The following is a 56330-nucleotide window of genomic DNA, read 5'->3' on the forward strand; positions in this document are numbered from 1 at the left end:
GGTGTTTCTGTGCCCCCGGCTTGCCAGACACTTTGCAAACAGGCATCTTTGCAAAGTGACCACCGACGAGACCCTGCCGACCGGGCCCGTGGGCCCGATCGAGGCTGAGGCTGAGGCTGCGGTTGTGGCTGAGGCCGCGACCTCGGCCTCAGCCACAGCCGCTCCGACGCCCGCGTTCGGGCCCGCTCCGAAGCCCGCACTGAGGCCCGCGCCCGCGCCGGGGCCCACGCCCATGCCCGTGCCCGGGAATCCGCTGGACGCCGTGAGCCGTGCGGAGGCGTCCCGGGGGCCGAAGCCGCTGGAGGTACCGCCGAACCGGCCGCTGCCGGACCACCCGATCCGGCTCGCGCTGCTGGACCTGATCGCCACCTGGGGGAAGATCACCTCCAACCAGGCGGCGCAGCATCTGCACCAGAGCTCCGGCACCTGTTCGTTCCACTTGCGCCAGCTCGCCCGCTACGGCCTGATCGAGGAGGCGCCCACCGTCGACGGCCGCTCGCGCCCCTGGCGACTGCGCTGGGAGGGCTCGCTGCTGCCCGGCGAGGCCACCGGGCCGGCCGGCGCGCCGGACTCGTCCGACGCCGGGGCCTCCTCCGCCCAGGCCGCACCGCAGTCCCGGCGGCTCGCCCCCGGCCCGGCCGCCGGTCTGGCGGAGGACTTCGCGGAGGATCTTGAGGACACCAGCTACCGCCAGTGGCTAGCCCACCGGGCGCAGGCCCCCGCCGAGTGGCAGCGTGACGAGGCGTCGAGCGACGTCCTCCACCTCACCCCCGAGGAGCTGGCCGACCTCGGCGCCGCCGTCCGCGCCCTGCTCGCCCCCTACCGGCGCCGCGAGCCGGCCCCCGGCACCCGCCCGGTGGCCGCGGTCACCCGCTTGTTCCCGCTGCTCGACCACCCGTCGGAGGGCGACAGCCAGCCGTAGCGGCCTTGGGCGGGCCCGCTGTACGAACCGCCCTCCGACGATGGGGCACGACCCGCTGAGCGACCACGGGCCCGCCGCCCGGCCTGCGCCGGACGACGGGCCCGTTCACCCCGGGTCACTGCTCCGGAACCCCGGCGTCGCCGCTTCGACCCCGTTGTGCCGGGCCTCTTGCGGCGGGCCTCTTGCGGCGGGCCCGTTGCACCAGGCCTCTTACGCCAGGCCTCTTGCTCCAGGGCCCGTCATCCAGCCTGTTGCGGCGGGCCCGCCGCTCCGGACCCGCCGCTCCGGGGCCGGAGCCGCGTCAGCCCTCCGACCGGTCCCGCAGGCGTGGCAGCGGTACGGCGAGAAGCGCCGCCAACAGCGCGATCCGGGGGGCCAGCTGGTCGATCCGGATGTGCTCGTGCCGTGCGTGTGCCCCGGCGCCGACCGCGCCGAAGCCGTCCAGCGTCGGCAACCCGCGCGACCCGGGCAGGTTGGTGTCCCCGGCCCCGCCGGCCGGTGCGCCGTCCAGCTGCTGCCCGAGTACCGCCGCGAGGGAACGGACGTGCCGCAGCAGCGGGTTGGCCGAGCGTTCCTGCCAGGCCGGCCGGCTGGACAGCACCTCCGTCCGAACCCGGGCCCCCGGGCGCAGCGCGGTGAGGCGGGCCAGGCTGTCGAGGGTGCGGCGCTGTGCCTCGGCGGTGGCGAAGCGCAGGCCGAGTTCGGCCTCGGCGCGGCCGGCGATGACGTTGGCCCGGGTGCCGCCGCTGATCCGCCCGGCGTTGAGTTCGGTGCCGGGCTGGCCGGCGAGTCCGCGGACCGCGACCAGTTGGTCGACGAGTTCGTCCACCGCGGAGACGCCCTGGGACGCGTCGTTCCCGGCGTGCGCCTCGCGCCCGGTCACGGTGAGCCGCACCCGGGTGCTGCCGCGGCGGGCGGTCTTGAGCCGTCCGTCCGGATGGGGCGGTTCGAGACCCAGGACGGCTGCCGCACCGCGCAGTTGGCGCTCGACCAGGCGCCGGCCGTCGGGGCTGCCGACCTCCTCGTCCGAGACGACCACCAGCCGGACGGTGCGGTGCGGGCGTTGCCCGAGATCGGCGAGCAGGGCGAGGGCGCCCTCCAGGATGGCCAGTCCGCCCTTCATGTCGACGACGCCGGGGCCGCTGAGAGTGCCGTCCTGTTCGGTGACCGGCCAGTCGTTGAGGATGCCGGCCGGCCAGACGGTGTCGTGGTGGCCGACCACGAGGAGGTGCGGCAGACTCTCGTCCTGGCCGTCCCACTGGAGGACGAGGTGGTCCCCGGCCGGGCCGGGCTCACGGTGGACGGCGGCGCCGGTGGCACGGAATCCTGCGGCCAACTCCTCGGCGAGGGCGTTGAGTCGGGGGGCGTCGCCGCTGGGCGACTCGATCCGGGCGAGATCTGCGCAGCGGCGGCGGACGGCGCCGGCCAGGGTGCGGGCACGTGAGCTGAGGGCCTGCGGCAGTCCGGGGAGGGCGGCGGTGGGGCCTGCTTGGCCGTCGCTGTCGGTGGCGGACGGGGTGGCTGCTGGTGCGCTCGTCGGGACGGTCGGCGGGACCAGCGTGGTGACGGTCATGGCGACGCCCTTGGTGACGTCGGCAGTGACGGTAGCCGACCCGGTTGCCGTTGCCGTTGCCGTCGATGTTGCCGTTGCCGTTGCCGTCGATGTTGCCGTTGCCGTTGCCGTCGATGTTGCCGTTGCCGTTGCCGTCGATGTGGCGGCGGCAGTCGTGGTGACCGTGGCGGTGGTGACCGTGGCGGGCGGGGCGGTGGCGGGCGGGGCGGGTGGGAGTGCCGTGGTCGTGGTCGCGGCGGTCGCTGCGGTGAAGGCCCCGACTCCCGTGCCCAGGACGGGAACCACGGCCGACGCAGCTGCGGAGACCGGTGCGGCGGCGGCGGCGGAGGCGGAGCTGGTGGCAGTGGCGGCGGCAGTGGCCGGGGGGCGCGTGGCTTCGGTGGTCTCGGTCGGCGCCGCGGCCGGCCGGACGGCTTGGGGACTCAACGCTCGCCTCCGCGGCCGCCGCCGGTATTCAGCGGCCGCACCGGCCGGCCGGACCAGCCCGGGTGCCCGGACCAACCGGGGCGTGCGGCCCCGGCCAGGCGTAGGGCCCGCCAGGGCGGCCCGTCTGGCCCAAGTGCGGTGGAACGGCTGGGCGGCATGCTTGGCATTGCGTCCTCCTCGCTCGATCCGGTGGCCCCGGTCGGCCCGGAGCCCCGTGGACGGCGGCTTCGATGCGGCGGGCACAGTGACTGCACCGCCGCAGGGAAGCCGAGATGTGAGCCTAGAAGAACCGTTCGGTTTCCTGCGAGGTGGCCCTGCTCCCAGCGTGCCGGAGGCCGGGCCCGCCTCGGGCGCCCGCCTTCGATCGGTGGCAGGCGTACGGCGCGCGGGCCTGGGTCGGCGCGCGAGCGCGGTCGCCGGATCGCGCCCATCTCCACCATGGACCCCGCGCCCGGGTTCGGCAGCGCAAACGGCCAAGGCACGGCATTTCCACGCCGGATGGGTGACAGCGGCTCAGCGCTCGATACCAGACGACGGGTCGCTGGACGGGGGTTAAGGGCACGAGGGTTGCGGACGGACGGATACGCACGGAGGTGTCGCGGGGTGGACTTCGGGGGCGAGCGGTGGTCAGCGGCCGACCAGCGACGAGCGACGAGCGGTGGTCAGCGGCCGACGCCCTCGGCCGGCGCCCCTCGGTCGACGCCCCTCGATCGCTGCCCATCGGTCGATGCTGTCCGTTCCTGCCGTCCGCCCCCTGCTGTCAGTCGCCGTCGTCAGTCACCTCCGTCAGCCCCCGTCGTCAGCCCCCGTCGTCGACGACTCCGGCGTCGCGGGCGAGCAGTGCGGCCTGGACGCGGTTGCCGACCCCGAGTGCGGTGAGGATTCGGCTGACATGGGCCTTGACGGTGCTCTCGCGCATCCCGAGCATGCCGGCGATCTCGGCGTTGGAGAGCCCGCGCGCGAGTTCGCGGAGTACGTCCGTCTCGCGCGGGGTGAGCCCGGCTGCGCGGGTGCGGGCAGCGACCGAACGCGGTGCGCCGCTGCGGTGGTAGCGGTCGATGAGGCGACGGGCGGCCGACGGGTGCAGCATCCCCTGGCCGTCCGCCACGATGTGGACGGCACGGGCGATCTCGGCGGGCGGGGTGTCCTTGAGCAGGAAGCCGTCGGCGCCGGCGGCGAGCGCCTGGTAGACGTACTCGTCCAGGTCGAAGGTGGTCAGCGCGATCACGCGCGGGGCGTCGGGCAGCTCGCGCAGGCGGCGGGTGGCGGCGATGCCGTCGAGCCGGGGCATCCGGATGTCCATCAGGGCGACGTCGATGCGTTGGCGGCGGGCGAGCTCCACGGCCTGCAGTCCGTCGGCGGCTTCGGCGACCACGGTGAGGGCCGGGTCCTGGCTGAGCAGGTCGACGAGGCCGAGGCGGACCAGCGCGTCGTCGTCGACCACCATGGTGCGGATCATGCGCCGTCTCCAGGTCGGGCCGGCCGGGGCTCGGGGGGTGGGGCGGGCGGATGCCCGGGCGAGGGGAGGCGGGCAGCGAGGCGGAAGCCGCCGTGCCCGTCGACGCCGGCGTCGAGGTGGCCGCCGAGCGCGCCGACCCGTTCGGCGAGCCCGACCAGCCCGTACCCGCCGCCGGTACTGGCCCCGGACGGCGCCGGACGGCCGGGGCCGTTGAGCACCTCGACGGTGGTCGCCGGGGCGCCGTAGCGGACGCAGACCGAAACGGGTGCGGTGTGCGCGTACTTACGGGCGTTGGTGAGCGCCTCCTGGACCAGCCGGTGAACGGCCAGCCGGTGGGTGGTCGGGACGGTCTCCGGGTCACCGGCGAGGGTGAGCGCGACCTTCTGCCCGGCCGCGGCGGCCTCACCGACGAGTTCGGTGAGATCCCGCAGGGCGGGCGCCGCCACGGGAACGGGGGGATGGACGGAGTCGGGCCGGGACGGTGTGGTCCCGGACGGGCGGTGTGCTGCCGGGGTCGCCGCGACGTGCCGCGGACCGGACACCAGCGACCCCAGACGGTCGGGTGGCCGCGGCGGGTCGGGTGGCGGAGGCCCCGCGGGTAAAGGCGGCCCCGCCGGGAGGCGCGGCTCGTCCGGGAACCGGGGCGCGTCCGGGAACCGGGGCGCGTCCGGGAATCGGGGCTCGTCCGGGAGGCGCGGCTCGGACCGGAGGGCGCCGAGGACGTCGCGCAGGTCGTCGAGGGAGCGGGCGGCCGTCGAGCGGAGGAGCTCCAACCGGTGGGCGAGCCGGGCGGGGTCGTCGGCGACGGTGCCCGCCTCGGCCTGGTCGCGCAGCACGCCGGCGTGCAGGACGAGCAGGCTGAGGCGGTGGGCCAGGACGTCGTGCATCTCCCTGGCGATCCTGGCGCGTTCGGCGGAGCGGGCCTGCTCGGCGCGGAGTTCGCGCTCGCGGTGCAGCGCGTCGACCTGGGCGTGCAGGGTGTGGATCAGGACACGGCGGCCGTGCAGCCAGAGGCCGAGCGAGAGGACGGCGGCTTCGACGAGCAGTTGTGAACCGGCGGTTCCGGCCCAGCCGAGGAGTGAGTCGGCGCGGACCGCGCTGAGCACGGCGATGGTGGCCCCGCCCGTCATGGCGGCGCCGACCCGGCCGGTGGAGGCGAGGTGGTAGACGCTGAACAGGCCCGGGAACGCCCGGTTGAGCAGCCCTGCGGTGAGGACGGGCAGGACGGCGGCGGCGACCGGGTAGCGGCGGGCGAGGACGAGGGAGAGGGAGGAGAGGACGGCTGCCGCCATGCGCAGCGGTCGGAGGGAGGAGTCGACTGCGGCCCACTGGGCGTACGCCTCCTCGGCCGCGAGGAGGAGGACGGTGAGCAGGAGCAGGCTCTCCGCCCAGCGGCGGCGGCCGGGCGGGTACCAGCCGAGCAGGGCGGTGGCGGGCGGAGTCGGGTCGGGGTACGGAAGGTGGCCCGGGTGGCCCGGGAACGGCAGGCGGTCCACGCCCTGCACGTGGCCGGGGTGGTCGGGGTGGTCGGGGTGGGCACGGCCCTGTAGCTGGTCCGGTTGCTGCGGGTGGTCGGGGTGGCCGGGGTGCAGCGGGTGGCCTGTGGTCACGCGGTCTCCTCCCGTCGGCCTGGGCCGATGCTATGGGCCGCCCCTGCCCCTGGTCCCCCGTCCAAAGACCAGTGCCACCCTCAACTTTCGTCGGGGGTCGGCGCCGCACGCCGGCCGATTCGGGTGGGTGCGGGCGTCCCTAGCTTCGGTGTCATGACGACAGATCAGCTCGGTCCACGCCCCCACTCCCGTGCCCGGCCGTCGTACGGCCGACCCGACCGCCCTGCCGGTGACCGGTTGCTGTTCCTCGGCGAGGCGCTGCGCACGCTTCAGAGTACGGGCGCGCTCGCACCGAGCGGGCCCGAGTTGGTGAACGCCCTGGTGGTCCCGGTGACCAGCCGTCCGGACCGTCCGCTGTCGGTGCTGGAGGTCGGCGCCGGGACGGGGGTGGTGACCCGGCGCCTGGCCCAAGTGCTGCGCCCGGGCGACCGGTTGCACGTGGTCGAGGCGAATCCGCGGTTCGCGGAGCGACTGCGCGAGGATGCGGAGCTGGCCCGGCGAGGGCCGCAGATCGGGCTGCGGCTGTCGGCCTGCCGGGTGGAGGAGCTGCCGGAGTGCGGGCCGGCGGCGGCGCGGGGCAGGAAAGGGGGCACCGGCACCTACGACGGCGACGGCACCAGCACCAGCACCGGCACGCGCACCAGCGGCACGGGCGAGCGGTACGACGTGATCGTCTCCGGTCTGCCGTTCACCAACCTCGACCCGGCTCAGGTGCAGCACATCCTGGACCTCTACCTGCGGTTGCTGGTGCCGGGCGGCGAGCTCACCTACTTCGGGTACCTGGGCACGACGGCGGCGCGGACGCTGGTCTCGGGACCGCGGCGCGGGGCGCGGCACCGCGCGGTGGTACGGCTGCTGCGGCGGTTCGAGGCGGCGTACGGGCTGGGGAACCGGACGGTGTGGCGCAACCTGCCGCCGGCCCGGGCCCAGCTGCTGCGCGCTCCGGGCTGCGGCCGGGCGCCGCAGCCGACCGCCGGTGCGCCCGCCGGTCCGTCCGCGGGGGCGCCGGCCCGGTCGACGGGCGGGGCGGCGAGCGGCGCTCGATGATGGACCGGGGCCGGCCCCGGCTCCGCGTCCGGCAGCGAGGAGCCTCCGATGACCGTCACGGTACGCGACGTCGAAGCCAACAGCCGCTTCGAGGCCTGGGCGGGCGACACCCTGGCCGGGTTCGCCGAGTACATGCGCAGCGACCACCTGGTGGCGTACCCGCACACGCTGGTGGAGCGGGCCTTCGAGGGGCAGGGGGTGGGCGGCGCACTGGCCCGGGCCGCCCTCGACGACGCCCGCAGGCGCGGGCTGCCGGTACTGGCGACGTGCCCGTTCATCAAGGCCTGGATGCTGCGCCACCCCGAGTACGCGGATCTCGCGTACGAGAACCACAGCCGGGTCTCCGACTGATGGGCGGCGAGGAGACCGGCAGGGAGGTCGGCCAGGGCACGGGCGAGACGACCGACCGGGGCACGGACGAGACCACCGGGCAGGAGACGGACCGGGCGGCCGGGCAGGAGACGGGCGGGCGCCGCCGGCCGGGCGCGAAGGCGTACGAGGCCGCGGGGATCGCCGTCTCCTTCGACCCGCAGGTGTGCCGGCACGCGGCCGAGTGCGTCCGGGGGCTGCCGTCGGTCTTCGACACGGCGCGGCGGCCGTGGATCACGCCGGACGCGGCGGAGCCGGGAGTGGTCGCGGAGGTGGTGCGGCGCTGCCCGACGGGTGCGCTCCGCTACCGGCTGGCGGACGGGGGGACGGAGGTGCCGGAGCGGCCTACGTCAGTGCGGCGGACGCCGGACGGGCGGCTGCTGCTGCGTGGGGAGCTGCGGGTGACGGACTCCGGGGGTGCGGTCCGGGAGACGCCGAGGGCGATGCTGTGCGGCTGCGGGCGCAGCGCCGGGCAGCCGTACTGCGACCGGAGCGGGGCGTGCGGCGGCGCGCAGGACGGTGTGGCACGGGACAGCCGTCCGCCGGCGGCGGCTGACAGGTAACAGAAGACAGATAACAGATGACCACTGACATATTTTGAATTCTGTCAGCACTGGTGCCATAGTGGAACGCGGCCGCCCACCACCTCCGGCCACCCACCCCTCCCCCGTCAGGAGCAACCCGTGTCCACCTCCCCCCGGATCCGCCGGCGCGCGCTCGGCTCCACCGGCCTCACCACTTCCGTCCTCGGCCTCGGCTGCATGGGCATGTCGGACCTCTACGGCCCGGCCGACGAGGCGGAGAGCGTCGCCACCATCCACGCCGCGCTCGACGCAGGCGTCACCCTGCTCGACACCGGCGACTTCTACGGCATGGGCCACAACGAGTTGCTGATCCACGACGCGCTGCGCGGCCGCGACCGCGACAGTGTCCGGATCAGCGTGAAGTTCGGCGCCCAGCGCGGGCCCGACGGCCAGTGGCTCGGCTACGACGCCCGGCCGGCCGCCACCAAGACCGCCCTCGCCTACACCCTGCGCCGCCTGCGCACCGACTACATCGACGTCTACCGCCCGGCCCGCCTCGACCCGAACGTCCCGGTCGAGGAGACCGTCGGCGCGATCGCCGACCTGGTCGAGGCCGGCTACGTCCGCCACATCGGCCTCTCCGAGGTCGGCGCCGACACGCTGCGCCGCGCCGCCTCCGTCCACCCGATCAGCGACCTCCAGATCGAGTACTCGCTCCTCTCGCGTTCGGTCGAGGACGAGATCCTCCCCACCGCACGCGAGCTGGGCATCGGCGTCACGGCGTACGGGGTACTGTCGCGCGGCCTGCTCAGCGGCCACTGGAACAACGACCGTGCTCTCTCCGGCGCGGACTTCCGTGGCCACAGCCCCCGCTTCCAGGGCGAGAACCTCGCCCACAACCTCAACCTCGTCGAGGCGCTGCGCGCGGTCGCCGCCGAGCGGGGCGCCAGTGTCGCCCAGGTCGCGATCGCGTGGGTCGCCTCGCGCGGCGAGGACATCGTGCCGCTGGTCGGCGCCCGCCGCCGCGACCGGCTCGCCGAGGCCCTCGGCGCCCTGGAGGTCACGCTCACCGGGTCGGACCTCGCCGCCATCGAGGCCGCCGTCCCGGCCGGGTCCGCCGCCGGGGACAGGTACGCTGCCGCTCAGATGGCCCACCTCGACAGCGAGCGCTGACCGCGGCACCCGCCCCGGCCGCCGGTCCGCCGCCGGGGCCGGGCGGTCACCGCACCACAGGCGCACCGGACCGGCCCGTACCACCCCCGCACCACCGCACATCCACACCGCACCGCACCACCGGGCCGGCCGCGCCACCCCGTCAGCCGCACACCGCCAACCGCATCACCGTTAGGACGTACCTCCCCGTGACCACGGACAGCGCACTCACCCCCGAGCAGATCCTGAGCGCGACGGAGGACGTCCTCAGGCGGTTCGGACCGGCCAAGGCGACGGTCGTGGACGTCGCCCGGACCCTCGGTGTCAGCCACAGCAGCGTCTACCGGTTCTTCCCGAGCAAGGCGGCGCTGCGCGAGGCCGTCACCCAGCGCTGGCTCGACCAGGCCCACCACGACCTGCAGTCCATCGCCGCCACGCCCGGGCCGGCCGTCGACCGGCTGCACCGCTGGCTGGAGACGCTGTTCGCCGCCAAGCGGAGTAAGGCGCTCGACGACCCGCAGCTGTTCGCGACGTACATGACGCTGGTCTCGGAGAACAGCAGCACCGTCGAGAAGCACATCGACACCCTGATCGGGCAGATCGGCCGGATCGTCCAGGACGGCGTCGGGTCCGGGGAGTTCAGGCCCGCCGAGACGGCTTCGACGGCCCGCGCCGTCTTCGAGGCGACCGCCCACTTCCACGACCCGGCCTACGCCCCCGAGTGGGCCGACCCGAACGCCGGGGAGCGCTTCGAAGCCCTCTGGACGCTCATCCTCGGCGGTCTCCGCGCCCACGAGGACCCGTCCGGCAGGTGATCACCCGGAGGGTTCGCGCAACCCGGCGGCCGGCGACACAGGCACGCACCCCGGGTAGCAGCCCGGCGGCCGGCGACGCGGGCACGCACCCCGGGGAACGGTCCGGGCCCGGCGCTCAGAGTCCGGCGAGCGCGGACAGGCGGACCGCCTCGTCCTCGGACAGCGACCGGATCGGCTCGCCGGTCACGACCTGCCGCTTGGACTTCCACCCCCGCAGCCAGAGGCCGGTCGCCCAGCTCACTTCGAGCTCGTCGCGTCCGAACCGCCGGCCGGCCACGTCCTGGTACGCCGAGAGGAACGCCGCCGACTCCTCCACGGAGGGGGCCACATAGGCCGCGGCGATGCCCACGACAACCGCCTCGGTGTCCACGATCGCGCTGTCCCAGTCGTACGCGACGTGGAGCTCCTCACCGCGCCAGCGGAAGTTGTTCCGGTGCCAGTCGCCGTGGCCGACGACCTTCGGCGCCTGCCAGCCGGCGATCCGTTCGTGCGCACCCTTCCCGGCCCGTTCGAGCCAGTCCGGGCCGGTCACCGAGTGGAAGGGACGGTCGACGTCCTCGGCGGTCGACCACACTCCGGGCCCGTCGTGGTCCCAGCGGTTCCAGGACGGCTTGGGTTCGAGGTCGACGCGCAGGGCCATCGGGGCGGCGATGCGCACCATCGCTTCGAGCGCCGACGCGTACGGCCGCGGATCGCGCCCCGAGGACGGGAGTTCGCCGCCTCCCCCGACCAGCGATTCGACGGTGGCGGTCCACCTCCCGAACGGGGTGGGCGGCAGCACCGGCTCGGGAGCCGGAAAGCCGGCGGTGTGCAGGAGGCTCTGGACGGCGAAGCAGCCTTCGAGGCGGGCGGCCGGCTCGCGGACCTTGACGACGACCTCCCGGCCGTCGGCGAGCAGGACGCCGGTCACGGCCCCGAGCCGACCGCTCCGGAAGCGCTCGGCCGCGATCCTCGATCCGAGGTGCCGCGAGCACCACTCGTCGAGCGTCCTGCCATCGACACGGGGGAAGTCCATGGTTCGGACCCTACTCATCGATTTCGAACCGTCACAAGATCAGTTATCGGACAGCGCCTGGCACCCGCCGGCGGAGTCACGCCAGGGCATCCCTTCCAGGCCCCGCCCGCCAGGGAGGCGCCACGCATGGCCGCGCGCCACGGGCCCGCGCCCCCCAGGCCCGGTCGGCGACGACTCCACCCACCGGCGAATCCGCCCACCAGCAAATCCACTCGCCGTTAAATCCACTCGCCGGTCGGCACCACGACCCGGCAGACTGGCGCGCACAGTTGATCTCACCTGGAGGATGACATGCGCGCCACCGTTCCCACCCTGGACAGCCTGCAGGGGCTCGCTCTCGGGGACGCCTTCGGCGACCGCTGGTTCTCCGTCTCCCCGGACGAGGCGCCCGCTGCCCTGGCGGCCCGGCTGCCCCGCCCGGCGCCCTGGCACTGGACCGACGACACCGCGATGGCGCTCGTCCTGGTCCGGCACCTGGTCCACAACGGCGAGGTGGTGCAGGACGCGCTGGCCCGGGAGTTCGCCGGGGAGTACGCCGCCGAGTACGGCCGCAAGTACGGGCCGTCGATGCACGGCGTGCTGCGCGACATCGGTGCCGGCGCCGACTGGCGGACCGTCACCGCGCAGCAGTTCGGCGGCCAGGGCTCGTACGGGAACGGCGCCGCGATGCGGGTCGCGCCGCTCGGCGCCTGGTTCTCCGACGACCTCGACACCGTCGCCCGGCAGGCCGAACTGCAGGCGCTCACCACGCACTTCCACCCGGAGGCGGTGACGGGCGCGGTCGCGGTCGCCCTCGCGGCGGCGCTCGCCGCCCGCAGCCGCGGCGGCCGCCCGCCGGGGCGGGCCGAGCTGCTGACCGAGGTGGCCGGCCGGCTGCCCGACAGCGATGTCCGCTCCGGGCTGCGGACCGCCGCCCGCCTGCCCGGGCACACCACCGTCCGGCACGCCGCGACCGTCCTCGGCTCGGGTTTCCAGATCTCCGCCCCGGACACCGTCCCGTTCGCACTCTGGTCCGCCGCGGGGCAGTTGGACTCTCTGCCCGAGGCGCTCTGGCAGACCCTGGAAGGCTGGGGCGACATGGACACCACCTGCGCGATCGCGGCCGGCGTGGTCGCCGCCCGGACCGGCCTCACCGGCGTGCCCGCCGCCTGGCCGGCCGCCCGCGAGGACCTGCCCGGCTGGGTCGCCGAGGTCTGACGCGGCCGGGATCCACCCGGCCGGGCCCGGCCCGGCGTCAACCTCTGACCGACGTCAGGGCGGCAGCCGGCGTCAGGTCAGCGGCGGGAGTTGCCGAAGAGGATCCGGTACAGCACCAGCAGCACCAGCGCCCCGCCGATCGCCGACACCCAGGTGGCCAGGTCGAAGAAGTGCGTGGCCACCGGCCGGTGCAGGAAGTGCGACGAGATCCAGCCGCCCACGAAGGAGCCGGCGATGCCGATCAGGGTGGTCACCACCAGGCCGCCCGGGTCCCGGCCCGGCAGCAGCAACTTGGCCAGGGCTCCGGCCACCAGGCCCAGCACGATCCACGCGACGATGCCCATACGTCCTCCCGCCCTCCTGCGACGGCGGCCCCGTCCGGACCGCCCTGCCGCGAAGGACGCGCCCGTGCGCCCCCGCGGTTCCGGTGCGCCGGGCGTGGCACCCGTCACCCTCGCGGCCCGCGCCGCGATACTGCGGCCATGCGCATCCTGATCGCCACCGCCGGCTCGCGGGGCGACGTCGCCCCCTTCACCGGGCTCGGCGCCCGGCTCCGCGCAGCCGGCCACGAGGTCGCCGTCGCCACCCACGACACCTTCGCCGGCCCTGTCCGCGCAGCCGGACTGGAGTTCCGCGCCCTGCCCGTCGACCCGCGTGCCGAACTGGCCTCCACCGCCGGCCAGCGTCTCCTCCGGGCCGGCGCCGGACCGCTCGCCGTCCTCCAACTCCTGCGCCTGGGGCGGTCCTTCATGCCGGCCCTCGGCGACGGCATCGCTGCGGCGACCGAGCAGGGCGCCGACCTCCTCCTGACCACCAGCACCACCTCCGCGCTCGGCCAGGTCGTCGCCGAGGCCGCCGGCATCCCCACCCTCGGCCTCTACCTCCAACCCCTCTCCCCCACGAGGGAGTTCGCTCCCGCCGTCACCGGCACCCGGTCACTGGGCCGCACCGGGAACCTGCTCGCCGGCCACGCCGTCCAGGCCGCCACCGACCGCCTCTTCGCCCCCGCGGTGCGCCGGCTCCGGCGCCGGCTGGGCCTGCCGGCGCGCGGCGTCGCGCGGTCCCGGCGTCACCACCCCGTTCTGCACGGCTTCTCCCCCGTCGTCGTCCCGCGCCCCGCCGACTGGCGCCCCGGTCTGGACGTGGCCGGCTACTGGTGGCCCCGTCCCGACCCCGGCTGGCAACCCCCGCCCGAACTGGCCGACTTCCTCGCCGCCGGCCCGCCGCCCGTCTTCGTCGGCTTCGGCAGCCTGGTCGTCCCCGACCCGGAGCGCGTCACCGCCACCGTCCTCGCCGCCGTACGGACGGCCCGCGTCCGCGCCGTCATCCAGTCCGGCTGGAGCGGCCTGGCAGCACCGGACGGCGACACCGTCCTCACCATCGGCGACGCCCCGCACGAATGGCTCTTCCCGCGAACGGCCGCCGTCGTCCACCACGCGGGCGCCGGGACCACCGCCGCCACCCTCCGCTCCGGCACGCCCGCCGTCCCCGTCCCCGCGCAGCTCGACGCGCCCTTCTGGGCCGCGCGCCTCACCCGCCTCGGCGTCTCCCCCGGGCCGGTCCCCCTCCCGGACCTCACGCCGGCCCGCCTGGCCGCGGCGATCCGGCAGGCCGTCGACGACCCCCGCCACCGCACCCGCGCCCGGGCGGTCGCGGCGGCCCTGCGCGGGGAGGACGGCACCGCCAAGGTCCTCGCCGCCGTCGACCGACTCACCGGCTGAGCCGCACCCCGCCGAACCAGGCCCGGGCGAGCACCGCCCCACCGAACCAGGCCCGGGCGGGTACCGTCCGGCGTCAGTCCCCCCGGCCGCGCCCCGTCGTCACGGTGAGCGCCGTGTAGAGGGCCAGGGACGAGGCGACGCCGACGGCCCAGCCGTAGTCGGCGAGGGGCTTGAGGAGCGGGACGAGGCCGTCCGCCGGGAACGGGCCGCCGTAGGAGCCGCCGACGGCGAGGAGGCCGCCGGCCAGCAGGGCGACGACGGCGCGCCAGTTCCAGCCGGCCGCGTACCAGTACGCGCCGTGCGGGCGGTAGAGGTCGGCGAGGTGGAGCCGGGTGCGGCGCAGCAGCCAGTAGTCGGCGATGAGGATGCCGGCGACGGTGCCGAGCAGGCCGCCGACGACGCCGAGCCAGGTGAAGATGTAGACGTGCGGGTCGGAGATCAGCTTCCAGGGGAAGATCGCGATCCCGACGACGCCCGTGACCAGCGCCCCGGTACGGAAGTCGACGAGACGGGGCAGCAGGTTGGCGAGGTCGTAGGCGGGTGAGACGACGTTGGCGGCGATGTTGACCGACAGGGTCGCGACGAGGACGGTCAGCAGCGCGAACAGGATGCCGGCCGGGTTCTCCATCTTGGCGGCGAGCGCGATCGGGTCCCAGACGGGTTCGCCGTAGACGGCCTGGGAGCCGGAGGTGACCAGGACGGAGAGCAGCGCGAAGAGGGTCATCGTCGTCGGCAGGCCGAGGGCCTGGCCGCGGATCTGGGCGCGCTGGCTGCCGCCGAAGCGGGTGAAGTCCGGGATGTTGAGGGAGAGGGTCGACCAGAACCCGATCATGCCCATGAGCGCGGGGAAGAAGACCTTCCAGAAGTCGCCGTCCCAGCCGAGCCTGGAGGGCTGGTCGAGCAGCGGGCCGAAGCCGCCGGCCTTGACGGTGATCCAGGCGAGCAGGGCGAGGGCGCCGACGATGACGAAGGGTGCGGCCCAGTTCTCGAACCGGCGCAGGGTCTCCATGCCGCGGGCGATGACGGCCATCTCGACCAGCCAGAACAGCAGGAAGGAGAGCCACTGCGTCCACGGGTAGCCGCCGAACTCGGCCGCGGTGCGCCAGGATTCGCCGAGGAGCTTGCCGGCGAGCAGGAAGATGCCCTCGCCGCCGATCCAGGTCTGGATGCCGAACCAGGCGCAGGCGACGGCGGCCCGCAGGAGGGCGGGCAGGTTGGCTCCGCGCAGGCCGAAGGAGGCGCGGGCGAAGACCGGGAACGGGATGCCGTACTTGGTGCCGGCGTGGCCGGTGAGCAGCATCGGCGCGAGCACGATGAGGTTGGCCAGGGCGATGGTGAGGACGGCCTGTTTCCAGTCCATGCCGAGCGCGACGAGACCGGAGGCGAGGGTCCAGGAGGGGACGTTGTGGGCCATGCCGACCCAGAGGGCGAGGAAGTTGTAGGTGGTCCAGGTCCGGCGGGCGACGGGGACGGGGCGCAGGTCGTCGTTGGTGTAGCCGTTGGCGGGCAGGGCCGGGGCGGCCGGGTCCAACTCGACCCGGCCGTCGGCGTGCCGGAGCTGCGGCCCCGGCCCGTCGGCCGGGGCGCCGTCCCCTATCTCGCCGTCCCCTATCTCGGCGGTCCCGGTCACGGGCGGTCGCCTTCGCGGTCGCTCCGGGGGTCGCCTTCGCGCAGCCGGGGGATGACGTCGGTTCCGTAGGCGTCGATGGTGACTTCGACGGCGTCGTGCATGGCGTAGACGGCGAACTGGTCGACGCCGAGGGTGCGGAGCCGGTGGAGGCGTTCGAGCTGGGCGGCGGGCGGGCCGATGAGGCAGAAGCGGTCGACGATCTCGTCGGGGACGAAGGCGGTGTCGGGGTTCCCCGCCCGGCCGTGGTGGCTGTAGTCGTAGCCCTGGCGGCCCTTGATGTAGTCGGTGAGGGCGTCGGGGACGAGGTCGGAGTGCTCTCCGTAGTGGGTGACGAGGTCGGCCACGTGGTTGCCGACCATGCCGCCGAACCAGCGGCACTGTTCGCGGGCGTGGGCGAGGGCCTGCGGGGAGTCGTCGGGGGTGACGTAGGCGGGGGCGGCGACGCAGATGGTGAGGCTGTCGGGGTCGCGGCCCGCCTCGGCCGCGGCCTTGCGGACGGCCTTGATCATGAACTCGGTGAGGTACGGGTCGGCGAGCTGGAGGATGAAGCCGTCGGCCTGACGGCCGGTCAGGGCCAGCGCCTTGGGTCCGTACGCGCCCATCCAGACGGGCAGCCGGGCGCCGTCGCCGACCCAGGGCAGGTGCATCTCGGTGCCGTCCACCTCGACGGTGCGGCCCTCGGCCAGCTCCTTGATGGCGTGCATGGCCTCGGAGAGCCGGGCGAGGGTGGCGGGGCGGCGCCCGGCGACGCGCATCGCGGAGTCGCCGCGGCCGATGCCGCAGACGGTGCGGTTGCCGTACATGTCGTTGAGGGTGGCGAAGAGGGAGGCGGTGACCTCCCAGGTGCGGGTGGAGGGGTTGGTGACCATCGGGCCGACGGTCAGCCCCGTCGTCTCGGCGAGGATCCGGCTGTAGACGACGAAGGGCTCCTGCCACAGGACGCAGGAGTCGAAGGTCCAGCCGTGGGTGAAGCCGGCCTGCTCGGCGCGGATCATCCGGTCGATGAGCAGGCGGGCGGGCGGGTCGGTCTGCAGGACGAGGCCGATGTCCATGAGGTCTCCAGGGGCGTCGGGGGCGGAGGGTCTGCCCGGGGGGTGCCGGTGAGGGCGGAGGGTCAGCCCGGGGGTTGCCGGGGTGTTCCGGTGGTGGCTAGGGGGTCTGCCCGGGAGTTGCCGGCCCGGGTCCGGGTCCGGGTCCGGGTCCGGGAACGCCGGACCCGGGGCCGGGCGGACCGGCCCCGAGCGGCGTGGCGGAGGTCAGACGAGGTACTGGCAGGTTTCGCGGCGCAGGAAGGTGCCGTGGCCGGCGCGGCCGAGCCACCGGCCGTCGTCGAGGACGACGGTGCCGCGGGAGAGCACCGTCCTGGCGCGGCCGGTGAGCCGGCGGCCCTCGTAGGCGGAGTAGTCGACGTTCATGTGGTGGGTGGCGGCGGAGACGGTCTGCACGGCCGTGGGGTCGTAGACGACCAGGTCGGCGTCGGCGCCGGGGGCGATGGTGCCCTTGCGCGGGTGGAGGCCGAACATCCGGGCCGGGGTGGTGCAGGCGATCTCGATCCAGCGGCGGCGGGTGAGGTGCCCGTCGACGACGGCCTGGTGGAGGAGGTCCATGCGGTTCTCCACGCCGGGCAGGCCGTTGGGGATCCTGGAGAAGTCGCCGCGGCCGAGCTCCTTCTGGCCCACGTAGCAGAACGGGCAGTGGTCGGTGGAGACCACCTGGAGGTCGTTGGTGCGCAGGCCGCGCCAGAGCGCCTCCTGGTGCTCGCGGGGGCGCAGCGGGGTGCTGCACACGTACTTGGCGCCCTCGAAGCCGTCGGCGCCCTCCTCGGCGAGGTTGTCGGTGGAGAGGAAGAGGTACTGGGGGCAGGTCTCGCCGAAGACGTTGAGGCCGTCGTCGCGGGCGCGGGCGAGTTCGGCGAGCGCCGAGGCGGCGGAGACGTGGACGACGTAGAGGGGGCTTCCGGCGACCTGGGCGAGCTTGATGGCGCGGTGCGTGGCCTCGGCTTCCAGGAGTTCGCGGCGGACCTCTCCGTGGTACCGGGGGGCGGTCCGGCCGGCGGCGAGGGCCTGTTCGACCAGGACGTCGATGGCGATGCCGTTCTCCGCGTGCATCATGGTCAGCCCGCCGTTGGCGGCGCCGCGCTGCATGGCGCGCAGGATGCGGCCGTCGTCGCTGTAGAAGACGCCGGGGTAGGCCATGAAGAGCTTGAAGGAGGTGGACTCGCCGGAGTCGACGAGGGCGTCCATCTCCTTGAGGACGCCGTCGTTGACGTCGGAGACGATGGTGTGGAACGCGTAGTCGACGGCGCAGTTGCCGTCGGCCTTGGCGTGCCAGGCGTCGAGGCCTTCGCGCAGGGAGCCGCCGACGGGCTGGACGGCGAAGTCGACGATGGTGGTGGTGCCGCCCCAGGCCGCGGCGCGGGTTCCGGTCTCGAAGGTGTCGGAGGCGGCGGTGCCGCCGAAGGGCAGCTCCATGTGGGTGTGGGCGTCGACGCCGCCGGGGATGACGTAGTGGCCGGTGGCGTCGATGACGGTGTCGGCGGTCCAGGCCCTGGCGGCGTCGCTGTCGGTGGCGGCGAGGGCGACGATGCGTTCGCCCTCGACGAGGACGTCGGCGTGGAGTTCGTCGGCGGCGGTGATGACGAGGCCGCCGCGGATCACAGTACGGCTCACGGTGTTCGCCCTCCTCAGGCCTCGGTCAGGGGTCCGTAGGCCTCGGGGCGGCGGTCGCGGTAGAACGCCCACTGTTGGCGGACCTCTTCGATGAGGCCGAGGTCGAGGTCGCGGACGACGAGCTCCTCCTCCTTGTCGGAGGCGACGTCGCCGACGAACTGGCCGCGCGGGTCGACGAAGTAGGAGGTGCCGTAGAAGTCGTTGTCGCCGTACTCCTCGGTGCCGACGCGGTTGATGGCGGCGACGAAGTACTCGTTGGCGACGGCGGCGGCGGGCTGTTCGAGCTGCCAGAGGTAGGCGGAGAGGCCGCGGCTGGTGGCGGAGGGGTTGTAAACGATCTGGGCGCCGGCCAGGCCGAGGGCGCGCCAGCCCTCGGGGAAGTGGCGGTCGTAGCAGATGTAGACGCCGACCTTGCCGACGGCGGTGTCGAAGACGGGCCAGCCGAGGTTGCCGGGCTTGAAGTAGTACTTCTCCCAGAAGCCCTTGACCTGGGGGATGTGGTGCTTGCGGTACTTGCCGAGGTAGCGGCCGTCGGCGTCGATCACGGCGGCGGTGTTGTAGTAGACGCCGGGCTGGTCCTCCTCGTAGACGGGAACGACCACCACCAGGCCGAGTTCCCGGGCGAGGTCCTGCATCCGGCGGACGGTGGGGCCGTCGGGGACGGCCTCGGCCCAGCGGTAGTGCTCGGGCTCCTGGACCTGACAGAAGTAGGGGGCGTTGAAGACCTCCTGGAACCCGATGATCCCGGCTCCCTGGGCGGCGGCCTCGCGGGCGTACCGCTCGTGGAGGGCGATCATCGTCTCCTGGTCTCCGGTCCACCGGGTCTGGACGAGGGCGGCGCGGACGATCTGCGACATGGGTACCTCCGCAACTCCGCGGCCCGGCCGGGGTCGGGCCTGCGGTCTGAGGGTTGGCGGGGCGGTTCTGCCTGCGGGTTGACGCGTGTGTCGACGACACATCTACGTGCGTAGAACGTGGTGCGTAGACCGTAGGCCCGGCCTCGGTGGCCTGACAATACGTCGGGCGCAACGCGGCCGGGGCGATCCTGTTACGCGGACACGCGGGGTCGAGTAGATGGGATGAAACGGTCATCTACCCCGCTACCCCTCTCCTTACTCATTCGGGTGAATCCTGTGCGGGGCACTGCGCATCGGGGTAAGACGCGCCATGATGCTGCTCCGGTGCGTCACCGGGCAGTGGCCGACAGTGATCCGCTCCGCCCGGGCGGCCGGGTCCCGGGGGGGTGCACGGGGAGGTGGGTGTGGTGGCGGTGTCCGAGGAGTCCTCCGCTCCCGTTCCGCGCCCGGTCCCGCCCTGGGCCGGGGTGCTGCTCGCGCTCGGCGTGCCCGTACCGATCGCGGTGGGGTGGCTGCTCTTCCGCCACTGGGCGCCGCCGGTGCGGAGCGTGGCCCTGCAGCTGGCCGGCACCCGGGAGGCCGCCTGGGCCGTGGCCGGCGGGCAGCCCGCCGCGTACCGGGCGGCGCTGGCGGCCGGCTGGTGGCTGCTCGGCGGCTGCACCCTGACGCTCGCCGCGGCCGGGTTGCTGGGCCGGTACGTGTTCACCCGGCCGCACTGGCGGCTCACCGCACTTGCCGGGGGCGGCGCCGGGCTGCTCGCGGGCGCCTGCGGCCTCGCGGGGAACGCCCTGCTGGGCAGCCGGCTCGACGGGCTGGACCGGCTTGCCGGGCCGGGCGGCCTCGGGGCGCCCGCCGTCGGCACCGGCTCCGGCTCCGACGCCCCGTTCGCCGCCGCCTCCGCGCTCGCCACCGTCATGTGGCTGCTGCTCCTGCCGGCCGGGGTGATCGCCGTGGTCGTCGTCACCGCCACCCTCCACCGCGCACTGCGCGGCGTGTTCCGGCGCCCGCCCGAGACCGCCTCCGGGCGCACCGGGGCCCCGGAGCCTCCCGGGACCCCTGGCGCTCCCGGGGCCGCCGGCGCTCCCGGGGCGGAGGCGCCCGCGCTGGTTCCGCCCTGGCCGGTGGCCACCGCGCGCGGCGGGCACTGGCCGACCGGCCGCCGCACGCACCCCCCGCTCGACCACCGGGCCCGCTGGCGCAACGGCGCCGTGGTGCCGCCCGGCCGCGAGCACGCCCGGCTGGGGTTCTGTGTCTCCGGCGGCGGCATCCGGTCCGCCTGCATCACCCTGGGCGCCCTCCAGGCGCTGCGCCCCTGGCTGAAGGAGGCCCGCTACCTGGTCTCCGTCTCCGGCGGCGGCTACACCGTCGGCGCACTGCAACTGGCGCTCAGCGACGCGGCGCCCGGCGGACCGGTGCGCGCCGTCTCCGGCCTGACGGCGGACGACGTCCTGGAGCCCGGCTCCCCGGAGGAGGACCACCTGCGCCGGCACGCCAAGTACCTGGCGGACGGCGCCGGGCAGTGGCTGGTCGCCCTCGGGACGCTGCTGCGCGGCCTGGTCGCGGCGCTCACCCTGCTGCTCGCCGCCGTCCTGGTGCTCGGCCTCGGGCTGAGCCGCTTCTACCACCTCGTGCCACTGGCCGACCTGGACGGCCTGGCCGCGGTCGGCCTGCGCACCGGCGGGGGCGGACCGCCCGGCCCGTTCGCCGTCCGCGAGCCGGCTCTCCTGGCGCTGCTCGGACTGCTCGCGGCCGGCGTCGCCTGCTGGCTGCTCTGGCTGCTGGCCTTCTCGCTGCTCGGCTGGAACACCCTGCTGCCGCGCACGCTGCGCCGGCTCTCGTACGGCGCGCTGGCACTGGCGGCGCTGCTGGCCGCCGGGGTGCTGGTGGTGCCCGGGCTCGCCTGGGCCGCGGTCCGGCTCCAGGAGTCGCTCGCGGTCGGCGCGCAGCAGACCGGTGCGGGGCTCAGCCTCACCGTCCTGCTCAGCTACCTCGCGCTGCTGCTCGGCATCCTGTGGCACGGGCGCCGGGCCGTCGAGCAGGGCGCGGCGGCCCTCGGCGGGCTGCTGGACGGCGCCAGGCGCCTCGGCGGCGGGCTGGGCGGCCGGATCGCCGAGTACCTGCTGGTCTGGTCGGCGCTGGCCGCGCTGTCGGCTGGCGCGCTGCTCGCCCTCGGCTGGGCGGTCGCCACCGGGCACGCCTGGCCCGTCGCCGCGCAGGTGCTGCTGCCGCTCGCGCTCGGGTCGGTCGGGCTCAACCTCGACCAGACCTGGATGGGCCTGCACCCGTTCTACCGGCGCCGGCTGGCCTCCGCGTTCGCCGTTCGCCGCTCCACCGAGGACGGCGAGGTCCTGGCCCGGCCGTACCACTTCTTCCGCGAGCAGACCCGGCTCAGCCACTACGGCGCCCCGCACCCCGGCTTCCCGCAGGTGGTGTTCGCGGCGGCGGCCAACCTGTCCGGCAACTCCCGTACGCCGCCCGGGCGCAGGGCGGTCTCGTTCACCTTCTCGCACGACTACGTGGGCGGGCCGGACGTCGGCTACGCACGGACCGACCTGCTGGAGCGGCGCACCCGGCGGCACATCGCCCGGGACCTCACCGTGCAGTCCGCGATGGCGGTCTCCGGCGCCGCGTTCTCCTCGGCGATGGGGCGTCAGTCCCGGGCCTACCAGGGCCTGTTCGCCGTCACCAACGCCCGGCTCGGCACCTGGCTGCCCAATCCCGCCGTGCTCGGTCCGCTCTGGGCGGCCGAGCGGGACTGGCGGCGGGCACCACAGCCCGCCGTCCGCCGGCTCCCCTACCAACTGCGCGAACTGTGCGGGCGGTTCCCGATGGACGACCGGTTCCTGCTCACCACCGACGGCGGTCACTACGAGAACCTCGGGCTGGTCGAACTGCTCCGGCACGGCGTACGCACCGCGGTCTGCATCGACGCCAGCGGGGACACCTCCTACGCGGCCACCCTGGCGGCGGCGATCACGCTCGCCCGCGAGGAGCTGGGCATCACGATCACCCTGCACGAGCCCGAGCTGCTGATCCCGGGCAGCGCGGCCGGGCAGCCGCTGCGCGGTCTGGCGGCGCGGCTGGCCGACCGGCTCTCCGCCCGGACGGTGATCACCGGCGACATCCACTATCCGGACGCGCTCACCGTCGCGGACGAGGAGGGCGAGGAGGGCGAGGAGGGCGAGGAGGGCGGGCACGGCAAGGACGGCGCGGACGGCGTGAACGAAGGGGCCGGCGCGCACGGCGCGGACGGTGGGGAGCACGGAGGTGGCGGGAGCAGCCACGGCACCCTGATCGTCGTCCAGGCCGTGCTGACCGCCGACATGCCGTACGAGCTGCACTCCTACGCGGTGGCCAACCCGGCCTTCCCCAACGACTCCACCGGCGACCAGTGGTTCGACCACCGGCAGTTCGACGCGTACCAGACGCTCGGGCGCCATCTGGGCGAGCAGGCCGCACCCTTGGTGAAGGCCGCACTGACCGGCGCCCGCCCGGGCGCGAAGGCCCCCGCGGCCCCGCCGCAGGCCCCGCCGGACAGCGCATCGGACAGCACGTCGGACAGCGCGCCGCACATCCCTTCGCCCGCCCCGGCGCCGACTCCACCCGCACCCCGGCGCGCCACGCAGGGGTGACGGGCCTCGCTTGACTCGCGCCCTTCCCGTCGGGAAGGATCCGGCGCATGGACTCCGGCACCACTCTGGTCTGCCGCCTGCACGTCGATCTGCGACGCCAGGCGAGTTCCATCTGTGCCTGTTGACCCTGCCCTTCCCCGCCGGTCCCGCCCTGTGACGTCTTCCAGGACCCGCACCGCGCACCCGTACTCCTGACGCGCCCCGCCCGGCGCACCCGTGCCCGTCGGCACGTCCGCGGCCCCACCCGGGCCCGCGCCCGGGCACGGCCCCCGCCCTCCGCTCGCTCCGCCTTCCCCGAGGACGCCCACATGAGTCTGGACCTCGCACCCGGCACCGCCGACCCCACAACGTCCGACCCCACAACGTCCACCGCCACAACGTCCGCCGCCGCCACCGCGGTGGCGGCACCCGCCACCACCGACGGGGTCCGCGCCCCGCTGACGCCCAACGTCCTGCGCGGGATCGTCCGCGAGCTGGCCGAGCGGCCCGACCGGTGGATCCACCACGTCCGCCTCTCCACCGACGAGCGCTGGTACCGCCGGCTGGTGGCCGACGAGGACCACGAGGTCTGGCTGATCAGCTGGCTGCCCGGCCAGTCCACCGGCTTCCACGACCACGGCGGCTCGCGCGGCGCGTTCACGGTCGCGCTCGGCGAGCTGGAGGAGCTCTCGCTCGGCGGGCCCGAGCAGGGCCTGCTGATCCGCCGGGTGCCCGCCGGCACCACCCGGGCGTTCGGGCCCGAATACGTGCACGACGTCCGCAACACGGCCTCCGGCCCGGCCGTCACCCTGCACGCGTACTCGCCGCCGCTGAGCTCCATGGCGCACTACGACCTGCGGGCCGGTGGCCTGGTCCGCACCTCCCAGGAAGGACCGGAGCAGTGGTGACCACGATCGACGACCTGGTGGAGCGCGCCCGCGGGGGCGTCCACCGACCCGGGGCCCGGGAGGCCCGCCAGGCGCAGCTGAACGGCGCGCTGCTGGTGGACATCCGCCCGGCGGCGCAGCGGGCGGCCGAGGGGGAGATCCCGGGGTCGCTGGTGATCGAGCGCAACGTGCTGGAATGGCGGCTCGATCCGACCGGAAGCCACCGGATCCCGGAGGCGACGGGGTACGACGTGGAGGTGGTCGTGGTCTGCTCGGAGGGCTACGCCTCCAGTCTGGCCGCGGCCTCGCTGCGCGAGCTGGGGCTGCACCGCACGACCGACCTGGACGGTGGCTTCGTCGGCTGGGCGGCCGCCGGACTGCCGACCCGGCCGGGCGGCTGAGGGCCCGGCAGGCCTGGAGGCCCTCGGGTCCGCGAGCCCGGATCCGCCGATCCGCGGAGCCGCGGAATCCTCCTTCCCGCTGGTCCTGCGGCCCTGGACCTACGCGCCCGGGTGGTGCGTCAGAGACAGGAGATGATTCAGGTCATAGTCTGATCAGGGTTTCCGCCGGCCCGTTCCTGGGCAGCCACGCGGGCGGAAGAACGTCCGGGCAGGTGATATGACAGATGGACAGCTGCATCACGCACCGTCAACTGTCGACAAACCGCCACCGACCGACAGACCGCCACCATCGGCGCCGCCACCACGGGGCGCCGAGACGAGGAAACTCCCCGTGATCAGATTCGACGGCGCCGGAAAGCGCCACCCCGACGGCACCATCGCCGTCGGGGGCCTGGACCTCGACGTGCCCACCGGCCGGATAACCGTGCTGGTCGGCCCGTCCGGCTGCGGCAAGACGACCCTGCTGCGCATGGTCAACCGGATGGTCGAGCCGACCTCGGGCCGGGTGCTGCTCGACGGCACGGACGTCGCCGAGCTGGAGCCCGCCAAACTGCGCCGCGGCATCGGGTACGTCATCCAGCAGGCCGGACTCTTCCCGCACCGCAGGGTCATCGACAACATCGCCACCGTCCCCTACCTGCTCGGCTGGGACCGGAAGAAGGCCCGCGCCCGGGCCGCCGAGCTGCTGGAGCTGGTCGGGCTGGCGCCCGAGACCGGCAAGCGGTACCCGTTCCAGCTCTCCGGCGGCCAGCAGCAGCGCGTCGGCGTGGCCCGGGCCCTGGCAGCGGACCCGCCGGTGCTGCTGATGGACGAGCCTTTCAGCGCCGTCGACCCGGTGGTCCGCGCCGGGCTCCAGGACGAGCTGCTGCGCCTCCAGTCCGAGCTGCACAAGACGGTGCTGTTCGTGACGCACGACATCGAGGAGGCCGTCCGGCTCGGCGACCAGGTCGTGGTGCTGCGCGAACAGGGCCGGATCGCCCAGCTCGCCGATCCGCACACCCTGCTCACCGCACCCGCCGACGACGACGTCGCCGCCTTCCTCGGCCGCGACCGCGGCCTGCGCGGGCTCGGCCTGCGCCCCGCCTCCACCGTCACCGTCCGCCCGGTGGCCGACGGGCTGCGCCACGGCGGCTGGGAGTTGGCACTGGACGACCAACGCCGCCCGATCGGCTGGATCGACCGGGACGCGCCCACCGCCACGCTGCACCCGGCGGCCGGCTATCACCCGGGGACGGACACCCTGCGCAGCGCACTGGACGCCGCCGTCCTCTCCCCCGCCGGGGTCGCCGTCGCGCTGGACGCCGACGGGCGGGCCACCGGGACGGCGAGCCGCGAGGCCGTCCTCGCCGCCCTCGCGAACACCGCCCCCCTGACCGGAACTCCCGCCGCCCTCACGGGAACCGCCGACAAGTCGGCGGGGTCCGTCGTCAAGTCAGCGGGGTCCGTCGTCAAGTCAGCGGCAACCGGCATCCAGCCGGCGGCAACCGGCGTCCAGCCCGCGGCAACCGGCGTCCAGCCGGCGGGGAGCCCCGGGGCGACGGACGGACCGGACGGCGCCGACCGGGCCGCGACGGACGGGGCCACCGGTGGACGATGAACCGATCGTCCGCTGGTACTGGATCGGCGACCACCTCGGCTACCTCGGCGACCTGCTCGCCGACCACGCGGTGATCGCACTGCTCCCGGTGCTGATCGGCCTGCTGCTGGCCGTCCCGCTCGGCCTGGTCTGCACCCGGTACCCCCGGCTCTACCAGCCCTTCGCCGCCGTCTTCAACGTCGTCTACGCGCTGCCGTCGGTGGCCGTCTTCGTGCTGCTCATCCCCTACACCGGACTGGCCACCCAGGCCACCGTGATGATCCCGCTCACCTTCTACGCCGTGGCCGTGCTGCTGCCGACCACGGTGGACGGGCTGCGGGCCGTCCCCGAACCGGTCCGGCAGGCGGCCACCGCGATGGGCTACGGGCCCTGGCACCGGCTCACGGCCGTCGAACTGCCCGCCGCCGTGCCGTACCTGGTGGCCGGTCTGCGGGTGGCGGCGGTCTCCAGCATCTCGCTGGCCAGCGTCGGCGCGCTGATCGGGCGCGGCGGGCTGGGCTACCTGTTCATCGACGGCTTCCAGCGCACCTTCCCGACCCCGATCGTGGCCGGCATCGTGCTGATCGCCGCCCTGGCACTGGCCGTGGACCTGCTGCTGCTCGGCGCACGGCGGCTGCTCGCGCCGTGGGCCGTCCGGGAGAAGGGGGCGGCCCGGTGAACTGGCTCTCCTGGCTGGGGGACTTCTTCTCCTCCCCGGACCGCCGCAGCGGCCCGGACTCGATCGTGCACCGCGTCGCCGAGCACCTGCTGCTCTCCGGCGAGGCGCTGCTCTGTGCGGCCCTGCTGGCCGTCCCGCTCGGCCTGCTGATCGGCTACACCGGGCGCGGCGCCGCCGCCGTCACCTCGCTGGCCGGCGCCGCCCGCGCGCTGCCCACGCTCGGGCTGGTGACGCTGGCGGTGCTGCTGGCCGGGGTGGGCGACACCGCCGTCCTGGTGCCGCTGATCGCCCTCGCCGCGCCACCGCTGCTGGTGGCCGCCGTCGAGGGGGTGCGCGGCACCGACCCGGACGTCCGGGACGCCGCGCGCGGCGTCGGGCTGACGCACCCGCAGGTGCTGTGGCAGGTCTGCCTGCCGTCCGCACTGCCGACCCTGCTGGCCGGGTTCCGGACCGCATCCGTACAGGTGATCGCGACGGCCACGGTCGCCGCGTACGTCGGTCTCGGCGGCCTCGGCCGGTACGTCATCGACGGGCTGGCCACCCGGGACTACGCCGTCACGGCGGGCGGCGCGCTGCTGGTGGTGCTGCTCGCGGTCGGTGTCCAGCTCTTCTTCGCCCTGCTCACCCGGTACGCGCTCCCGCCCGGGCTGCGCGGCCGGCGCCGGGCCGGCTGATCGTCCCCCGCACCCGTGGACGGGCTGTTCCTCGTCCACGCCCACGCACCGGCCGCTCCCGCTCACGCCCGGCGGCCGCACCGCTCCTCGTTCACGCTCCTGAAGGGACACACGTCACCATGTCGACTTCCGCACCCCGGAGAAACGTCCGCCGGGCCCTGGCCCTCGGCACCCTCGCCGCGCTCGCCCTCGGCGCCACCGCCTGCTCCTCCTCCGGCGGGGACCCGCTGGGCGGCGGCTCCTCGTCGGCGGCCACCGGCGCGGGTTCCGGCTCCACCGTGGTGGTCGGCTCGGCGAACTTCCCCGAGAACGTGCTGCTCGGCTCGATCTACTCGCAGGCGCTCAAGGCCAAGGGCGTCAAGGTCGAGGAGAAGTTCAACATCGGCAGCCGCGAGGTGCTCTACGGGCAGCTGCAGAACGGCAGCCTGACCGTACTGCCCGAGTACAACGGCGCGCTCCTCGCCTACCTGGGTGGCAAGGCGTCGGCACCGACCAAGGAGGAGGTCAACGCCACGCTGGCGAAGACCCTGCCGGCCTCGCTGGCCCTCCTGGACTCCTCCCCCGCCGAGGACAAGGACACCCTGAGCGTCAGCCAGGAAACCGCCGACAAGTACGGCCTGAAGAGCATCGCCGACCTGGCCGCCAAGGCGGGCGAGCTCACCATCGGCGGCCCGCCGGAGTTCAAGAACCGCCAGGAGCAGCCGCTCAAGGACGTCTACGGGCTCTCCTTCAAGGAGTGGAAGCCGACCGGCGAGACCACCGCCAACGCGGTCAAGGACGGCACCATCCAGATCGGCAACGTCTTCTCCACCGACCCGAAGATCTCCCAGCTGAAGCTCGTACCGCTGGCCGACCCGAAGGGCCTGTTCGGCGCGCAGAACGTCACGCCGCTGGTCAACAAGGCGGGGGTGGATGCCAAGGCCACGGCCGCGCTCAACGCGGTGTCGGCCAAGCTGGACACGGCGGGGCTGCTGACGCTGATGAAGAAGGTCGCCGTCGACAAGGAGGACCCGTCGGCGGTGGCCAAGGAGTGGCTGAAGACCAACGGCCTGAGCTGAGCCGGGTCTCCTGCGGGCGGCGGCCCCGGGCAACGTCCCGGGCCGCCGCCCTCCGTCCCCGCTCCGCCTCCGTCCCCGCCTCCGCCTCTGCCCCCGCTCCCGGCTGCCTCCTTCCTCCTGCGCCGGTTCACGCCCCGTTTCTCATATCTGAGGATCTTCCCTTGGGCGGCGCGAACATGACAGTGTGGCGGGATGCGCACTCGTCTTCTCGCCGCCACCCTCACGGCATTCGCCGCGGTGAGTCTCGCCGCCTGCTCCAGCTCGGGCTCCGGCACCACCGCAGCCGGCAGCACCGCGAGCGGCACCCCCACCGCCTCGACCGCCGCCACCACACCCGCCGCCCCCGCCGCGAGCACCCCCGCCACCGGCGACACAGCCGCGGCCACCCCGGGCACGCCGACCACCCCCGCCGCGGGCGCCTCCGACGGACCGGCCCCCGGCGCCTCCTCACCCGGCGCCCCCGACGCCCCCAACACCGCGGCGCCGTCCAAGCCCGCGCCGCCGGCCGACGCCGGGCTGCCCACCAAGCCGGGCAGCGACGTCACCGCCAAGCTGGTCGCCGCGCTGGACGCGATCGACCCGGCGATCGTCGGCGGCAAGCCGGACCAGGCCGTCGACCGGGCCCGCACCCAGTGCCAGTCGATGTACCAGTTCCCCAAGGACCGGACCAAGCTGGTCGAGCTCGCCAACCAGCGCTTCACCGCACCCGACCACCCCCAGGGCTTCGGCGACGAGAAGGCCGGGAAGATCCTCGACGCACTGCGCGCCACCCTCTGCCCGCCGGCCTGAACAGACCCGGGTGTGTGAGCAGGTCCGAGCGGCCCCCTCACGCCACCCGGTGAGCGGCCCGGTGTCCTGAGCTCCGGGCAGCCGTGGCCGCGCGCGACGCCCGCGCGCGGCCACGGCGCACCAATGCCGCGGTGCCGCCGTTCCGCCATGCCGCTCGAACCCCCTTGCAGGGGCCGCGAGAACCCCAGCGCGGGCGGTCACCGACGCACGGGAGCTCCTATCCCGCCGGCAGCCTGACGAGGCGCAGGCCGACCGGAACAGCGCCGGGTGAGAGACCCCCGGACTCGGAGGGCGCCTCCCATTCGTTGCGCCTGACGTCACCTCAGAGATGCTGCAGCAGGCGAAGCAGATCACGCGAAGCGCGAGCTGCGGACCGGGCCGCTGGAGCGGCAACGGTCGCGCGGACCGGCCAGCCACCGGTGCCCGACGGCGCGGGCGAAGGCGGCCAGCGCCTCGTCCGGGTCGGCCGGGGTCTCTCCGTCACCGTCGTCGGGCGTCGGGTCGGCGGCGAGGATGTCCGCCGCCAACTCCTCGGCGGTGCGCCCGTCCGGCTCGCCCCCGAAGGGCTCCCAGGGGGCACGCACCGTCTGGCCGAGCAGGCCGCAGACGTCGGCGGCAGCGCCCGGCGGGCTGGTCCAGCACGTGGCGTGCTCGTACAGCACCTCGCCGGGCGCACGCTCGCGCAGCAGGACGACCAGTTCGTCGTCCACCTCCCCCAGGTCGTACGCCACCACGACGGAGTTCCCGGCGCCCGGCCGGTAGGGCTGCACGGGCAGGCCGAGTACCTCCGCGGCGGCCAGGCCGAGAGCGCGGTCGGCGCGCCCCGGCAGCAGCGAGACCGACCGCGGGCGGGTCCCGGTCGCCTCCAGCACCAGCCGCAGCCGCTCCAGCGTGCGACGGCAGAGGCCGTAGTCGTCCTGGACGAACGCGTAGCGGCCGGTCATGCCCGCAGTCCAGCCGTACGGCGAGAGCGTGGCCAGCAGGCCGCCGGTGAGGGTGAAGTGCCAGGCGCGCAGGGCCTGGTGGCCGAGTGGGTCGGAACCGCCGGGCCGTGCGGTGGCAGCAACGGCGTCGGCGCGCTCCAGTGAGCGGCGCAGCCGGTCGGCGGCGGGCTGCCACTGCCCGGCGTCGGCGGGCAGGCGGTCGAGGTCCGCGCGGGCCGCGGCGGCGTCGCCGGCCATCAAGGCGTTGTAGGCGAGCAGGTAGCGCTCGGGCCAGTCGCGGAGCAGGGCGTCGTGTTCGCGCAGCACCGTGACGGCCTCGGCGTGCCGCTCCTCGTCCTCCAGGGCGACGGCGAGTTCGGCGAGGATGGGCAGGCGCTGGTCGGCATGGCCGCGACCCCGGGCGAACAGGCCGCGCTTCGGGGCGGCGGCCAGGCGCAGGGCCTCGGCGAGGGCGGGGACGGCCAGGAAGGCGGCGCCGCTCCCGACGCACGCGTAACCGTACTCGTAGAGCGCGACGGGGTCGGCGGGCGCGGCGACGAGGGCGCGGGCGGCTGCGGCGAGGTCCTCGAAGCCGCCGTCGACAGCGAGCCGCCCGACCAGCGGGGCGACCTCGGCTGCGGCCACCTCCGCTGCGGCCGAGCGGAGTTCGCGCAGGGCCGCGTCCGGGTCACCGGCCTCGACGAGGCTCCAGGCGGTCTCCAGCGGGGTCGTCATCACAGGGTTTCCTCCAGAGGGTCGAACGGGCGCGGGGGCGGACGGGAGCAAGGCGTGCGGGAGGTACGACTGACGTCGCGATCGCGGACATCGGCATGGCGGTCATCGGGATCGCGGTCATCGGGATCGCGGACGACTCACCGCAGGCGGCCCGTCGTGGGCGGCCGGCGGCGGACGGCAAGGAGTCGGGCGCGCACAGCGAATCCCGCCACGCTCCTCGGACTTCCGGATTCCGGCTTCGGGCTTCCGGCACGGGCTTCGAGTTGCGGATGGCGGGTGGCGCGGGCCGGGCCGTGGGTGTCCGGCGTCGGCGGGTGGGGCTCACCTGCCCGGGCGGCGATCGCCCTTCCTGTTGAGGTCGCACATGGGAACGATCATGTCGAACGGCACCGCCGCCCGCAAGCAGATTGCCCGCCCCACAACGGCCGGACCGGTGCGCCGACGAACTGTTAGGACTCTTGACAGAGGACTGGTCTAGTCCAACCATAAGCATGTCGATCCGACCGGGATGCACTGTGGGGGTGTGACCACCGGCGGCTGAGGCACTGCCATGCCCTGCTCCGCTCCGCCCCCGACCGCACCGTTCCGCATGCCCGCACACCGGCATGCCCGTTCCGCCGCGGCTCCCGCACGCCCCCACCCCGCAAGTCCGCACCCGAGCAGGCCCGCAAGCCCGCAAGGGTGCAACTCCGCAACGCCCCCATCCAGCAAGGCCGTTACCGAGCAAGACCGCACCTCCGCATTCCCGCAGCACAGTTCAGTACTTCGCCAACGTCCTGCCCCACCAAGTCTGTTGGAGAATCCATGCGTCTACGCAGAACGATCCAGGCCGCCCTGACCGCCTGTGCCACGCTGGTCGCGTCGGCCGGGCTGGTCGCCGCCGGGACGGGCCCGGCCGAGGCCGCGACTCCGTTGCCGAACCGGGTGTTCGCCCCCTACTTCGAGTCCTGGACCGGCCAGAGCCCGGCGGCGCTGGCCGCGCAGTCCGGCGCCAAGCACCTGACGATGGCGTTCCTGCAGACCGCCACCAAGGGCTCGTGCACGCCGTACTGGAACGGCGACACCGGACTGCCGGTCGCCTCGTCCTCGTTCGGGGCCGACATCGCCACCATCCGGGCGAACGGCGGCGACGTGATCCCGTCCTTCGGCGGCTACACCGCCGACAACACCGGTACCGAACTCGCCGACAGCTGCACGGACGTGAACCAGATCGCGGCCGCCTTCGAGAACGTCATCACCACCTACGACATCAGCCGGATCGACCTCGACATCGAGGACAACTCGCTGACCAACACCGCCGGCATCGACCGCCGCAACAAGGCGATCAAGCTGGTGCAGGACTGGGCGGCCGCCAACGGCCGTTCGGTCCAGTTCTCCTACACGCTGCCGACCACCACCAGCGGCCTGGCCTCCAGCGGCCTGGCGGTGCTGAAGAACGCGGTCAGCAACAACGCCCGGATCGACGTCGTCAACATGATGACCTTCGACTACTACGACAACGCCGCCCACGACATGGCCGCCGACACCCAGACCTCGGCGACCGGGCTCTACAACCAGTTGGCCAAGCTCTACCCGACCAAGACCCCCGCCCAGCTGTGGGGTTCGATCGGCATCACCGAGATGGTCGGCATCGACGACTTCGGCGCGGCCGAGACCTTCACCGTCGCCAACGCCACCACCGTCTACAACTGGGCGGTCTCGAAGGGCATCAACACGCTCTCCTTCTGGGCCCTCCAGCGTGACAACGGCGGCTGCCCGGGGACCGGCGGGCGGGACGACTGCTCGGGAATCAGCCAGGGCACCTGGGACTTCACCCACATCTTCGCGCCCTTCACCAGCAGCACCCCGGTGGGCAACGACTTCTCGGTCGCCGTGAACCCGAACTCCGGCACGGTCACCGCCGGTTCCTCCACCAGCGCGACCATCTCCACCGCCGTGACGGCCGGTTCCGCGCAGAGCCTCAACCTCACCGTCACCGGCGCCCCCGCCGGCGTCACCGCCACCGTGACCCCCGGCAGCGTCACCGCCGGCAACACGGCCACCCTCAACATCACCACCACCGCCTCGGCGGCCCCCGGCACCTACCCGCTAACCGTCACCGGCAGCGGCGCGTCCGGCAGCCACACCGGCACCTACAACCTGACGGTCACCGGGGTCACCCCGCCCGGCGGCCTCGTCAACGGCGGCCTGGAGACCGGCAGCCTCGCCCCCTGGACCTGCCAGAGCGGCGGCGCGGTGGTCTCCACCCCGGCCCACTCCGGCTCCTACGCCCTCCAGGCGGCGGCCGGCGCCGGCCAGACCGGCCAGTGCTCGCAGACCGTGACGCTCCAGCCCAACACCTCGTACACGCTGAGCGGCTGGGTCCAGGGCAGCTACGCCTACCTCGGCGTGAGCGGCGGCGCCACCGCCAGCACCTGGACGAACGCCTCCGGCTGGACCAGGCTGAGCGTCCCGTTCACCACCGGCGCCACCGGCACCGTCACGGTGTACCTGCACGGCTGGTACGGCCAGGGCAACGTCTACGGCGACGACTTCGCCATCGCCTGACCCGCCTGACCCGTCTGACCCGCCTGCTCTGCCTGCCCTGCCTGCCCTGCCTGCCCTGCCTGCCCTGCCTGCCCCGGCAGGCTGCGCCCGGCGCGCAGTAGCCGACCACCCCGCCGGGGGTGCCGCGACCACCCGTCGCGGCACCCCCGGCGGCACGTTCCGAACGGGGGTGAGCGGCCCGGCCAGCCCGCCGAGGGGACTCCCCCCGTCAGCCCGCCGACGCGGCCGCCGCGGCGTCCGGCGCCGGCCCGCGGCGGCAGAGCACGAGGTAGCAGACGGCGGCGAGGAGCGCGCAGACGAGGACGACGGTGGCGAGCAGCACCGCCGAGGGCGAGCCGCCGAGACTGCTGAGCGGGGCGACGACGGCGCCGCACACGAAGTTGCCGGTGCCGAGGAGGGCCGAGGCGGAGCCGGCGGCCTGCGGCGGGACGAGGCTCAGGGCCTGGGCGGCGGTGTTCGGGAGGATCACGCCGAGGCTGCCCATCAGCACGAACAGGGCCGGGCAGACCCCGGGCAGGCCGAAGTCCCAGACGGCGGTGACCAGGAGCAGGGCCACCCCGGCGGCGATCGCCGCACCGAGCCCGGCGAGCATCAGCGCGCCGGGGGTGTAGCGCCGGGCGAGCACGCGGCCGTTCAGCTGGGTGACGGCGACGATGGCCAGCGAGTTGACGCCAAAGAGCAGGCTGTAGGTCTGCGGCGAGACGTGGTAGACGTGCTGGAGCACCACCGAGGAGCCGCTGATGTAGCCGAACAGCGAGCCGAAGGCGAAGGCGCTCGTCAGGACGAGGCCGAGGAACGGCAGGTTGCCCAGCAGGCCGCCCATCGTGCGCAGGGTGCCGGCGAGCCCGCCGCGGTGGCGGTCGGCGGGCGGCAGCGTCTCGCGCAGGGCGGCGAAGGCGATCAGCGAGAGCAGCAGGCCGAGGGCGGTGAGAGCGCCGAAGGTGCCGCGCCAGGAGGTCACGCGGAGCAGCTGCGCGCCGACGAGCGGGGCGAGGATCGGGGCGAGGCCGGAGATCAGGCTGACCGAGGCGAGGAAGCGGAGCATCGCGATGCCCTGGAAGCGGTCCCGGGCGACCGCGCGGCCGATGACCAGGCCCGCCGCCCCGGCGGCGCCCTGGACGAACCGGGCGGCTACCAGGACGGGCAGGGTGGGCGCGAACACGCAGACGACGCTGGCCACGGTGTAGACGACGAGGCCGACGAGCAGCGGCGGACGGCGGCCGAAGCGGTCACTGAGCGGTCCGAGGATCAGCTGCCCGGCCGCCACGCCGAACATCGAGAACGTGAGGGTCAGCTGGACGGCCGCCGGCTCGACGGCGAGGTCCCCGGCGATCGTGGGCAGGCCGGGCAGGTAGAGGTCGGTGGTGAGCGGTCCGAGGGCGACCAGGCCGCCGAGGACGGCGACGGTGGCGCGGCCGGGGGCGGTGCCGGTGCGGCCGGAGCCGGTGCGGGTGGTGGAGGCGGTCGACGTCTCGCCGGCGGGGCCGGCGGTCGGACCAGGCATGGGGCTCCTCACGGGACGGTCGCTGGGTTGCTGCTCGCTCCGTCCTACCCCAGCGGGACCGGCCCGCGATACCCGGCGTCGGCCGCGCGGCCCAGCGCCGCCCGGCCTTCGTGGCGCGCCCCGCCCACGTCGCCCGGGCCACGTCGCCCGGGCCTCGACCACCCGGACCTTCGGGCCGGGCCCCGTGCGGTGCCGGCATCAGACCCGGCCGGGCCAGGCGCCGGCATCAGACCCGGCCGGGCCAGGCGCAGTGCCGGCCTCGGCACCCGGCCGGAGTCAGTGCTTGGCCTGCTGCCCCGCGCGCTGCGCGGCCTGGACGGCGGCGCCGTCCTGCCAGGCGTACAGCTGGTTGCCCGTCAGCGTGACGTTGTAGTGCCCGCAGCTGCCGGTGATCTTCGAGGCGACGCCCTCCGGGAACCACCCCGCCTTCAGGGTGGCCGGCACCGGGTGGGCGCTGCGGCCCGGTGTGGTGGTGGTGCAGCCCGCGGGCAGCCGGCCCTCGGCCAGGGTGGCGTGCAGCAGGCGGTCGTCGCCCGTGGTGGACCGCATGTACTGGACGGAGGACGCGTTGTCGGGCAGCCAGCCCGGCATCGTGTGCGCGCTCGCCTTGGCGGCGCTGCCGGTGGCGTAGGTGGCCTGCTCCTGGTGGCGGCCGTCGTACCACTCGGAGACCCGCGGGCCGACCGCCACGGCCGCGACGGCCACGACCATGCCCGTGCCCGCGATCCCGAGTGCGACCTTGCTCACGATGCCGTTCATGCCCCGCCCTGCCCTCTCCTGTCCGGTGCCACCGCTGCCGGTGTCCGCCGTCTGACGCGTTTGCGCCGCCCGGTCTCCCGGGGTCACTCCATCCTGACCCGTCGTGGGCTGCCGGGGCGTCACCTGAAGGTCGCGGCCGTTCCTCCGACCGCAGGGGTACGGTCTCCACCTTCAGGGGGACACGCGGCTCCCCCGCCTCAGGGTTCGCCGGCCCGGGCGAGGCCCCCGACAACCCCTGTGGCCAGCGCTTTCAGACGCCTGCCGGGACGGGCCGGGCGACCGGGAACGGGCGGCCGTCCAGAGTCCAGTGCGGGTCGATGGGCCGTCCGAGGGCCGCGTACACCTGGGCTGCGACGTCCGGGTGGCGGATCTCGCCGGCCGGCGGGGCGGCGGGGATGCCGGGTCCGGCGCAGGCCACCCAGGCGGTGCGCTCCTCGGGCGTGCGGCCGCCGTGGCCGCCCCCGTCGACGTGGCCGTGGTCGGTGACGACGATGACCGTCCACGCCTCGTCGGCGTGGCCGGCCCGGCCCCGGACGGCGTCGAGCAGCCGCCCGAGGCGCTGGTCGGCGGCGCGCATGGCGGCCCGGTACTCCTCGCCGCAGCCGAGGAAGTGGGCGGTCTCGTCGACGGCGCCGAGGTAGACGAAGGACGCCTCCGGGTCGGCGGTGGACAGGACGTGCACGGCCTCCCGGGTGACCTCCTCGTCCACGGCCTCCCAGGCCTCGGGGCTGTCCTCGGCGGGGGCGACGTAGGAGAGGCGGCCGGGGGCGCGGAACAGCGGGCCGCCGGACTCGTTGATCACCAGCGGGTCCCAGCCCGCGGCGACGAAGGTGCGCCGGCGGTCCTGCCGGGCGAGGCGGGTGGCGAAGTCGGGGAAGACGTCGAGCCGGTTGCCGGCCAGGTGGTTGCCCCAGACTCCGTGCTTGGCGGGCTCGACACCGGTGACGATGGTGGCCCAGCAGGGTCCGGACATGGTGGGCGTGGACTCCGCCACGGTGACGGGCGCCAGGAACCCGGCCTCGGCCACCTCCGCGAGCCTCGGCATCGGGACCTGCTCCAGCAGGTCGTACCGGACGCCGTCGATCCCGACGACGAGGACACGGGGTCGGGGCGGCGGAGGTGTGGCCATGGTGAGGGGGTTCCTTTCGCGGTGCCCGGCCGCGCCCCGCAGGCGCCGCCGACCGCGACATGCTGCACCGCCGGGGGTACCGGTTGGTGTCCCCGGATGGAACGGCGGGTGTCCGGCCGGTGGCAGGGGCCTACGAGCTTCGGGCGGACGGCGGGAGGCAGGGGCCTGCCCGGGCGGCGGCAGGCCGGCGGGAGACCGGCCGGGGCCGTCAGCCGGAGGCGCGGACGAACCGGTGGTCGGCCGGGCGCAGCGCCGCGGCCGGGCCGGCGGCGCGCAGGACCACGTCCAGGACGCGGGCCGGATCGGCCGCGTAGCAGTGGGCGAACCACGGGAGGTTCGCCTCGACGACGGCCCAGCGCGCGACCGGGTCGTAGGGGTCGAGCAGCTGGCCGACGTCGAGGGCGACGCCGCTGGGCAGGCTCGCACCGGCGGCGGCCAGCAGCCGGTCGGCGAAGGCGGCGGCCCCGGGGGTGAGCGGGCCGGGGTCGAGCCGGCCGAAGCGGGCGTAGCGGCTGCCGGTGACGACCTCGCCGTCGAGGACGAAGAGCCGGTACTCGGCGCCGAAGGTCACCGGGTCGCTCACCAGCACCGGAGTGTCGGGGCCGATCCGCTCGCCGTGGCGCGGCAGGCGGGAGCCGTCGGGATAGACGGCCGGCGGGAGGGACTTGTCGGCGGGCGGCTTCACGAAGGCGGGCCGGGTGAGCGTCCACGCCTCGGAGAGGGTGGTCAGCTCGATCCGGCGGCCGGTGAACTCCTCGGGCAGCCCGGGCAGCCAGTCGTCCGCGGGTTCGAGCAGGGCGAGGCCGAGCGGACCGGCGACCCGGGCGGCGGCGAACGGGCCGCCGTACCAGTGGACGGCCCGCCCCGCCAGCCGGTCGACGGTGGCCGGGCCGGCGAGGACCGCGGTCTCCAGGCCGCGGGCGGCGGCGGCCTCGGCGAGCAGCACGGTGGTGCTCGTCGCCTGGGCCGAGGTGAGCAGCACGGGCGCACCGCCCTCCCTCGCCCCGCCCTCCCGCACACCACCCTCCCTCGCCCCGCCCGTCACGGCGCGGGCCGGAACTCGTGGACGACCTCGATGCGGCCGACGATGTGCCGGTTGAACTCGGGCAGCTCCTCGGCGGGCACCCAGAGTTCGAGGATGGTCCGGCCGCCGGCCTGCTGCACGGGGTAGCGGGCCAGGAAGGCGGTGTCCACCTCGAACCTGGTGACGTAGCCGACGCCGGACGCGGGGACGTTCCAGTCGCGGGCGATCCGGATCGCGTAGTCCTCGTTGAGCACCGGGTAGAAGATCGGCTGGTCGGGCAGCCGAGGCGGCCAGGCGCGCCGGTCGGCGGCCTCGACCAGCGCCAACTCCTCGGGCCCGGTGGGCCGCCAGAGGGTCGTGGTCGGGGAGGTGGTGGGCGTCCGGCTGGTCATGGGGGGCGACGGTAGCCGGGCCGGTGCCGGCCCGGCCACCGCTTTTCGGGGCGCACCGGCCGTCAGCGGTAGGCCGACTCGCCGGTGATGGCCTCGCCGAGGACGAGGGTGTGGATCTCGCTGGTGCCCTCGTACGTGAGCACCGACTCCAGGTTGTTGGCGTGCCGCAGCACCGGGTACTCGGTGGTGATGCCGTTGGCGCCGAGTACGGTACGGGCGCTGCGGGCGATCTCCAGCGCGGCGCGCACGTTGTTGAGCTTGCCGAAGCTGATGTGGGCCGGGCGGGCCGCCCCCTCGTCCTTGAGCCGGCCGATCCGCAGCGCGACCAGGTAGGCCTTCTCCACCTCCAGCATCATCTCGACCAGCTTCTGCTGGGTGAGCTGGAACCCGGCGATCGGGCGGTCGAACTGGACGCGGCTCTTCGCGTAGTCCAGCGCGGCGGTGTAGCAGTCGCGGGCGGCGCCGACGGTGCCCCAGAGGATGCCGTAGCGGGCCTCGTTGAGGGAGGAGAGCGGTCCGCGCAGGCCGGTCACACCGGGCAGGACGGCGTCGGCGGGCAGCACGACCTCGTCGAAGGCCAGCTCGCTGGTGACCGAGGCGCGCAGCGAGAGCTTCCCGTGCACGTCGGTGGCCGTGAAGCCGGGGGTGCCGGGCTCCACGAGGAAGCCGCGGACGCCGTCCTCGGTCTGCGCCCAGACGACGGCGACGTCGGAGATGCTGCCGTTGGTGATCCACATCTTGGAGCCGGAGAGCACCCAGTCGGCGCCTTCGCCGACGCCCTTGCGGCGGGCGCGGGTGCGCATGTTGGCCGGGTCGGAGCCGAAGTCGGGCTCGGTGAGGCCGAAGCAGCCGATGAGCTCGCCGGCGGCCATGCCGGGCAGCCAGCGCTGCTTCTGCTCCTCGGACCCGTAGGCGTGGATCGAGCGCATCGCCAGCGAGCCCTGGACGGAGACGAAGCTGCGCAGCCCGGAGTCGGCCGCCTCCAGTTCCATGCAGGCGACGCCGTAGGCGACGGCGGTGGAGCCGGTGCAGCCGTAGCCGTCGAGGTGCATGCCGAGCACACCGAGGGCGCCCAGTTCGGGGGCGAGTTCGCGGGCCGGGAAGACACCGCGCTCGAACCAGTCGCCGAGGTGCGGGCGGATCCGCTCCTCGGTGAACTTCCTGACGGTGTCGCGGATCAGCCGCTCCTCGTCGGTGAGCAGGTCACCGACGGCGAGCAGGTCGGCCGGGTCGATCCGGTTCGGCTTCGCCATTGAAGCTCCTTGTCGTGCTTGTAGTCTCGGCGGTCACCGGTCCGGGCCGGTGGCGTCCGGGCCGGTCGGGGTGCCGCTCCGGGGCCGGCGGGGGTACCGGCCGTCGCGGGTACCGGCGAGTATTCCGCACGGGGCCCGGCTCCGGACGGTCCGAGGCGAGGGAGTGAGCATGTACACAGTCGAGCTGTTGACGGCGGAGCAACTGGCGGACGCGTCGGGGCGGCTTGCCGGGCTGCTGGTGGACACCGTCGACGGCGGCGCCTCGCTCGGCTTCCTCGCCCCGCTCGACCACGAGGCGGCGGCGGCCTGGTGGCGTTCGCTGGTCCCGGACGTCGCGGCCGGACGGCTGCTGCTCTGGGTGGCCCGCGCGGGCGAGGACGGCGGGAACGGCACGGACGCCGGGGGCGCGGGCACGGAGGACGCCGGGGGCGCGGGCCGGATCGCCGGGACGGTGCAGCTGCGCCCCGCGACGCCCGCGAACGGCCGTCACCGCGGCGAGGTGGCCAAGCTGATGGTCGACCCGAGGGACCGCGGGCAGGGCCTGGCCGGCCGGCTGCTCGACGCCCTGGAGTCGGCCGCCGCCGGGCGCGGCATCCGGCTGCTGGTGCTGGACACCGAGACGGACAGCCCCGCCGAGCGGATGTACGAGGCCGCGGGCTGGACCAGGGTCGGCACGGTGCCCGACTACGCGACCGACCCGGCGGGCGTCCCGCACCCGACCACCGTCTTCTTCAAGGCGAGCGCCCCGGCGGTGCCTTCGCCCGTCTCGGTAGGATGATCGCTTCCGCAGGCTTCGGCAGCTGAACTGAGGGGTGGGCCATGGCGCGCTGGGCACTGATCGTCCAGGAGACCGAGGGCGTCGGCAACGACCGGATCTGGGGCACCAAGGTACTCGCCGAGATCGAGGGCAGCCGCGAGGAGGCGCTCGCCGAGCTGAAGCGGCTCGTCCCGACGTACACGCCGCAGCACCCGTTCAACCCCCGCCAGCGCACCGTCCTGCGGGACGGCGACACCTACATGCTGATCGCCAAGGGCAGCATGCGGGACTACCACTGCGTGTTCAAGGTGTGGGAGCTGCTCTGGGACAGCAAGCGGCCCGAGATCCAGCAGGAGCGCCTGGCCGACGGCGCCACCGGCTGAGTCCCGGGCCCCGGTGGTCCTGGCCGGGCTCCGGCGGCCCGGGACGGCGCCTCAGGACGGCAGGTCGGCGTCCCCGCCGAGGTTGGCGACCATGCGGCGCAGCACGTCGAGGGCGGCGGCCCGGTCGGCGGCGGGGATGCCGTCGTGGATCCGCTCGTGGGCGGCGGCGAGGCGCTCACGGGCCCGCTGCCGGCCGGCCTCTCCGGCCTCGGTGAGGACGAGGGCACCGCCGTCCGCGGACTCGGCGAGCCAGCCACGGTCCCGGAGGTCGTCGAAGACCCGGTCGAAGTCGACGGCGGGGAGGTGCCCGGTCGCGTACGGGGCCAGTTTGGCGGCGAGGGCGGTGCGCTCCCAGTCGGCGGTCGCACCGGCGACGTGGTTGAGGGTCCACCAGTGGGGCTGGGTGAGGCCCTCCTCGGCGAGTTCGCCCCGGATGGCGGCGAGGACGAGCCGGGCGGTCAGGTCGCTCCAGTACCCGATCGGCTGGGCGGCGAGCCGCGCCTCGGGGTAGGCGCGCAGGTGAACGGTCATGACGGGCCTCCAAGCGGACGGACGGACGCGGTGGGGCGTCGATCACGCTAGGAGTTGAAGCCCGCTTGAGGTCAAGGGCCGGGAGGGCGGTGGCGGCAGGCGCGGTGTCAGGCGATCCCGCAGAGCCGGAGCACCGCCGTGGTCGCGGCACCTGCCACCACCACGACCGGGAACGGCGCGCGGCGCAGCGCGAGCACCCCGGCGACCAGCACGCCGGCCGGCCGGGCCCAGCCGGCGAAGCCGTGGCCCTGGGTGAGGGCGCCGGTGGCGACCAGGGCGACCAGCAGCACGGCGGCGGCGACCGCGAGCAGGTGGCGCAGCCGGTCGGACAGGGTGAGGCGGTGGCCGAGGGCGGGTCCGGCGATCCGGAACGCGTAGGTGCCGACGGCGAGCAGGAGGACGGCGAGCAGGGGCATCAGCGGACCTCTTCGGCGATCGGCGCGGACGGCCGGCGGGCGACCGGGTGGTCGTCGGACGGGCGGCAGGCGGCCGGGTGGTCGTCGGACGGGTGGTCGTCGGACGGGCGGGCGGCGGACGACCCCTCCGCGGGCCGGCCGCCGCCCTCGCCCTGCTCCTCCGCCGGGCGGGCGTGGCCCCGGCCGGCGAACAGCAGGCCGAGGAGGGAGAGAAGGACGGGCAGCCCGGCCGGCAGGTAGGGGGTGGCGGCGACCGCGACGACGGCGCCGGCCAGGGCGGCGGCGCGGGTGCGGCGGTCGGTGAGCGAGGGCAGGACGAGGGCGAGCAGGACGGCGGGGAAGGCGGCGTCGAGCCCGAGCGCGTCGGTGTCGCCGATCAGGCCGCCGGCGGCGGCGCCGAGGACGACGGCGACGTTCCAGACCACGAACAGGGCGACGCCGCAGACCCAGAACGCCGCCCGGCGGCCGCGCCGGTCGGGCTGGAGCAGGACGAACGCGGCGGACTCGTCGGTCAGCACGTGTGCGCCGAGCAGCCGCCGCCACCAGGGTCCGTCGAGCACGTCGGCGACGGTGAAGCCGAACGGCAGCAGGCGGGCGTTGAGGACGAGGCCGGTGGCGACGGCGGCGAGCGCGCCACCGCCGGAGAGGACGACACCGACGGCCGCGAACTGCGAGCCACCGGCGAAGACCAGCACGGACATCGCGATCGGCACCCAGAGCGGCAGGCCGCCGGAAACACTGATGGCACCGAAGGAGGCGCCGACGAGGGCGTCGGCAAGGCAGACCAGAGCGATGTCGCGCAGCGTGGAACGGTCGAGTGTTCGGAGGAGCGAACGCATGTCCAGTAGAGTGAACCCGATGGCTGTCGTTCGTCAAGGCGAACGCGTGGACCTGTGGAGCGAACGCGGATGAGTGTGGGCAGCAGCGGCACCGGCAGTGACAGCAGCAGGAGCGGGACGGGCGGGCCGACGACGTCCGGCGTGGAGCTGATCGGCCTGATCGCCGCCTCGATCCGGCGCGAGCGCGAGCGCAGCGGGCTGTCGATGGCCGAGCTGGCCCGGCGCGCGGGCATCGCCAAGTCGACGCTCTCCCAGCTGGAGTCGGGCGCGGGCAACCCCAGCGTGGAGACGCTCTGGGCGCTCGGCGCCGCGCTCAACGTGCCGTTCAGCCGGCTGGTCGACCCGCCCCGCCCGGCGGTCAGGGTGATCAGGGCCGGCGAGGGCCCGGTGACCCACTCCGAGCGCGCCGACTACGCGGCCACCGTGCTCTCCTCCTGCCCGCCGAACGCCCGGCGCGACATCTACCGGATCGAGGCCCAGCCGGGCGAGACCCGGGCCTCCGACCCGCACATGCCCGGCACCGTCGAGCACGTGATGATCGGCGCCGGCCGGGCACTGGCCGGGCCGACGGAGGAGCCGGTCGAGCTGGGCCCGGGCGACTACGTCAGCTACCCGGGCGACGCCCCGCATGTCTTCCGCGCCCTCGCCCCCGACACCCTGGCCGTGATCGTCATGGAACACATCTGACGCCTCCGGCACGCCGCCACCACGGCGTGCCCCGCATCGACGCACCCCGGGAGCGACGCACACCGGTAGCGACGTACGCCCGTATCGACGTACGGCGTCGGCGGTGCGTCGCGTGCCGGCGTACGCCGATACCGACGTGTCCCGGATCGACGCACCGCTACGTCAACAGCCGGTCCAGGAACGCGTTCCCGAACACCCGGTACGGGTCGTGGCGGTCCAGTACGGCGATCGCCTCGTCCCAGCCGGGGCCGCCGCCGTCACGGAGGCTGGCCGGGATGACCCGGTCGAGTACGTCGGGGTCGGCCCAGGCGGCGTCCGCGGTGTAGGCCCAGCCCTTGGACCACTCGACGCGCAGCCCGGCGCGGGTGCCGTCGAAGGTGCGCAGCAGGAACTGTTCGAGGTCGCGGGCGAAGCGGTGCAGCCCGGGCGCACCCGGGAACGCGAGGACGTCGAGCCAGACGGCGGTGTCCCACTCGGGGCGGTCGGGGCGCGGGCGCAACGCGGAGAGCAGCGGCGGCCGGGCGCCGGGCACCCCGCACGAGGCGGGGTCGTCCAGGCCGGTGACCCGGATCTCGACCGCGCCGTTCACCGGGAACTCGCCGCGCGCCCGGTACTCGTCGAGCAACTGCCGGTAGTGGTCGGCGAATTCGGCGAGCACCCACTGCAGGTCGGCGCGCCGGGCGAGAACGGCGTAGCCGTTGGCGGTGACCCGCAGGGTGGTGGGGCGGACGTACTGCATCAGGGTGCGGGAGGGGCCCCAGAGATCGGACCGCAGGCCTCCGCCGAGCAGGTGGGTGAGCACCTCGCCGGTGAGCAGGTCGCGGATCAGGCCGCCGGAGAGCAGCACGTCGGTGATGTCCCCGGTGAGCGCCACCTTGGCCACCAGGTACTGGAGTTGGCCGAAGAGCGGGGCCGATCCCCAGGCGCCGGTGACGAGTTGGCCGGCGAGACGGGCGACCGGCTCCGGGACGATGTCGGAGAAGGGGTAGTTGTACGGCTCCTCGACGGCCCGGGAACCGAACGGGCGGTCCGGGGCGACGGTCCAGGTCTTCAGCCAGGGGCGGTCGGTGTAGGCGAACCAGATCGCCTCGGCGCGGCCGTCGCGCTCGACGAAGTCGGCGAAGGTGCGCGGGCGCCGGCCGAGGAGGCCGGTGCTGCCCGGGCGGGCGAAGAGTTCACTCGCCGGGATGTCCAGCCGGCTGACGCAGCGCAGTGGCCGGTCGGCACCGGCCCTGAGCACGACCTCCGTGACGAAGGCCCGGCCGAGGTGGACCAGGAAGGCGGCGCTGTCGGCCTCGGCGCGGTCGAAGGTGCGCAGGGTGTGGCGGCCGGTTCCCGGGTCGTGGACGACGGCGGTCAGCCGGGTGACCTGGTTGCTGAGCGAGCCGTAGCCGTGGCCGGGCGGGCGGGTCTCGCCGGCGGCGGGGACGGCGGTGCCGTGGCCGCCGATGGCGAGCACCCCGCCGACGGTCAGTTCGCCGGGCGCGGGGCAGTTGGCGACGCCGAGGCCGCGGCCGGCCAGGTGGGCGAGCAGGTCCTCCATGGTGGCGCCGGTCTGGACCCGGACGGTGTCCGGCGAGTCGGCGGTGACCGCGGTGAGGTGGCGGGTGGTGTCCAGCAGCAGGACGCGGGCCGCTTCGGGGGTGCCGTCGACGACGGTGAGCGGGGCCCAGGTGTGCCGGTACCCCTGGGCGCGCAGCCGCCAACCGTTGGCGCGGGCCCAGTCGGCGAGCGGCGGCACCTCCTCGGGCGTGCGCGGGGCGCAGGTCCAGAGCTGGTCGGTGCGGACCTCGCCGGACCAGTTCTGGTAGACCCGCTGGTAGAGCTCGGTGCCGGCGGGCAGTCCGGGCGGTGCCGGGGTGGTGGCCTGCGCGTGGTCCGGTCCGATCGTGCCGCGCAGCAGCCAGGCGGCTCCGCCGAGCGCGGCCGAGGCGCCGAGCAGCTCACGCCTGCTCAGACCATCGCTGCGCCCCCGCTCCCGGGGCCTGCCGCCCGGTTCGTCGCGCAGCCCGTCGCCGCTCCCGCTGCCACTCCCACCGCCGTGCCCACCGCTGGACCCGCCGCCGTGTCGTCGTGCTGCCGTCATGCCCGCCCCCTGGGTGGCGACCGCGCCCGCGCGTCCTGCGCCGGGCGCCGGCGTCGTCGAGACCGCCGCCGTGATCGCCGTCGTGACCGTTCCCCCGATCCGCGTACGAGCGTACGAAGCCGGGGCGGCGGAGCGGCCGCCGACGGGCCCGCGGGCCGCGTTCTTCACCCGTTCGAATGAAGGTTGCCCGATTCGCCGACCGGCCCCTAGGTTGATCGTGATCGCCGTCGCCCGATCGCCCCCTGGCCGCTCCCCCGATCACCTCCGGAGGCCCCGCCGTGCCCGCGCCCGCGCCCCTGACCGTCGCCGCCGCCCAGCCCGTCTGCGCCGAGGCCTCCCGGCCGGAGACCGTGGCCGCCAACGTCGCGCGGCACGTCGCCGTGGTCCGGGAGGCCGGCGCCCGGCTGGTGGTCTTCCCCGAGTTCTCGCTGACCGGCTACGACCTCGCCGCGCCCGCCCTGGACCCCGCAGACGCGCGGCTCGCGCCGCTGGTCGAGGCCTGCGCCGGGACCGGCACGGTCGCCCTGGCCGGCGCGCCGGTGCGCGAGGCGGACGGCCGCGAGTACATCGCCACGCTCGCCGTCACCGGCGAGGGCGTCCGGGTCGTCTGCCGCAAGATCCGGCTGCACGGACCCGAGGGCGACCGCTTCACCCCCGGCGACAGGCCGGCGGTGCTGGAACTGGACGGCCGCCGACTGGGCCTGGCGATCTGCGCGGACGCCGCCTTCCCGGAGCACGCCGAGCAGCTGGCCGCACTCGGCATCGACGCGTACGTCGCCTCCACCCTCTACGGCGACGACCCGGTGGCCCTCGCCCGGCGCGACAGCCAGGTCCGCGACCGGACCGCCGCGCACGGGGTGTGGGGCGTGCTGTCGACGTCGGCCGGGGCGAGCGGCGAGTACCCGCGGACCTCGGGCGGCTCGGGGTTCTGGGCGCCGGGCGGCACGCTCGTCGCCCAGGCCGGCGCCGAGCCGGGCGCGGTGGTCCGCCACCCGCTCCCGTAGCGCCGTCGCACCGCGGACCACGGCTCCGGCCTGCCGCGGACCAGCAGAGCCGTGGACCCGCGGAGCCGAGAGCCCTGGAGCCGTGCACCCGCAGTGCCGTGGCCCGGAGCCGTGACCCACGCAGCCGTGAGCCGTGGAGTCGTCCCGGGCGCCCGGGCGGAAATACCCGGGGCCCCCGCGCGGCTGTCGTGATCGGACACCGGTGCCGATACCGGTTCCGGTACCCGGCGCCGGGTACCGACGGCACGACCGAGACCAGGGCCGCCCCCGGGGCCGGCCAGGAGGTGCAGCGCGCGATGGGCGACGAGCAGGAGTACCGGACCGAGCACGACTCGATGGGCGAGGTCCGGGTGCCGGCCGCGGCGAAGTGGCAGGCGCAGACGCAGCGGGCGGTGGAGAACTTCCCGGTGTCCGGCCAGCGGCTGGAGCGCGCTCACATCGCGGCGCTGGCCCGGATCAAGGCGGCCGCCGCCCGGGTGAACGCCCGGCTCGGGGTGCTGGACGACGAGACGGCGAGGGCGGTCGTGTCCGCCGCCGAGGAGGTCGCCGAGGGCCGCTGGGACGCCGAGTTCCCGGTGGACGTGTTCCAGACCGGCTCCGGTACCTCGTCCAACATGAACACCAACGAGGTGATCGCGACGCTGGCCTCGGAGCGACTGGGCCGGCCCGTCCACCCGAACGACCACGTCAACGCGAGCCAGTCCTCGAACGACGTGTTCCCGTCCTCGATCCACATCGCCGCCACCGCCGCCGTCACCAACGACCTGATCCCCGCGCTGGAACACCTCGCGGAGTCACTGGAGCGCAAGGCGGCGGAGTTCGCGAAGGTCGTGAAGTCCGGCCGGACGCACCTGATGGACGCCACGCCGGTCACCCTCGGCCAGGAGTTCGCCGGTTACGCGGCTCAGGTCAGGCACGGGCGGGAGCGGCTCCTGGCGACGCTGCCGCGGGTCGCCGAACTGCCGCTCGGCGGCACCGCGGTGGGCACCGGCATCAACACCCCGCCCGGGTTCGCCGCGGCCGTGATCGAGGAGGTGGCCCGGGCCACCGACCTGCCGCTGACCGAGGCCCGCGACCACTTCGAGGCGCAGGGCGCGCGGGACGGCCTGGTCGAGCTGAGCGGCCAGCTGCGCACCGTGGCGGTCGGCTTCACCAAGATCGCCAACGACCTGCGGTGGATGGGCTCCGGCCCGCGCACCGGTCTCGGCGAGATCAACCTGCCGGACCTCCAGCCGGGTTCGTCGATCATGCCCGGCAAGGTGAACCCGGTGCTGCCGGAGGTCGTGCTGATGGTCTCGGCGCAGGTGATCGGCAACGACGCGACGGTCACGGTGGCCGGCGCGAGCGGCAACTTCGAGCTGAACGTGATGCTCCCGGTGATCGCCCGCAACGTGCTGGAGTCGGTCCGGCTGCTCGCCAACAGCGCCCGGTTGCTGGCCGACCGGACGGTGGACGGCATCACCGCCAACGTCGAACGGGCCCGCGAGTACGCGGAGTCCTCGCCCTCGGTGGTCACCCCGCTGAACCGGTACATCGGCTACGAGGAGGCCGCCAAGGTCGCCAAGCAGGCGCTGGCCGAGCGGAAGACGATCCGCCAGGTGGTGCTGGAGCGCGGCTACCTGGCGCAGGGCCTGCTCACCGAGGAGCAGCTGGACGAGGCGCTGGACGTGCTGCGGATGACCCGGCCGTAGGGCCGGCGGATCACCCCGCCCCCGGCGCCGCGGGTGGCGGACGGTGCCCGGGGCACGCGCCGGGGCGCGGACGGCGGCCTCGCCGCTCCGCGCCCCGGTTCGGACCACCCGGGATGTCAGCCCTTCGCACGGCCTGCCCGGCCGCGCCTCATCGACGCTCCGTTCGCCGTCATGGTGGCCATCGAGATCGCGGCGAGCCCCAGCAGGAACATCACGGCGCCCGCGATCATGCAGGTGACGATGTTCTTGCCACGGTCCACCTCACCGGACACCACCCAGGGCGAGATGATCGTCCACGCGCCGAGCAGGGTCGCGGCCCAGGCCCGTGCGTGGGTGCGCTCGTACGCCGAGCCGTACCCCGCCATCAGCAGGCAGTAGGCGAGGCCGACGATGAGGCACGTCACGGTCAGAGTGCTGAAGGCGGTGAAGCCGACGATCCATGGCGAGGCCGCCAGGAAGAGACCGGCCAGAACGGCCAGGGCCTCGACGCCCTGGGCCTGCGGGGTCAGCGTGGCCCGCTCGTACTGCTCCCTCAGTTGGACGATGTCCGGATGGTGCTCCATGCCCATCGGAATCTGGGTAGACACCGATACCACCTCCTAGGTCCGGCACATGGAGGGCGCTAGCCCAGTACCATTCTGGCTCCGATCTGCCGTTTTGCACCTTTTCGCCCAGGCGGCTACCCTGCCCGCCCCACCCTGCGGCGGCGGATCGGTGAGCTGCGTCTCACCCTGGCGGGGCACCCTTGTGTATGCAACTCGTTGCATAGCAGGATGCCGGTCATGGCACTGGAGCACGCGATCCTCGTCTCGCTGCTGGAGCAGCCCGGCTCGGGCTACGAGCTGGCCCGGCGGTTCGACCGCTCCATCGGCCGCTTCTGGACCGCCACCCACCAGCAGATCTACCGGGTGCTGCGGCGGATGGAGGCGGACGGCTGGATCTCGGCCGAGGAGGTCGCCCAGGACGGCCGGCCGGACAAGAAGGTGTACTCGGCCGCGGGGCCGGGACGCACCGCCCTGGCCGGCTGGCTGCGCGAACCGGTCGAGCCGGAGACCGTCCGGCACGAACTCGCGGTCAAGATCCGCGCGGCGGCCTTCGACGACCCGGCCGCGCTGATCGCCGAGGTCGAACGCCACCGCGAGGGCCACGCCGCCCTGCTCGCCCGTTACCTGCACGGCGAGCAGCGCGACTTCCCGGCCCCCGCCGCCCTCGACTCCCGCCAACAGCTCCAGCACGTGGTGCTGCGCGGCGGCATCGAGTACGAGCGGATGACCCTCGCCTGGCTGGACGACGTGCTCGCCACCCTGCACCGCCTCGCCGGCGGCGGGACGAGCCCGGCCGACGCGGCCGACCCGGCCGACCACCGGCCGTAGGCGCCGCGCCACCCGCGCCGCCCGCACCGCCGACCCGAACCCCACGCACCCCACGCCACCCTCGAAACCCTCGACCCCCGGGAGCCCGTGATGCTCTTCAACCCGCGTACGTACGACCCCGCGCAGTTCGACGAGCCCACCCGCCGACTGCTGCGCGCGACCGTGGACTGGTTCGAGTCCCGCGGCAAGAAGGCGCTGATCGACACCTACGTCGACCGCACCTGGTACTCCGACTTCCTCGAGTTCGCCGCGAAGGAAGGCCTGTTCGCCGAGTTCCTGACCCCGTCCTCGGCCGACCCGGCCAAGCGCTGGGACACCGCCCGGATCGCCGAGCTGAACGAGATCCTCGGCTTCTACGGCCTCGGCTACTGGTACACCTGGCAGGTCACCATCCTCGGCCTCGGCCCGGTCTGGCAGAGCGAGAACGAGGCCGTCCGGGCCCGTGCCGCCCGGCTGCTGTCGGAGGGTCACGTGATGGCGTTCGGGCTCTCCGAGCGCAGCCACGGCGCCGACATCTATTCGACGGACATGATCCTCACCCCGGACGGCGAGGGCGGCTTCACCGCCACCGGCTCCAAGTACTACATCGGCAACGGCAACGTCGCCGGCCTGGTCTCGGTGTTCGGCCGCCGCTCGGACGTCGAGGGCCCGGAGGGCTACGTCTTCTTCGCCGCCGACAGCCGCCACGAGGCGTACCACCTGGTCAAGAACGTCGTGAACGCCCAGATGTACGTCAGCGAGTTCCGGCTGGAGGACTACCCGGTGCGCGCCGAGGACGTGCTGCACACCGGCAAGGCCGCCTTCGACGCCGCGCTGAACACCGTCAACGTCGGCAAGTTCAACCTCTGCACGGCGTCCGTCGGCATCTGCGAGCACGCGATGTACGAAGCCGTCACGCACGCCCACAACCGGGTGCTCTACGGCAAGAAGGTCACCGACTTCCCGCACGTGCGGCGCGAGCTGACCGACGCCTACGCCCGCCTGGTGGCGATGAAGCTGTTCGCCGACCGCGCGGTCGACTACTTCCGCACCGCCTCGCCCGAGGACCGTCGTTACCTGCTCTTCAACCCGATGACCAAGATGAAGGTCACCACGGAGGGCGAGAAGGTCATCGACCTGATGTGGGACGTCATCGCGGCCAAGGGCTTCGAGGCGGACACCTACTTCGACAAGGCGGCGAAGGACATCCGCGGCCTGCCGAAGCTGGAGGGCACCGTCCACGTCAACCTGGCGCTGATCCTCAAGTTCATGGCCAACTACCTCTTCAACCCGGCCGAGTACGCGCCGGTGCCGACCCGGCTGGACGCCGCGAACGACGAGTTCCTGTTCCGGCAGGGCCCGGCGCGCGGTCTCGGCGCGATCCGGTTCCACGACTGGCGCACCGCCTACGACGCCCACGCGCACATCCCGAACGTCGCCCGGTTCCGCGAGCAGGCCGACGGGTTCTGCGAGCTGCTGGTCAAGCACGCGCCGAGCGCGGAGCAGCAGGCCGACCTCGACTTCCTGCTGGAGATCGGCCAGCTGTTCGCGCTGGTCGTCTACGGCCAGCTGGTGCTGGAGCAGGCCGAGTTGACCGGTCTGGAGGCGGACGTCCTGGACCAGGTCTTCGACGCCCTGGTGCGGGACTTCTCCGCGCACGCCACCGAGCTGCACGGCAAGGCCTCCACGACCGAGGCGCAGGCCGCCTGGGCGCTGGCGCACGTCCGCCGCCCGGTCGCGGACGGCGAGCGGGCGGCGAAGGTGTGGGCCCGGGTCGAGGCGCTCAGCGGCGCGTACGAGATGCAGCCGTAGCGGCCGCAGCGGGTGAAGGACCGGGGCCCTGACGGCCCCGTGAGCGGGGGTGCCGGCGGCGGCCGGCACCCCTTCGCCTCTTGCGACCCCCGGAGGGCTCGTCAGAAGGTGAGCTTCCAACTGTCGATGTAGCCGGTGTCCTGCCGGCCCACGTCCTGGACCTTCAGCTTCCAGGTGCCGTTGGCGGGCACCGCGGAGGCGTTGACCGTGTAGGTGGTCTGGACGTTGGGCGCGGAGTCGCTGCCGCTGGAGTTCTTCAGCCGGAAGGTGGTGCCGTTCGGCGCGACCAGGTCGATCACCAGGTCGCCGCGCCAGGTGTGCTTGATGTCGACGCCGACCTGGAGGGCGGCGGGCGCGTTGCCGGTCCGTCCGGTCACGGCCAGGTCCGAGGTCACCGCCGCGCCGTAGTCGGGGATCTGCACGTCGGCGGTGTTCTCGAAGACGGTGCCGGTGGGCGGCGTGGTGTCGCCGGCCGAGAGCGTCCAGACCGCGTAGGCGATCGCGTCGCTCATCCGGTCCAGCGCGGTGTCGTTGATGTTGGCGCTGGTGTCGCAGGAGGAGTGGTAGCAGCGGTCGAACGGCTGGCCCGCCGTCCCGCCCCACTTCGCCGCCTGGGCACTGGTCTTGGTGTAGTCGGCGCCGCTGAACAGGCCGCCGACCCGGATGCCCGCGTCCTGGAACGGGGCGTGGTCGGAACGGCCGTCGCCCTCGAAGTCCTGCTCGGTGCTGATGCCGAGGCCCGCGAAGTAGTCGCGGAACAGCGCGTCCAGCGCGGTGTCGTAGCGGTAGGTGAAGTAGCCCGGGTTGGGCGAGCCGATCATGTCGAAGTTCAGATAGGTGTCGATCTTCGAACGCTCGGCGGCGGGAAGGCTCTTGACGTAGTTCGTCGAGCCGACCATGCCGTACTCCTCGGCGCCCCACCAGCCGAACCGCAGGTGCTTGGCGGGCTTGAGACCGGCGCGGGAGACGGCCAGGGCGGTCTCCAGGATGCCGGCCGAGCCGGAGCCGTTGTCGTTGATGCCGGGGCCGCCGGTGACGGAGTCCAGGTGGGCGCCGGCCATCACGACGTGCGAGGTGTCGCCACCGGGCCAGTCGGCGACCAGGTTGTAGCCGGTCGATCCGTTGTAACTGAACGTCTGCAGCGTGGTGGTGAAGCCCGCGGCGTCCAACTTGCCCTTCACGTAGTCGATCGAGGCCTTGTAGCCGGACCGCCCGTGGGCGCGGTTGCCCCCGTTGGCGGTGGCTATCGACTGGAGCTGGGCCAGGTGCGCCTTGACGTTGGCGACCGGGATGTCCGGGGCCGCGGGGGCGGCCGTGCCGGCGGCGGGCGCGGCGGGGGGTGCTGCGGGGGCCGCGACTGCGGCGGGGGCGAACAGGGCGGCGGCGAGCGTGACGACCGCCCCGGTCGACAGGGCGGATCGGCGCAGGCGGGATCGCCGCGAGGCGTGCTCGGTCAAGGGAGGCTCCGGTTTCTGGTGGGGCAGAACGGAAGCGTGGAACCTCGCGGACGGTGGTCGGAGGGCCGACCGGAGTAGGGGTCCGGTCGGTGGTCGGGCATGGATCGAGGGCGCGCCCGCGAAGTTGACGCGACCATGATGATTTAGCCAAGCCCGGGTTCCGTCAAGGGGGCGGGGCAACAGCCGTCAACAGCCGTCAGCCGCCGGCCGGACCGCCTCGCACGGCCGCCCGCTCGCCCGACGCGCCCGCCCCGGGCCCGGCCTGCGTCCGCGGCAGCACCGCCCGGACGAGTGCGCCGCCGTCGTGGTTGACGGCCGTGAACCGTCCGCCCAACTCCTCGGCCCGCTCGGCCATCGAGCGCAGACCGAGACCGGAGCCCGCCCGGCGGCCGTCCGCCGGGCCGGGCCACACCCCGGCCCCTGCGGGGTCGGCAACGGCGTCGGCGCCGGCACCGTCGAAGCCACGGCCGTCGTCACTGGCCTCGACCACGACCGCGTCCGGCCGCACCCGCAGCGTCAACCTGGCCTCGGTGGCGCCGGAGTGGCGCAGCACGTTGTTCAGCGCCTCGCCGCTGATCCGCAGCACCGCCACCTCGACGGCGGCCGGCAGCGCGGGCGGCGGGTCCGGGTCGAGCACCAGGGCGAGCCGGACGTGGTCGCCGTCCAGCCCGGCGACCAGCCTCCGCAGCGCACCCGCCAGCCCGTCACCGGCCAGCGCCGCGGGCGCCAACCCCTCGGTGATCCGCCGCAGTTCGACGATCGCCTGCCCGATCCCGGCCGACACGGCGCGCAGCGACGCGGCCGCCGGGGAGTCCGCGGGGACGCCCGCACGCGCGGTGTCGACGCCGAGCCGCAGCCCGGAGAGGGTGGGGCCGAGCCCGTCGTGCAGGTCGTGCCGCAGCCGCCGGCGCTCCTCCTCCCGGGCGAGCACGACCTGCCGCCGCCCGGCCTGGAGTTCCTCGTACAGGCGCAGCGAGGCGATGGCGGGCGCGGCCTGGTCGGCGAGGAAGCGCAGCACCTCGTGGTCCTGGGCGTCCAGCGCGGGCTGGCCGGCGCGCGGCGGCGCGTACAGGTCGCCGATCACCGCGCCCTCGAACCCGAGCGGGAACACCTGGCTGCCGGGCCCGACCGTGCCGACCGAGGCGAGTTCGTGCGGGCCGTTGCGGGTGTGCAGGACGACCCGGGCTCCCGGCAGGCCGAGGGCGTTGACGACGGTGTCGCAGAGCAGCGGCGGCGCGTCGGCCGGGCTGACGGCGCGGCTGAGCCGTTCCGCGAGCTCGCGCACCACCTGGTACGGGCGGGCCCGGTCACCGTAGTAGAACCGGTCGACGGCGCGGAGCACCCACCGGGTGGTCGGGCCCAGCAGCGCGCCGATGGCGAGCGCGCCGGCCGCCAGCAGCTGGGCACCGGCGGTGCTGGCCTCGGGCAGCACGCGGCGCAGCACCAGGGCGATGCCCAGGTAGCCGGCGATCAGCAGCGCGGTGAGGGCGAGCACGCTGAGCATCCGGCGGGTGGCGCGGTCGAGGTAGTGGGAGCGGTCGCGGGTGAAGGCGTAGCCGACGGCGCCGAGCATCCAGATCGCCGATCCGGTGAAGTAGGCGACCGCACCGAGGCTCTCCGAAGTGCCCATCCGCAGGGCGAGGTTGGTGGTGACCAGCCAGACCAGGTAGGGGACGAGCACCGCGGTGACCGTCCGGTGCGGGCCGGCCGAGCGCCGCCACCGCACGGCGGCCACCAGCAGACTGCCCGTGACGACCGCCCAGGAGACCAGGGTGACCCGCCACTCGTCCAGCGGGAGCCCCTCGCCCTGGGGGACCAGCACGTCCCCGAAGTACGGCAGCGGCACGCCGAGCCGCACCACGCAGGCGTGGCAGGCGCTCCAGAGCGCGATCGCGGCGACGAGGAGGCGTCCCGGGCCTCCGGGCAGCCGGCCCTCGGGCAGCCAGAGCGGCAGGGCGAGGGCCAGGAAGATGAACAGGGTGACCGAGACGAGCAGCAGCGCCGCACCGACCGCCTCAGGCACCGGTCCGGCGCCGGCCGATGCGGCGGCCAGCAGGTAGAACCGGGAGAGGCAGCCACCGAGTCCGGCGGCGAGCATCGTCACGCCGAGGCTGCGGCCGGCGGGGCGGGGGCGGGGGCCCTCGGGGGCGGCGCGGGCCGCTCCGGGGGCGGACGTCGCGGCGCCGGACGTCACCGCGTCGGACGTCACCGCGTCGACGGCGCGGCGGCGCGTGGGGCGGCGGGCCGTGGGGCGCTGGGCCTGGGTGGCAGGGGCTGGGGTGGCAGGGGCCTGGGCGGCGGGGGCCGGTTCGCCCCCGGGGCCCGGACGGTGGGCGAGGATCAGCAGTCCGGAGAGCGCGAAGGCGAACCCGAGCAGCACCGTCTCGCCGTCGTGCAGGAGGAACGGCTCGGCCCAGGCGGCGTGCTGGTGGGTCAGGGCCAGCAGCACCCAGCCGAGGCCGCAGACCAGCGTCAGCCCGCACACCCAGGAGGCCGGGGTCAGGCCGGTCCGCCCCGGCCGGAGGGCGGTGGCCCGGACGGTGGTGGCCGCGGCCGGTTCACGCATGTGGGCCTCCCTGTTGGCCTCCCCGTGGGCGCCTCCGTGCGGGGCCGGCGGGGCTTCCGGGCTCCGCCGCGGCGGCGTCCGGGCCGGGTCAGGTGTCGCCGAGGCCCATGTCCCGGGCCCGGGCGACCGCCTCGGCGCGGGTCGCCACGTGCAGCTTCTCGAAGATGTGGGTCACGTGGTTGCGGACCGTCTTCTCCGCCACCACCAGCTCGCGGGCGATCCGCCGGTTGTCGAGCCCCCGCGCGACCAGGTCCAGCACCTCGGCCTCGCGGGCGGTCAGGGACGGGAACAGCTGTCCGGCTTCGCGCAGCCGGGCGCCGGCCAGCAGCGAGGTGATCCGGCCGGCCACGTCCGCACCGAACACCGCGCCGCCCGCCGCGACCGTCCGCACGGCGTGCAGCACCTCCTCCCGGCCGGCGCCCTTGACCAGGTAGCCGCGCGCACCGGCTTGGAGGGCGGCCAGCAGGCTCCCGTCGTCGTCGGCCATGGTGAGCATCAGCACCGGCGGGGCCGGCGGCTGGGCGGCCAGCCGGCGGGCGGCCTCCAGCCCGGAGCCGTCCGGCAGCGAGAGGTCCATGACCACCACGTCCGGGCGGTACCGGGCGACCGCGTCCGGCACCGCCCCGGCCCGCTCGGCCTCGGCGACCACGGCAATGCCCTCGGCGCTCTGCAGCGCGGCCTTCAGGCCCTCGCGGAACAGCGGGTGGTCGTCGACGATCAGGACCCGGACGGGTGCCGCGTCGGCGTCCCGTTCGGCGCCCGTCGCGTCCTCCCCGGTCCGCTCCCCGTCCGTCCCGCCGGCCGGACGGCCGTCGCGCTCCGCGGGCAGCCCGTCCCGCCGGCCGGCGTCGGCCGAACCGGCGGGGGAATCGGCGGGCCCGGCACCGGGGCCGTACCGCGGGGTGCCCTGCGACGCGTCCCAGGGACCGGGGGCCGGGGGCGGAGCGGGCTGGGCTGCGGGGTGCTGTTGGTCCACATGGCCGACACTACCAGCGATGACCGAGTGACTTTCCGTGACATGCTCGGAGTGTCTCCCGGTCCGTCCGGACCACCGGCCCCCGGGACGAGACCGCTGCCTCATGCGCCCGGGACGGCGGGCCGACGAGACTGTCGTCTATGCCCGGCGAACGGCCGTCGGCGGACCACACAACCCAGCCCGTTGCAAGGCGGTGCCATGATCACGGTGACCTCTGCCCGACCCCGCGCGTCCGCCCGGCCCACGCCCCGCCGGACTGCGGCCCAGCGGCAGCTGACCGCCGCCGCGGTCTGTACGGCGTTCTGTCTCGCCGTCGCCACGCTCTGGATCTGCTACGTCCTGGTGCATCTCGGCGAACCGGGCGTCGACCGCCCCCGGGACCAGCTCGCCATCCTGCTCTACGCACTGCCCACCGCCTGCGCCGGCATGCTGCTGCACGCGCACCGCCCGGGCAGCCCGCTCGGGTGGGTCATGCTGGTCTACGCCCTCACCTCGATGCTGCCCAGCGCGGCCGGCGCGGCGCTCTGGGTGGAGGTCTCCGACCCGGGGCTGGTGGGCGCGCTCGCGGTGCTGCGCTCGGTCTGCGACACCATCAGCCAGACGCTCTTCTACGTGCTGCCGCTCTGGCTCCCCTCCGGGCGGCTCACCACGCGCCGGTGGTGGCTCTACGTCGGCGCCGTCGCGCTCTGGGAGATCCCGGACGGCATGTCGTTCCTCGGGCACGCGACCTCCTACGGTCACCCCAACCCGCTCGCCGACAGCCCGCCCGCCGTCTTCTTCGGGGCGCTCTCGGACCGCCTGGACGGCCTCTACGACCCGGTGAACTACCTGCTCGTCGGGTTCTCG

At 74.6% G+C, this 56330-nt stretch carries 50 protein-coding genes (1 of these 50 running past the window's edge); 26 read left to right on the forward strand and 24 right to left on the reverse strand.

Going from position 1 to position 56330, the window contains the following annotated elements; all coding sequences use genetic code 11:
* Positions 1-262 precede the first annotated feature (262 nt).
* Positions 263-922, forward strand: coding sequence for a helix-turn-helix domain-containing protein (locus J5Y04_RS01745; RefSeq protein ID WP_307852880.1), 660 nt, complete (start codon positions 263-265; stop codon positions 920-922).
* A gap of 301 nt (positions 923-1223) precedes the next feature.
* On the opposite strand, the gene J5Y04_RS01750 is transcribed toward J5Y04_RS01745, so the two are convergent.
* The 3 genes from J5Y04_RS01750 to J5Y04_RS41260 all read right to left on the reverse strand — a co-directional run bounded on the left by J5Y04_RS01750 (position 1224) and on the right by J5Y04_RS41260 (position 5990).
* Entirely contained in the window at positions 1224-2495 is a 1272-nt protein-coding gene (locus J5Y04_RS01750; protein ID WP_209409416.1) for a M20 family metallopeptidase, read from the reverse strand.
* A 1225-nt stretch (positions 2496-3720) separates the two neighbouring features.
* A complete protein-coding gene (locus J5Y04_RS01755; protein ID WP_209409420.1) occupies positions 3721-4380 on the reverse strand; it encodes a response regulator transcription factor in 660 nt (219 codons plus the stop codon).
* Positions 4377-5990 (reverse strand): sensor histidine kinase, encoded by a 1614-nt coding sequence (locus tag J5Y04_RS41260; RefSeq protein ID WP_209409422.1) that lies wholly within the window; start codon positions 5988-5990, stop codon positions 4377-4379. Before J5Y04_RS41260 ends, J5Y04_RS01755 begins: the two co-directional genes overlap by 4 nt.
* A gap of 153 nt (positions 5991-6143) precedes the next feature.
* On the opposite strand from J5Y04_RS41260, the gene J5Y04_RS01765 reads away from it, so the two are divergent.
* The 5 genes from J5Y04_RS01765 to J5Y04_RS01785 all read left to right on the forward strand — a co-directional run bounded on the left by J5Y04_RS01765 (position 6144) and on the right by J5Y04_RS01785 (position 9897).
* Entirely contained in the window at positions 6144-7037 is an 894-nt protein-coding gene (locus tag J5Y04_RS01765) for a class I SAM-dependent methyltransferase (RefSeq protein WP_209409424.1), read from the forward strand.
* A 48-nt stretch (positions 7038-7085) separates the two neighbouring features.
* Entirely contained in the window at positions 7086-7388 is a 303-nt protein-coding gene (locus J5Y04_RS01770; RefSeq protein WP_209409427.1) for a GNAT family N-acetyltransferase, read from the forward strand.
* Positions 7388-7969, forward strand: a complete 582-nt coding sequence (locus J5Y04_RS01775; RefSeq protein WP_209409429.1) for a (4Fe-4S)-binding protein — start codon at positions 7388-7390, stop codon at positions 7967-7969. The genes J5Y04_RS01770 and J5Y04_RS01775 overlap by 1 nt, the downstream gene beginning before the upstream one ends.
* 138 nt (positions 7970-8107) lie before the next feature.
* Positions 8108-9103, forward strand: a complete 996-nt coding sequence (locus J5Y04_RS01780; protein ID WP_307852897.1) for an aldo/keto reductase — start codon at positions 8108-8110, stop codon at positions 9101-9103.
* A gap of 188 nt (positions 9104-9291) precedes the next feature.
* Positions 9292-9897: a TetR family transcriptional regulator gene (locus J5Y04_RS01785; RefSeq protein ID WP_209409430.1), complete on the forward strand. Its 606-nt coding sequence runs from the start codon at positions 9292-9294 to the stop codon at positions 9895-9897.
* Positions 9898-10012: 115 nt separating this feature from the next.
* Here J5Y04_RS01785 and J5Y04_RS01790 read toward each other — a convergent pair whose 3' ends face one another.
* Positions 10013-10912, reverse strand: coding sequence for a phosphotransferase (locus J5Y04_RS01790; RefSeq protein WP_209409432.1), 900 nt, complete (start codon positions 10910-10912; stop codon positions 10013-10015).
* Positions 10913-11203: 291 nt separating this feature from the next.
* Between J5Y04_RS01790 and J5Y04_RS01795 the strand changes: the two genes are divergently transcribed.
* Complete coding sequence (locus tag J5Y04_RS01795; protein ID WP_209409435.1) at positions 11204-12109, forward strand: ADP-ribosylglycohydrolase family protein; 906 nt, start codon at positions 11204-11206, stop codon at positions 12107-12109.
* Positions 12110-12186: 77 nt separating this feature from the next.
* Here J5Y04_RS01795 and J5Y04_RS01800 read toward each other — a convergent pair whose 3' ends face one another.
* Positions 12187-12453: a GlsB/YeaQ/YmgE family stress response membrane protein gene (locus J5Y04_RS01800; protein ID WP_148641861.1), complete on the reverse strand. Its 267-nt coding sequence runs from the start codon at positions 12451-12453 to the stop codon at positions 12187-12189.
* A gap of 138 nt (positions 12454-12591) precedes the next feature.
* On the opposite strand from J5Y04_RS01800, the gene J5Y04_RS01805 reads away from it, so the two are divergent.
* Positions 12592-13830, forward strand: a complete 1239-nt coding sequence (locus J5Y04_RS01805) for a glycosyltransferase (protein ID WP_209409438.1) — start codon at positions 12592-12594, stop codon at positions 13828-13830.
* A 73-nt stretch (positions 13831-13903) separates the two neighbouring features.
* Here the strand turns inward: J5Y04_RS01805 and J5Y04_RS01810 are convergent, their stop codons facing one another.
* The 4 genes from J5Y04_RS01810 to J5Y04_RS01825 all read right to left on the reverse strand — a co-directional run bounded on the left by J5Y04_RS01810 (position 13904) and on the right by J5Y04_RS01825 (position 18986).
* Positions 13904-15427 carry an NCS1 family nucleobase:cation symporter-1 gene (locus tag J5Y04_RS01810; protein ID WP_209410024.1) on the reverse strand — a complete coding sequence of 508 codons (1524 nt, stop codon included), beginning with the start codon at positions 15425-15427 and terminating at the stop codon, positions 13904-13906.
* A 29-nt stretch (positions 15428-15456) separates the two neighbouring features.
* Complete coding sequence (locus J5Y04_RS01815; RefSeq protein WP_209409441.1) at positions 15457-16512, reverse strand: TIGR03842 family LLM class F420-dependent oxidoreductase; 1056 nt, start codon at positions 16510-16512, stop codon at positions 15457-15459.
* Between the two features lie 204 nt (positions 16513-16716).
* A complete protein-coding gene (gene hydA / locus J5Y04_RS01820; protein WP_209409444.1) occupies positions 16717-18129 on the reverse strand; it encodes a dihydropyrimidinase in 1413 nt (470 codons plus the stop codon).
* 14 nt (positions 18130-18143) lie between these two features.
* Positions 18144-18986: a nitrilase-related carbon-nitrogen hydrolase gene (locus J5Y04_RS01825; RefSeq protein ID WP_148641865.1), complete on the reverse strand. Its 843-nt coding sequence runs from the start codon at positions 18984-18986 to the stop codon at positions 18144-18146.
* Positions 18987-19393: 407 nt separating this feature from the next.
* On the opposite strand from J5Y04_RS01825, the gene J5Y04_RS01830 reads away from it, so the two are divergent.
* The 9 genes from J5Y04_RS01830 (at position 19394) to J5Y04_RS01865 (ending at position 28661) form a co-directional block, all read left to right on the forward strand.
* Positions 19394-22618, forward strand: coding sequence for a hypothetical protein (locus tag J5Y04_RS01830; protein WP_209409447.1), 3225 nt, complete (start codon positions 19394-19396; stop codon positions 22616-22618).
* Between the two features lie 47 nt (positions 22619-22665).
* Positions 22666-22743 (forward strand): putative leader peptide, encoded by a 78-nt coding sequence (locus tag J5Y04_RS43865; RefSeq protein WP_101948289.1) that lies wholly within the window; start codon positions 22666-22668, stop codon positions 22741-22743.
* A 183-nt stretch (positions 22744-22926) separates the two neighbouring features.
* Positions 22927-23505: a cysteine dioxygenase family protein gene (locus J5Y04_RS01835; protein WP_209409450.1), complete on the forward strand. Its 579-nt coding sequence runs from the start codon at positions 22927-22929 to the stop codon at positions 23503-23505.
* Positions 23499-23885: a rhodanese-like domain-containing protein gene (locus tag J5Y04_RS01840; RefSeq protein ID WP_209409453.1), complete on the forward strand. Its 387-nt coding sequence runs from the start codon at positions 23499-23501 to the stop codon at positions 23883-23885. The genes J5Y04_RS01835 and J5Y04_RS01840 overlap by 7 nt, the downstream gene beginning before the upstream one ends.
* Before the next feature lie 331 nt (positions 23886-24216).
* A complete protein-coding gene (locus J5Y04_RS01845) occupies positions 24217-25482 on the forward strand; it encodes an ATP-binding cassette domain-containing protein (RefSeq protein ID WP_209409455.1) in 1266 nt (421 codons plus the stop codon).
* Positions 25472-26140: an ABC transporter permease gene (locus J5Y04_RS01850; RefSeq protein ID WP_209409458.1), complete on the forward strand. Its 669-nt coding sequence runs from the start codon at positions 25472-25474 to the stop codon at positions 26138-26140. Before J5Y04_RS01845 ends, J5Y04_RS01850 begins: the two co-directional genes overlap by 11 nt.
* Positions 26137-26814 carry an ABC transporter permease gene (locus J5Y04_RS01855; RefSeq protein WP_209409460.1) on the forward strand — a complete coding sequence of 226 codons (678 nt, stop codon included), beginning with the start codon at positions 26137-26139 and terminating at the stop codon, positions 26812-26814. Before J5Y04_RS01850 ends, J5Y04_RS01855 begins: the two co-directional genes overlap by 4 nt.
* A 119-nt stretch (positions 26815-26933) precedes the next feature.
* On the forward strand, positions 26934-27872 hold the full coding sequence (locus J5Y04_RS01860; RefSeq protein ID WP_209409463.1) for an ABC transporter substrate-binding protein: 939 nt from the start codon (positions 26934-26936) through the stop codon (positions 27870-27872).
* Between the two features lie 192 nt (positions 27873-28064).
* Positions 28065-28661, forward strand: coding sequence for a hypothetical protein (locus J5Y04_RS01865; RefSeq protein WP_209409466.1), 597 nt, complete (start codon positions 28065-28067; stop codon positions 28659-28661).
* Positions 28662-29011: 350 nt separating this feature from the next.
* Here the strand turns inward: J5Y04_RS01865 and J5Y04_RS01870 are convergent, their stop codons facing one another.
* Positions 29012-30319: a hypothetical protein gene (locus tag J5Y04_RS01870; protein ID WP_209409468.1), complete on the reverse strand. Its 1308-nt coding sequence runs from the start codon at positions 30317-30319 to the stop codon at positions 29012-29014.
* An 804-nt stretch (positions 30320-31123) separates the two neighbouring features.
* Between J5Y04_RS01870 and J5Y04_RS01875 the strand changes: the two genes are divergently transcribed.
* Positions 31124-32866 (forward strand): glycosyl hydrolase family 18 protein, encoded by a 1743-nt coding sequence (locus J5Y04_RS01875; RefSeq protein WP_209409470.1) that lies wholly within the window; start codon positions 31124-31126, stop codon positions 32864-32866.
* Positions 32867-33074: 208 nt separating this feature from the next.
* Here J5Y04_RS01875 and J5Y04_RS01880 read toward each other — a convergent pair whose 3' ends face one another.
* The 6 genes from J5Y04_RS01880 to J5Y04_RS01905 form a co-directional block, all read right to left on the reverse strand.
* Positions 33075-34370 (reverse strand): multidrug effflux MFS transporter, encoded by a 1296-nt coding sequence (locus J5Y04_RS01880; RefSeq protein ID WP_209409472.1) that lies wholly within the window; start codon positions 34368-34370, stop codon positions 33075-33077.
* A gap of 276 nt (positions 34371-34646) precedes the next feature.
* Positions 34647-35117 carry a hypothetical protein gene (locus J5Y04_RS01885; protein ID WP_307852881.1) on the reverse strand — a complete coding sequence of 157 codons (471 nt, stop codon included), beginning with the start codon at positions 35115-35117 and terminating at the stop codon, positions 34647-34649.
* Positions 35118-35379: 262 nt separating this feature from the next.
* Positions 35380-36258 (reverse strand): alkaline phosphatase family protein, encoded by an 879-nt coding sequence (locus J5Y04_RS01890; RefSeq protein ID WP_209409477.1) that lies wholly within the window; start codon positions 36256-36258, stop codon positions 35380-35382.
* A gap of 208 nt (positions 36259-36466) precedes the next feature.
* Positions 36467-37240, reverse strand: coding sequence for an ATP-grasp domain-containing protein (locus tag J5Y04_RS01895; protein ID WP_209409480.1), 774 nt, complete (start codon positions 37238-37240; stop codon positions 36467-36469).
* A gap of 59 nt (positions 37241-37299) precedes the next feature.
* Positions 37300-37674 (reverse strand): ADP-ribosylation/crystallin J1, encoded by a 375-nt coding sequence (locus tag J5Y04_RS01900; protein ID WP_209409483.1) that lies wholly within the window; start codon positions 37672-37674, stop codon positions 37300-37302.
* A gap of 62 nt (positions 37675-37736) precedes the next feature.
* The gene (locus tag J5Y04_RS01905; RefSeq protein ID WP_209409486.1) at positions 37737-38927 is read right to left on the reverse strand and encodes an acyl-CoA dehydrogenase family protein; all 1191 of its coding nucleotides are present in this window, start codon (positions 38925-38927) and stop codon (positions 37737-37739) included.
* A gap of 169 nt (positions 38928-39096) precedes the next feature.
* Here J5Y04_RS01905 and J5Y04_RS01910 point away from each other — a divergent pair, with 169 nt between their 5' ends.
* Positions 39097-39705: a GNAT family N-acetyltransferase gene (locus tag J5Y04_RS01910; protein ID WP_209409490.1), complete on the forward strand. Its 609-nt coding sequence runs from the start codon at positions 39097-39099 to the stop codon at positions 39703-39705.
* Positions 39706-39746: 41 nt separating this feature from the next.
* Positions 39747-40067 carry a hypothetical protein gene (locus J5Y04_RS01915; RefSeq protein WP_209409492.1) on the forward strand — a complete coding sequence of 107 codons (321 nt, stop codon included), beginning with the start codon at positions 39747-39749 and terminating at the stop codon, positions 40065-40067.
* Between the two features lie 51 nt (positions 40068-40118).
* Here J5Y04_RS01915 and J5Y04_RS01920 read toward each other — a convergent pair whose 3' ends face one another.
* The 3 genes from J5Y04_RS01920 to J5Y04_RS01930 all read right to left on the reverse strand — a co-directional run bounded on the left by J5Y04_RS01920 (position 40119) and on the right by J5Y04_RS01930 (position 41853).
* The gene (locus J5Y04_RS01920; protein WP_209409495.1) at positions 40119-40598 is read right to left on the reverse strand and encodes a MarR family winged helix-turn-helix transcriptional regulator; all 480 of its coding nucleotides are present in this window, start codon (positions 40596-40598) and stop codon (positions 40119-40121) included.
* Between the two features lie 107 nt (positions 40599-40705).
* Positions 40706-41014, reverse strand: a complete 309-nt coding sequence (locus J5Y04_RS01925) for an AzlD domain-containing protein (protein WP_174315600.1) — start codon at positions 41012-41014, stop codon at positions 40706-40708.
* The gene (locus J5Y04_RS01930; protein ID WP_209409497.1) at positions 41014-41853 is read right to left on the reverse strand and encodes an AzlC family ABC transporter permease; all 840 of its coding nucleotides are present in this window, start codon (positions 41851-41853) and stop codon (positions 41014-41016) included. The genes J5Y04_RS01925 and J5Y04_RS01930 overlap by 1 nt, the downstream gene beginning before the upstream one ends.
* 69 nt (positions 41854-41922) lie before the next feature.
* Here J5Y04_RS01930 and J5Y04_RS01935 point away from each other — a divergent pair, with 69 nt between their 5' ends.
* Entirely contained in the window at positions 41923-42540 is a 618-nt protein-coding gene (locus J5Y04_RS01935; protein ID WP_209409499.1) for a helix-turn-helix domain-containing protein, read from the forward strand.
* A gap of 157 nt (positions 42541-42697) precedes the next feature.
* Here the strand turns inward: J5Y04_RS01935 and J5Y04_RS01940 are convergent, their stop codons facing one another.
* Positions 42698-44626: a cholesterol oxidase substrate-binding domain-containing protein gene (locus J5Y04_RS01940; protein WP_209409502.1), complete on the reverse strand. Its 1929-nt coding sequence runs from the start codon at positions 44624-44626 to the stop codon at positions 42698-42700.
* 278 nt (positions 44627-44904) lie between these two features.
* On the opposite strand from J5Y04_RS01940, the gene J5Y04_RS01945 reads away from it, so the two are divergent.
* Positions 44905-45630 carry a carbon-nitrogen hydrolase family protein gene (locus tag J5Y04_RS01945; protein WP_209409504.1) on the forward strand — a complete coding sequence of 242 codons (726 nt, stop codon included), beginning with the start codon at positions 44905-44907 and terminating at the stop codon, positions 45628-45630.
* A gap of 296 nt (positions 45631-45926) precedes the next feature.
* A complete protein-coding gene (locus J5Y04_RS01950) occupies positions 45927-47321 on the forward strand; it encodes an aspartate ammonia-lyase (protein ID WP_209409507.1) in 1395 nt (464 codons plus the stop codon).
* Positions 47322-47437: 116 nt separating this feature from the next.
* Here the strand turns inward: J5Y04_RS01950 and J5Y04_RS01955 are convergent, their stop codons facing one another.
* On the reverse strand, positions 47438-47908 hold the full coding sequence (locus J5Y04_RS01955) for an SPW repeat protein (protein ID WP_307852882.1): 471 nt from the start codon (positions 47906-47908) through the stop codon (positions 47438-47440).
* Positions 47909-48103: 195 nt separating this feature from the next.
* Between J5Y04_RS01955 and J5Y04_RS01960 the strand changes: the two genes are divergently transcribed.
* Both J5Y04_RS01960 and J5Y04_RS01965 read left to right on the forward strand, forming a co-directional pair.
* Positions 48104-48694, forward strand: a complete 591-nt coding sequence (locus J5Y04_RS01960) for a PadR family transcriptional regulator (protein WP_209409509.1) — start codon at positions 48104-48106, stop codon at positions 48692-48694.
* 90 nt (positions 48695-48784) lie between these two features.
* Positions 48785-50485 (forward strand): acyl-CoA dehydrogenase family protein, encoded by a 1701-nt coding sequence (locus tag J5Y04_RS01965; protein ID WP_209409511.1) that lies wholly within the window; start codon positions 48785-48787, stop codon positions 50483-50485.
* A 101-nt stretch (positions 50486-50586) separates the two neighbouring features.
* On the opposite strand, the gene J5Y04_RS01970 is transcribed toward J5Y04_RS01965, so the two are convergent.
* From J5Y04_RS01970 to J5Y04_RS01980, 3 genes are all read right to left on the reverse strand, one after another.
* On the reverse strand, positions 50587-51912 hold the full coding sequence (locus tag J5Y04_RS01970; protein WP_209410028.1) for a M28 family metallopeptidase: 1326 nt from the start codon (positions 51910-51912) through the stop codon (positions 50587-50589).
* Between the two features lie 226 nt (positions 51913-52138).
* Positions 52139-54508 (reverse strand): histidine kinase, encoded by a 2370-nt coding sequence (locus J5Y04_RS01975; protein WP_209409514.1) that lies wholly within the window; start codon positions 54506-54508, stop codon positions 52139-52141.
* Between the two features lie 88 nt (positions 54509-54596).
* Positions 54597-55229, reverse strand: coding sequence for a response regulator transcription factor (locus tag J5Y04_RS01980; protein WP_209410031.1), 633 nt, complete (start codon positions 55227-55229; stop codon positions 54597-54599).
* Between the two features lie 462 nt (positions 55230-55691).
* Here J5Y04_RS01980 and J5Y04_RS01985 point away from each other — a divergent pair, with 462 nt between their 5' ends.
* On the forward strand, positions 55692-56330 hold the start of the coding sequence (locus tag J5Y04_RS01985) for an ATP-binding protein (protein WP_209409517.1). 1623 nt of this gene lie beyond the right edge of the window; 639 of the gene's 2262 nt are visible here — the first part of the coding sequence; the start codon lies at positions 55692-55694; its stop codon lies beyond the right edge, outside the window.

The sequence above is a fragment of the Kitasatospora sp. RG8 genome (genome assembly GCF_017813315.1).
Lineage (GTDB): Bacteria > Actinomycetota > Actinomycetes > Streptomycetales > Streptomycetaceae > Kitasatospora.

Bases quoted from the DNA above. Each gene is read 5' to 3' on its own strand.
- J5Y04_RS01750 (WP_209409416.1), bottom strand. From the start codon at position 2,495: ATGACCGTCACCACGCTGGTCCCGCCGACCGTCCCGACGAGCGCACCA.
- J5Y04_RS01865 (WP_209409466.1), top strand. From the start codon at position 28,065: ATGCGCACTCGTCTTCTCGCCGCCACCCTCACGGCATTCGCCGCGGTG.
- J5Y04_RS01875 (WP_209409470.1), top strand. From the start codon at position 31,124: ATGCGTCTACGCAGAACGATCCAGGCCGCCCTGACCGCCTGTGCCACG.
- J5Y04_RS01765 (WP_209409424.1), top strand. From the start codon at position 6,144: ATGACGACAGATCAGCTCGGTCCACGCCCCCACTCCCGTGCCCGGCCG.
- J5Y04_RS01870 (WP_209409468.1), bottom strand. From the start codon at position 30,319: ATGACGACCCCGCTGGAGACCGCCTGGAGCCTCGTCGAGGCCGGTGAC.
- J5Y04_RS01880 (WP_209409472.1), bottom strand. From the start codon at position 34,370: ATGCCTGGTCCGACCGCCGGCCCCGCCGGCGAGACGTCGACCGCCTCC.
- J5Y04_RS01860 (WP_209409463.1), top strand. From the start codon at position 26,934: ATGTCGACTTCCGCACCCCGGAGAAACGTCCGCCGGGCCCTGGCCCTC.
- J5Y04_RS01950 (WP_209409507.1), top strand. From the start codon at position 45,927: ATGGGCGACGAGCAGGAGTACCGGACCGAGCACGACTCGATGGGCGAG.
- J5Y04_RS01890 (WP_209409477.1), bottom strand. From the start codon at position 36,258: ATGGCCACACCTCCGCCGCCCCGACCCCGTGTCCTCGTCGTCGGGATC.
- J5Y04_RS01930 (WP_209409497.1), bottom strand. From the start codon at position 41,853: ATGCGTTCGCTCCTCCGAACACTCGACCGTTCCACGCTGCGCGACATC.
- J5Y04_RS01975 (WP_209409514.1), bottom strand. From the start codon at position 54,508: ATGCGTGAACCGGCCGCGGCCACCACCGTCCGGGCCACCGCCCTCCGG.
- J5Y04_RS01915 (WP_209409492.1), top strand. From the start codon at position 39,747: ATGGCGCGCTGGGCACTGATCGTCCAGGAGACCGAGGGCGTCGGCAAC.
- J5Y04_RS01905 (WP_209409486.1), bottom strand. From the start codon at position 38,927: ATGGCGAAGCCGAACCGGATCGACCCGGCCGACCTGCTCGCCGTCGGT.
- J5Y04_RS01920 (WP_209409495.1), bottom strand. From the start codon at position 40,598: ATGACCGTTCACCTGCGCGCCTACCCCGAGGCGCGGCTCGCCGCCCAG.
- J5Y04_RS01960 (WP_209409509.1), top strand. From the start codon at position 48,104: ATGGCACTGGAGCACGCGATCCTCGTCTCGCTGCTGGAGCAGCCCGGC.
- J5Y04_RS01775 (WP_209409429.1), top strand. From the start codon at position 7,388: ATGGGCGGCGAGGAGACCGGCAGGGAGGTCGGCCAGGGCACGGGCGAG.
- J5Y04_RS01935 (WP_209409499.1), top strand. From the start codon at position 41,923: ATGAGTGTGGGCAGCAGCGGCACCGGCAGTGACAGCAGCAGGAGCGGG.
- J5Y04_RS01825 (WP_148641865.1), bottom strand. From the start codon at position 18,986: ATGTCGCAGATCGTCCGCGCCGCCCTCGTCCAGACCCGGTGGACCGGA.
- J5Y04_RS01925 (WP_174315600.1), bottom strand. From the start codon at position 41,014: ATGCCCCTGCTCGCCGTCCTCCTGCTCGCCGTCGGCACCTACGCGTTC.
- J5Y04_RS01790 (WP_209409432.1), bottom strand. From the start codon at position 10,912: ATGGACTTCCCCCGTGTCGATGGCAGGACGCTCGACGAGTGGTGCTCG.
- J5Y04_RS01795 (WP_209409435.1), top strand. From the start codon at position 11,204: ATGCGCGCCACCGTTCCCACCCTGGACAGCCTGCAGGGGCTCGCTCTC.
- J5Y04_RS01835 (WP_209409450.1), top strand. From the start codon at position 22,927: ATGAGTCTGGACCTCGCACCCGGCACCGCCGACCCCACAACGTCCGAC.
- J5Y04_RS01965 (WP_209409511.1), top strand. From the start codon at position 48,785: ATGCTCTTCAACCCGCGTACGTACGACCCCGCGCAGTTCGACGAGCCC.
- J5Y04_RS43865 (WP_101948289.1), top strand. From the start codon at position 22,666: ATGGACTCCGGCACCACTCTGGTCTGCCGCCTGCACGTCGATCTGCGA.
- J5Y04_RS01800 (WP_148641861.1), bottom strand. From the start codon at position 12,453: ATGGGCATCGTCGCGTGGATCGTGCTGGGCCTGGTGGCCGGAGCCCTG.
- J5Y04_RS01805 (WP_209409438.1), top strand. From the start codon at position 12,592: ATGCGCATCCTGATCGCCACCGCCGGCTCGCGGGGCGACGTCGCCCCC.
- J5Y04_RS01770 (WP_209409427.1), top strand. From the start codon at position 7,086: ATGACCGTCACGGTACGCGACGTCGAAGCCAACAGCCGCTTCGAGGCC.
- J5Y04_RS01755 (WP_209409420.1), bottom strand. From the start codon at position 4,380: ATGATCCGCACCATGGTGGTCGACGACGACGCGCTGGTCCGCCTCGGC.
- J5Y04_RS01815 (WP_209409441.1), bottom strand. From the start codon at position 16,512: ATGGACATCGGCCTCGTCCTGCAGACCGACCCGCCCGCCCGCCTGCTC.
- J5Y04_RS01900 (WP_209409483.1), bottom strand. From the start codon at position 37,674: ATGACCAGCCGGACGCCCACCACCTCCCCGACCACGACCCTCTGGCGG.
- J5Y04_RS01940 (WP_209409502.1), bottom strand. From the start codon at position 44,626: ATGACGGCAGCACGACGACACGGCGGCGGGTCCAGCGGTGGGCACGGC.
- J5Y04_RS01910 (WP_209409490.1), top strand. From the start codon at position 39,097: ATGTACACAGTCGAGCTGTTGACGGCGGAGCAACTGGCGGACGCGTCG.